The organism is Patulibacter minatonensis DSM 18081 (genome assembly GCF_000519325.1).
Taxonomy (GTDB): domain Bacteria; phylum Actinomycetota; class Thermoleophilia; order Solirubrobacterales; family Solirubrobacteraceae; genus Patulibacter; species Patulibacter minatonensis.
The window spans coordinates 3393864-3446753 of the sequence record NZ_KI912613.1; the positions used below are offsets into that span (position 1 = coordinate 3393864).

A 52890-nucleotide genomic window follows, 5' to 3' on the forward strand; every position below is an offset into this window, starting at 1 on the left:
TCGACGCCACGGGTCAGCGCTTCGAGGCGGCTCGTTCCCGACTGAGCCTCGGGGAACGGCTGCGCCGCGACCGTCGCCGGCTCGACGCCCGCGAGCCCCTGGAGGCGGCGCTCGACGCCTTCGAGCGGATGGGTGCCGGCCCGTGGGCGGACCGTGCCCGTGAGGAGCTCCGCGCGACCGGCCGGCCGACGGACCGTGCCCGCCGGCCCGAGGACGGCCTCGAGGAGCTCACGCCGCACGAGCTGCGCGTGGCGCTCCTCGTGGCCGACGGCCGGTCCAATCCCGACGTGGCCGCGGAGCTGTACGTCACCCGCAAGACGATCGAGCACCACCTCTCGCGGGTCTTCCGCAAGCTCGGCGTGGCGTCGCGTGCCGAGCTCCAGCGGGTGCTGCGCGCCGGGGGATGACGCGACGGACCGGGCCCGGGTCCGGGCGCGGTTCCCGACCGGGCGCGGTGCCTCGCGCGCCGCGCGGCGGGCTGCGTCCGTGGCCGACGCGCCCCGGGCGGACCTACGCCTTCAGGCGCTTGAACATCAGCTGCTGGATGGTCGTCGTCATGCTCGGGTCGGTGCCGCGGGCGTGGAACGTGAAGCCGACCTGACCCACGGGGTTCCAGCCGTCGGCGCCGAGCTGCGCGATGCGCTCCTCGGCCGCGAGGACGTCCTCGACGGTCCTGTCCTCGCCCAGCCAGAGCTCGACGTAGGTGAACTCCCAGGCGGGCATGCGCCCACCGTACCCGCCCGCCGCGGGGCGGGGCCCCGCTCAGCGCTCGAGGCGCTCGGCGCGCTCGGCCCGCTTGGCGACGATGAAGACCGCCCAGCCGATCGAGACCAGCAGGATCACCGCGACGTTGCCGGACGACACGACGAGCAGGCCGATCGAGACGACCAGCATTGCGAGGACGATGAGCAGGTCTCGCGAGAGCATGGTGGACGCGTACCCGCGGTGTGCGTCGTCCACACCCCGGATCGGTCGGACGGTGCGCGTGCGTCCGGCTCCGGCCCCACGGAGGCCGGCTCAGCGCGCCCGCACCCGGCGGCTCGTCGTCGCCGTCGCGCCGCGGTCGTCGGTCACCGTCAGCCGCACGAGCACCGACCGCCGCGCCGCGATCCGCCGGACGACCCGCGCCTTGCGGCCGATCGTCCGGCCGGCGGCGGTCCAGCGCCAGCGGACGATCCGGCCGTCGGCGTCCTTCGACCGCCGGCCGTCGAGCACGTAGCGGGCGGTGCCGCTCGCCCGCCGGATCCGGGCCGTCGCCCGGGGGCGCCGGTTCGCGGCGGCCGCCTGCGGGACCGGGCAGTCGGCGAACGCGGAGCAGGGGAGGGCGGGCTCGCTGCGCAGCGACGGGCTGCTCAGCGCGACGCCCGAGACGATGTCGCGGAGCAGGGGGAGGGACTTGCCGAGCGCGTCGACGGGGTCGAGGCCGGGGATCGTCAGCTGCGAGCAGACGTCGCGGTCGATCCGGGCGGGATCGGCGGGGCCGGGGTGCTCGATCGCGTCGAGCGTCAGGGCGAACGCCACCGGGTCGACGGTCCCGTCGAGCAGGTGGTCCGACAGGCGGTTCGGGCAGATGTCCTGGATCGCCACGCGCCGGTAGCCGCCGGTCCCTGCAGGGCCGCGGAGGTTCGTCGCGCTGGGCGCCACGACCTCGTCGCCGGTGCTGTAGATCGACGTGTAGCTCGTCGGGGAGAACATCTCGCGGCCCGAGTTCATCGCCTGCAGGAACCGGGAGTTCGGCGCGAGCTGCCAGACCGCCGGCGGGCAGCCCTTCAGGCCGCAGCTCGCGAAGACGGCGAACGGGAACAGCGTCGCGAGGTCCTCGGGCGGGGCGCCCTGGTGCGCGGCGGCGACCCCGACCTGGTCGGCGACCATCGCCCGCGTGTCGGGCCAGAACCGCAGCGCCCAGCGGGGCTGCATGCCGCCCTGGCTGTGCCCGACGACCGCGATCGGCCGCTTCGCCAGGCCGAACGTCTTGCGGATCGCGTAGGTGTCGTACTGCCCGGCGACCGAGATGTCGCCCAGGTTGTGGTTCGGGCCCGAGACCGCGCACCACGGGATCCCGCGCGCCGTCAGGGCCGGCATCAGGTTCCACGAGTAGAAGTCGTCGGCGTCGACGAAGGTGCCGGGCACGAGCAGCACGGCGGGCTTCGAGGCGTCCGAGAAGTCGCCGCGGCAGGAGATCGCCTTCTCGAGCTCCGCCCGCGGGACGCTCAGCGGCGGTCCGGTGCGGTCGATCGGGGCGAACGCGCGGTCGGCGGCGCCGGCCGGGGCCGCGAGGGCGAGCACCGCGAGGACGGCGGTCGGGAGCAGGCGACGCACGGGAGACCCTCAGACGTAGGTGGCGAAGAAGAAGAACCAGATCGCGGCGGCGACGAGGGCGATGCCCACGGCGAGGACCATCACGACGTCGAGGGCCGACGTCGTGCGGCCGGTCGTCCGTCCGTCCCGCATCGACTGGTTCCACGGCATGCGGACCGTGACCTCGTCGGAGCCGCCCATGACCTTCGCGTACAGGCCGTTCAGGAGCGACAGGACCTTCGCCATCACGAAGCCGGTGACGACGATCGCCACCAGGACGAAGACGGCCTGGCCCATCGACAGGTTCTGGGAGTCGGCCCGCGACGCCGTGACCCGGATCCACAGGTACGGGTTGCCGGCCCACATGAACAGGCCGCCGACCAGCATCAGCAGCAGGATGGCGGCGCCGGCGAGCTTCCTCGGGGGGGACATGTGGCGCGATCGTACTCCCGGTCCGCTCCGGCGCGCCACGGCCCGTGGTCGCCCCGGGGGTGGGTGGGGCGGTTTCGCGCGCAACCTGGCCATACTGCATTGAATGACGCGGACGTTGCGCCTCACCTTCGCGATCGTCGCTGCGGTGACGCTCGCGGGAGCACTGCTGTACACGAGCTTCGCGGGATCCGCCGAGGCCCGGCAGCCAAGCCAGATGGCCAGCGCCGAGGCGGGGCGCGACTACCGGCTGACCGGCATCGTCGTGCCGAAGACGCTACGGCGCACCGAGGGCACGATCACCTTCCGGGTCAAGGACCGCAAGGGCGGCGCCTCGGTCCCGGTCGTGTACTCCGGCCAGGTGCCCGACGCCTTCCGCGAGGGCCGCGAGGTCATCGTGACGGTGCAGAAGCAGGGCGAGACCTTCCAGGGCAAGCCCGACAGCCTGATCACGAAGTGCCCGTCGAAGTTCGACGACGGCAAGCAGAAGACCGACGGATCCATGGAGTGGCGCGACGGGTCCGACAAGGTCGTCGAGGGCAAGTAGCCCGTGGACGTCCTGGGCCGCGGCCTCCTGGTCCTCGCCCTCGCGATCGCCCTCTACGGCGCGGTCGCGAGCCTGGTCGGCGCCCGTCGCCTGCAGGTCGCGGCGGCGGCACCGGACGCCGCACCGACGCCGGAGCAGGCGGCCGGCGGCGTCCTCGCCGCCCACGGCTCCGCGTTCGTCCGCTCGGGCCGCCGGGCGATCTACCTCCTGGCGATCCTCACGACGGCGGTCTTCGTCCTCGTCGAGATCGCGTTCATCTCCACGGACCTGAAGTTCGACGTCGTCGCGAGCCACTCGTCGGCGACCACCCCGCTGGGCTACCGGATCGCCGCGCCGTGGAGCTCCCAGGAGGGTTCGCTGCTGCTCTGGGTCTGGCTGCTCTCGCTCTGGAGCTCGCTCGTCGTGTGGCGCGCCGGCCGGCGGATGGCCGACGTCGTGCCGTGGGCGCAGGCCGTGCTGCTCGGCCTGGCGGCGTTCTTCCTCTTCCTGCTCGTCTTCTACAGCTCGCCGTTCCGGCTGAGCTCGCCGGTGCCGTTCGAGGGCGAGGGCCTGAACCCGCTCCTGCAGTACCCGAGCATGATGATCCACCCGCCGATGCTCTACAGCGGCTACACGCTGTTCGCGATCCCGTTCGCGTTCGGCGTCGGCGCGCTCGCGGCGGGGCACGTCGGGTCCGACTGGATCCGCCACACGCGGCGGTACGCGCTGGGCGCCTGGCTGCTCCTGGGCATCGGCATCGTCCTCGGCTCCCGCTGGTCCTACGCCGAGCTGGGCTGGGGCGGCTACTGGGGGTGGGACGCCGTCGAGAACGCGTCCCTGATGCCGTGGATCATCGGCACCGCGTTCATCCACTCCGTGATGATCCAGGAGAAGCGGGGGATGCTCCGCACCTGGAACGTCTCCCTGATCCTCCTGACCGGGATCCTCTGCATCCTCGGCACGTTCATCGTGCGCTCGGGGATCATCTCGTCGATCCACGCGTTCGGCAGCTCGACCGTGGGCTGGCAGTTCCTGACGCTCCTGGCGATCATGACCTTCGGCTCGATCGCGCTGGTCACCTGGCGCCGGCCGCTCCTGCGCTCCGAGCACCGGATCGACTCGCTGCTCTCGCGCGAGGCGATCTTCCTCGCCGGCAACGTCGTGCTCGTCCTCCTGGTCCTCGTGATCCTCTGGGGCACGTTCTTCCCGCTCCTGACCGACGTCCTGACCGGCGAGCAGCGTCCGTGGGCCTCGTCGACGTGGGGCTGGTGGGTCGGGCCGCTCGCGCTCACCCTCGTCGGCCTGATGGGGCTCGGGCCGCTCGCCGCCTGGCGGAAGACGACCGCGAAGCACGCGTGGCGCCAGGTGCGGGCGCCGCTGGCGGTCGGCCTCGTCGTGCTCGCCGCCGGCGCGGTGATCGGCGGGAGCGTCCGCATCGACGTGTGGCTCGCGCTGCTCTTCGGCGGCTTCGTCCTCGGCGCGGTCGGGCAGGAGCTCCTCCGCGGCACGCGGGCCCGGCGGATCTCGACCGGCGAGGCCCTCCCGATCGCCCTGCCGCGGCTCGTCGGCCGCAACCGCCGGCGCTACGGCGGCTACCTCGTGCACGCGGGCTTCGCGGTCCTCGTCCTCGCCGTCGCGGCGTCGTCCGCGTTCAAGGAGACCCACCGGGTCCACGGCAACGTCGGCACGCAGATGCAGGTCGGCGGCTACACGCTGAAGTACGAGGCGGCGATCGGGAACTACGAGCTGCAGGACAACCGGATCAAGAAGCTGATCATCGGGGCGAAGGTCGGCGTCTTCCGGGACGGGAAGCGGATCGAGACGATCCGCCCGACGCGCGAGTTCTTCCCCTCGCTGAACCCGGCGGACGGTCCCGTCGGCCGGTACTTCAACGGTGAGGCCGCGACCGAGGTCGCCCTCGACGCCGGGCTGACCCGCGACCTCTGGGTCGCGATGCAGCCCGACGGCGACGCCCTCGTCGACATCTACTCCGCGCTCGACAAGAAGCTCGCGGGCACCGAGGCCCCGTTCCAGCGCGGCGCGGTCGCCGCCGTCCGCCTCGCGCAGGTCTACGCGCTCCGCCCGGCGCCCGTGACGTTCCAGGTGATCGTCTCGCCGCTGGTGACCTGGATCTGGATCGCCGCCGGGATCATGGGCCTCGGCGCGCTCCTGGCGATGTGGCCCGCACCCGACCTGCAGGCCCGGCGGGTCCGCGCGAGGCAGAAGGCGCGGGTCGCCCGCGACCTCGGGCCCCGGCCCGGCACCGCCGTCGTCAGCGAGGCCCGGTCCGCCGGTCCGCGGGGTCCGTCGTGACGGTCGCCGGGCCCCTGATCGTCCTCGTGGCGTTCGCGTTCGCGCTGTTCCTGCTGTCGCAGCCGTTCTGGCCGGGGCAGCTCGAGCGCGCCGACGAGGCCGACGCCCTGCGCCGCGCGGACCTCGAGGCCGCGAAGATCGCGAAGTACCGCGAGATCCGGGACGCCGCGCTGGACCACTCGACCGGCAAGCTCTCCGACGCGGACTGGAAGCCGATCGACGCCCGCCTGCGGACCGAGGCCGTCCAGATCCTCGACGAGCTCGACGGCCTCGCCCACATCCACGGGACGGCGGCGGAGGACCACGAGGACCTGCCGGCGGCACCGGCGGCCACGGCGGAGGACGAGGAGCCCCCGCCGGCGACCGACGACGGCGCCTCGACCGCGGGCGCGGCGGATCCGCCGTCGGCCCGGTAGGCTCCCTGCGCGATGGAGGCCGTACTTTCGATCCTGCAGATCTTCGTGTCCGTGATCACGATCGTGTTGATCCTGATGCACTCGGGCAAGGACGCAGGACTCTCCGGCGCGTTCGGCGTCGGCTCGGGCACCGGCCCTCTGGGCGGCGGCTCGAACACCGAGCGCAACCTGAACCGCTGGACGATCTTCTTCGGGATCGTCTTCATCGTGAACACGATCGTCCTCGTCCGCATCGCCTGACCGGCGCCCCGCGCCCGCAGGTCCGACGCCGCCCCACCGGGCGGCGTTCGTCGTTCCGGGGCGAGGTCCGGGCCCGGTCGGCGGGGGCCCCGGCGGCCGGGACGGGCGGTCGGAGCGCGCGTGGCACGTGCGGGTCGCCGGGCGACGAGGCCGTGCCACGCGGCGCGGGCCCGCCCCGCCTGTGCACCGCGGCGTCCGGCGTCGCAGCACGGCCGCTGTGCCGCCCGACCGCGGCCGTCAGTCCGTGACGACGATGCCGCCCGAGGTCCGGAGCGCGGGGGCGAGGACCGCGTGGCCGAGGCGGGCGCCGTCGAGCGTCGGGCCGCCGACCAGGGTCCGGGCGCGGCTCAGCGCCTCGACGCCCGCCAGGACGTCCAGTGGCGAGACGAGCAGCGGGATCGAGCCCGCCGCGCCGGTGACCCGTCCGTCCTGGATCCGCGAGGCGCCCTCGGGCGCGACGCCGTAGGCCAGGCCCAGCTCCGCGTTGATCGGACGCAGGTCCGCGAGCGACGTCACGAGCAGCCCGACCTCGACGCCCGCGACGAGCGCGTCGAGGTCGTCGGCGTCGCCGCCGGCCAGCACGAGGTTCGTGGCCCGCGGTCCGCGGTGCCCGCCGCCCGGCTCGGTCGCGTGGCCGGTCGACCGCTGCGAGCGCCCGTCGTGGACGAGCGACGACAGCGTCCCGTCCGTGATCAGCGCGAGCGGGTGCTTGGGCGTGCCCGAGGCGTCGAAGGCGCGGCGAAGGGTGCCGGCGGCCGCCGGGTCGTCGGAGAGCACGACCCGGGAGGGTGCCACGGCCGTCCCCAGGCGGCCGTCGCAGCGGGTCCTGCCGTCCGCGGCGGCCAGACCGTCGAACACGAGCGGCCCCGCGACGTCCAGGATCGCGGCGACGGCCTCCGGTGCGAGCACGATCGTCTGCTCGCCCGGGGTCGGGTCGTGCCACTCGCCGGTGGGGACGCGGGACAGCGCGATCCGCACGAGCTCGCGGGGGTCGATGCCGGACGCGGTGGCGGCGCTCACGGCCGCCGCCGCCGCCCGGACGCCGCCGGCCCCGAGCCGGACGCGCAGGTGCGCGTCGGTGGTGCGCTCGGTCGCCACGAGGCCCGTCGACGCCGCGACGGCACGCGTGACGCCGCCGTGCGACCAGGACGCGGCCACGGGCGTCGTCCCGGCGGCTCCCTGGGCGTCGAGGACGGCGCGCAGCCCGACCTCGGGGTCGCCGGCGGCGGTCGCCTCGTCGCCGCCGTCGGAGCGGGGCAGGTCGGCGGGCTCGGGCGGCGGGGTCGCGTCGCCGGGACCGTCGGCGGCGGTGGCGACGGCCTCGGCGAGCAGCACGGCCCGCCGGGCGGCCCGGGCGAGCTCGTGGCCCTCGAGGACCGACGTCGTCGCGGACCCGAGGTGCCCGTCGCGCCACGCGGTGAAAGTGATCTCCGTCCGGTCCCGGGTGGCGGTCCGCAGCTGCCCGCCACGGGGGAGGGCGACGGTGGCCGAGCGGTCGTGGACGACGGTCGCCCAGCCTGCGCCGTCCAGGGCGTCGAGGGCGCGGGCGGCGAGGTCCTGGGGTGGCGTCGGCGTGCTCATGCGGGTTCCGGGTCGGGGGAGCGGCGGGTCGTCGCCGGCGTCGGGCGCAACGTTAGATGGTCGACCCGGCGGGGCCGCGCGAGGGCGTGGTCGGCGGAGCGGCACGGGGTCCCGGGCGCGGGAGCGTGGAACGCGGCGGACCCGGCGGTCGCGCGGCTGCCGGCCGACCCGGCGCGTACCCTGGGGCGATGCGCCCCGGGCGTGGCCTTCCGACACGCCGCACGCGCGCGGCGCTCGCCGCCTCGCTCCTGGCCGCCGGTGGTGCGGCCGTCCTGTCCGCCACCGCGCCCGATCCCGCGCCGGTGTCGCCGCCGGCCCCGCGGGCGGTCGTCGACCTGCCCGACGCACCGGGGACGATCCGGGCCGCCCGGCCGGGGCCCGCCACCCCCGCCGTCGCCCTGACCCCGACGCCCGACGGCCGGGCGCTGCTGTGGGCGGAGCGCGGGACGGGCGTCGTCCGCCGGGCGGCCCTCGGCGCCGGCGATCCCGGACCGGGCTCCGTGCTGGCACGGCTCGACGTCCGGCCCGGTCGCGAGGGCGGGATCCGGGGGATCGCGGTCGACGCGCGCGGACGGACCTTCGCGTCGTACGTGCGGCGCGCGGACGGGCGGCTCGCGGTCGCCGAGATCGCCGTCGCGACCCCGCGCATCGTGTGGCAGGGCCCGTCCGCGGGCCGCATCCGCGTCGGCGGGGGCCTGGTGGCGCTGCAGGGCGGCCGGCTCGCGCTGGCGATCGGCGACCAGGGCCGCCCGCGGCGCGCGGCGACGCCGGACAGCCTGCTCGGCCGCGTGGTCACCCTGGGTCCCGACGCCCCGCCCGGCCAGGTCCCGACCCGGCGGTCCCGCGGCTGGCACGACCCGATGGCCTTCGCCCGCGGGCGCGGGGGCGTCCTCTGGGTCGCGGACCGCGCGGGCGGCCCCGACGCCGAGCGGATCGGCCATGCCGACCGCCCGCGCACCGGCACGGTCCGCAGCCCGTTCCGCCGGGTGCCCGTGGCCCTGGCATCGGCCGACGACGGCGAGCTCCTCCTCGTGTGCGGGACCCGTTCCGGCCGCATCGACCGCACGGCCGTCCGGGGCGGGGGCCGGGGCAACGCCCGGACGGAGCCCCAGGTGCTGCCCGCCCGGTGCCGCTTCGGTGTCGCGGTGGCGGGCGGCCGCGTCCTCGTCTCCGGGGACGACGGCCTGGTGCACGTCGCGGGCACGGTCGCCGACCTGCGCCGCGCCGAGCCGATCGACGAGCCCTGAGGGCGGCCCCGGCGGGGCGCGCGCGGGACCGGGCTGCGCGAGGTGGGGCCCGGACCGGGGCGCAGTCGCCGGCCGTGCGGCGTCGCGGGCTGAGCGGGGTCCGGTCTCCGCGGGAAGGTCCGCCGCCGGCCCAGAGGTCGCGCGGGCGGCGTTCGTCCCTGCGGCCCTGGCGTTGGGATGCGCGCCGCGGTTCGGCTTGCGCGGTGGTGGCGTTCGTTCCTGCGGTCACGGCGCAGGAATGCGCGCCACGGTTCGGCTCGCCCGGCGGTGGCGTTCGTTCCTGCGCTCACAGCGCAGAAAGGCGCGCCACGCTTCGGCTCGCGCGGAGGTGGCGTTGATTCCTGCGCTCACGGCGCAGGAAAGCGCGCCACGGTTCGGCCATCCCCGCGCTGGCGTTCGTTCCTGCGCTCACAGCGCAGGAATGCGCGCCACGCTCGCGCTCCACCCTGCCGTGGCGTTCGTTCCTGCGGTCGAGCCTCCGTCGACCGCCCCGTAATTCGATCGGGGCGTCGGGCCCGCAGCGATCCGACGGGTGGCCGGCGCGCCCGGCCAGCCTGGATCGGCGAACGCCGCTGGACGACCAACGCCTCGGAACGACGAGCGCCTCCTGGACGACGATGGCGCAGCCCCGCGGAGCGCCCCGGGACCGACGACGCACCCGAAGGACGCCGAGGGCCCCCGGACCGCCGAACGCCCCGGGACGCCGAACGCCCTGGAACGCCGAACGCCCCCGGGACGCCGAACGCCCCCGGAACGACGAAGGCCCCCGGATCACCGGAGGCCTCCTTCCATGCGCCAGAGAGGACTCGAACCTCCACGGGGTTATCCCCCACAAGGCCCTCAACCTTGCGCGTCTACCAATTCCGCCACTGGCGCGCGGGGGGAGAAATGTACAGGAGCGCTCCGCGGGACGACGTGCGGGTCCCTCCGACGGCCGACGCGGGCGGATCGGGCGGCTGCCGGTGGTGCGCCCGCGGGGTCGGTGGCGGTCCGTCCCCGGTGTCGGGGCGGTCGGGCCGGCACGTTCGTCCTGCACAACGCGGCCTTGCCTGCCGCCGCGGCGCGCGCTAGTGTCACGAACAGACGTTCGATGCCCCCGCCGGAGCCCCAGCGCACCATGGACTTGACCAAGCGCCAGCAAGAGATCTTCGACTTCATCGGGGGCTACACCTCGGACAACGGCTACCCACCCACGGTGCGCGACATCGGCAAGGCCGTCGGGCTCGCCAGCTCGTCGACCGTGCACGCCCACCTGGCGAACCTCGAGAAGCTCGGCCTGCTGCGCCGGGACCCCTCGAAGCCCCGGGCGATCGAAGTCATCGGTCGCGGGGTGGAGCAGGCGGTCGAGGGCGTCCGCAACGTGGTGGGCCAGACCCGCCGGCTGCCGCTGCTCGGTCAGGTCGCCGCCGGCCCGCCGATCCTCGCCGACGAGCAGGTCGAGGAGCACATCGGGGTCCCCGAGGCCGCCGGGGGCGAGCAGGGCGAGTACCTGCTGCGGATCCGCGGCGAGTCGATGATCAACGCCGGCATCCTCGCCGGCGACCTCGTCGTCGTGCGCCCGCAGGAGACCGCACGCGACGGCGAGATCGTCGTCGCGCTGGTCGGCGAGGATGCGACGGTCAAGCGCTACTTCCGCGAGAGCGACCACATCCGGCTCCAGCCGGAGAACGACGCCATGGAGCCGATCCGCTCGCGGGAGGCGCGCGTGCTCGGCAAGGTCGTCGGGGTCATGCGGAAGGTCGGCTGACGGTCGCCCGTCCGCCGGTCGTGACCGGCGATCGACGGACGGGCGACACGTCGCCGGTGGGTGCTCGCGGGGCCTCGCCGGTCCCCTGGTCCTTGCGAAGCGGAGGGACCACGAACCTCGCTGGATCCGTGCTCAGGGGACGACGACGAGGAGTCCCCCGAGCGTGAAGAGCGCCGTGCCGGCGAGGGCACCGGCCCACGCGGCCCGCGGGCGACGCCGGACGGCTGCACGGTCGGCCGCGATCACCGCCGCCGCGCACGTCAACGCGACCACCACGCCCACCGCCATGCCCGGGGGCGCGCGGTGGACGACCTGGACCCCGGCCAGCACCACCGTGGGGAGCGCGACGGCGCCCGCACCCGCGGCCCTGGCCGTCCCCGGGTGCGCGGTGCTCCACCGGCGCCAGATCCCCGCCGCGAGCGCGAGCCCCACGGTCACGACGATCCAGGGCGCCGTGTAGCCGAACGACGCGCCCGGATCGAGGAGCGCCTGCGCCCCCTCGTAGGTCAGCATCATCGCGGCGACGCCGGCGCCGACCGTCCCGACGGCCGATGCCGGGCCGTCCGCGGTCCGGGCCAGGACCCACGCTGCGACGATCCAGGGCGCCGCGCTGCTGCCGATCCAGCCGGTCCAGCGCGGGCCGGCGGTCGAGAGCGCGCCGAGCGCCGCCCCCGCCGCGGCGGCGGCGAGGACCAGGAGCCCGGCCATCGCCGCGGCGGCGAGGCCGGGGAGCAGCACGCGTGGCGGGACGATGGCGAGCGACGGTCGGGGCACCGGTCCACCGTCGCAGCGGTCCGGTCCGGCGGTGTGCGGGGCGTGTGCGGGTCCGGTGAGCAGTCGCCCGGACGACCAGCGCGGGTACAGTGCTGCACGCAGGCCACGCAGCCGCGGACGGGCCAGCCCCGTTCGAGGAAAGTCCGGACACCACAGAGCAGGGTGGTCGGGGAGCCGACCCGGGGAAACCCGCGGGAAAGTGCCACAGAAACACACCGCCGATGGCGGGACGGGTCCGCCCGCCCCGCACAGGCAAGGGTGAAAGGGTGCGGTAAGAGCGCACCGGCGTCGCGGCGACGCGGCGGCCAGGTAAACCCCACCCGGTGCAAGACCGAGCAGGACCGCCTGCAGGCTGCTCGCCGAGGTCCAGGTAGGTCGCAGAGATGGATGGCTGCGCAACGACAGAATCCGGCTTACCGGCCTGCTACGGGAGACCTCCGCGAGAGCGGGGGTCTCCTACGTCCGGGCGCGGTGCGAAGCGCTCCGCCGCGCGCCGTCAGCCGAGCCGCGACCCGGGTGCCGGCGGCGCGGCCCCGCTGACCGAGCGCTCCGCGGCCCCGCCCACGACCATCGCGTAGAGGGCCAGGCCCCCGAGGACGAGACCGACGACGCCGACGATCACCGCCGCGAGCGCGTTCGGGTCGCCGGCCGAGCACGCGGCGATCGTCGTCATGGCGATCAGCAGCGCCGCGGCCGCGCCCGCCGAAGAGGAGACCCGCCGTGCCGCCGCCACCGCGAACAGCACACCGGCGACGGCCACCGGGATCAGGAGCACCGTGGTGGTCGATCCGGGGTCGCCGGGGGCTCCCGGCGACCCGAGGACGGTGGGAGCGAACGGCGAGAAGCCCGTCGGGCTCACGACCTGGCCGAGCCCCCGGCCCGATCCGATGCTCGCCGCCGACGCCGCGAAGGCGCCGGCCGCCGCGGCGACGGCCCCGACGGCCTGGGCGCCGGGCACGAGCCGCCGGGACCCGAAGGCGGAGACGGCGGCGGCGCCGATCACGACGAGCCCCACGGGCAGGAACGCCACCACGACGCCGGGTGCCTCGGCGCCGAGGTCGATCGGCCCCGGACCGCCGCGAGCGTCGCCGACCAGCGCGCGGAGCACCGTGGCGAGCACGGCGAGCACGAGGTACGTCGCCGCCGCGAGGACGCCCGGGTGCCGGTGACGGCTGAGCGTCGCGGCGACGGCGGCGGTCGCCAGGACGAGCGCGATCGCCGCGCCGATGCCCGGGTCCCGCAGGGCGTCGCCGAAGATGATCCCGCGCCGGCCGTGGGCGACCGTGTTCCACGGCGCCACGATCGCCAGCACGACCAGCACGGTCCCGCAGACGATCGCCCCGGCGGTCCCCGGCATGCGGACCCCGACGGTGAGCGCCCCGCCGAGCAGGGCGATCGCCAGCAGCTCCAGCACGCGGTGGTCCCACGTCGACATCCGGAGCGGCTGCGCGACCAGGAAGACCACGACGAGTGCGGCGGTCGCGGACCAGACCCCCGGCGGCACGGCCTCGAGGCGTGCTCGCGCGCCCGGAGGGAGCGCCGCGGACGTCGCGCGGCGCGACCCGGGGACCACGAGGATCGCGAGCGCCGCCAGGAGCAGCAGCGGCAGGACGAGGGACACGGTGCGCGTCGGGCCCCCGACACCGATCGGCCCGTACAGGAAGGGCACGGAGAGGACGGTCGGGACGGCGAAGGTGATCGCCGCGACGACCGCCGCCGCGTGCTGCCGGCGGGCGAGTGCGGTGACGAGGATCGCCGCGCTGGCGACCAGGCCGAGGACGACGAGGAGGGCGATCACCCCCTTGGCGGGCAGGCCGGACCCGCCGTAGCGCCCGAACGCCGTCACCTGCAGCGACGCGACGGGGGAGCCGAGCCCGGGGATCGTCGCCGCCGCCCCGACCGCCCCGAAGACCCCGGCGAACATCGCGATCCTCCCGCCGACGGGCGCGAGCAGCAGGACGACGAGGCCGGCCACGCCGCAGGCGAGCCCGACGAGGGCCAGGGGCACGATCCCGAGGCCGGCGATGGACAGGAGGGTGAGGCCCAGCGGGACCGCCACCAGCGCGCTGCCGACGACGGCGGCGGAGCGGCCGAGCAGCGCGGCCCCGGCGAGCGCGACGAGCGGGACGCCCTGGGCGAGGAGCACGAACCCGGTCGCCTGCACCCGCGTGCCGTGCTCGAGCAGCATCGCGAGGATCGTGGTGCCAGCGAGGTAGGCGCCGAGCACGACCAGCGCGACGCCGACCCCGGTGAACGTGTGGCGGCCCGCCGCGCGCTGCTCGGGCGTCCGGGGAACGGCGAACGCGCCGACGAGGAGCCCCAGCCCGAGGAGCAGGAGCGCCCAGACGAGTCCGAGCCCCGGCGACGCGCTGGCTGCCAGCGCCACCACGAGCGCCGCGCCGAGCAGCGCCCCGGTGGCGACGACGAGCGCGGCCGCGGCCGGTGATCGTGGGTCAGACGGCCGATCGTCGAGGGAGCCGAAGGACACGCCGCGCATGGTCCATCGGTACCCAGGGCGGCCGATCGGGACGCTCGGCGCGCAGGACCAGGACGACGGCCACGAGGGTGATCGCCATCCCGATCGCGGTGACCGTGCCGATCGTCTCGTGCAGCACCACGACGCCCAGGACGACCGCCACGACGGGGTTGACGTAGGACTGCGTCGTCACGAGCGAGAGCGACGCGTTGCGCAGCAGCCAGGCGTACGCGGCGTAGACCGCGACCGAGGCGACGGTCAGGCCCGCCAGGGCCACGAGGGAGCGCGTGGAGACCGCCGCGGCGTCGAAGCGCTCGCCGGCGACGACGCCCGCCACCAGCAGGACCGCCCCGCCGGCGAGCATCTGGATCGCGACGTTCGCCAGGAGGTTCGGCGCGGTGTGGATCCGGGCGCCGGCCCACGTCCCCGTCGCCCACGTGATCGAGCCGGCGAGCCCCAGGAGGGCCGCGACGAGCGTCACGCCCGCGGGGCGGCTGCCGGGTGACAGGAGCAGGACGACCCCGACGACCCCGACCCCGACGCCGACCACCGTCGCGGGGGACACCCGCTCCCGCCCGGCCACGATCCGCAACCCGAGGACCATCGCGGCCTCCGACGACGCGATCAGCGCCGCCAGCGACGACGGCAGGCCCCGATGCTCCGCGAGCGCGACCAGCCCGACGCCGCCGGCGACGAGCAGGAGCCCCATCGCGGCGCTGCCGCGCCACTCGTCGGCCCGCAGGCGGAACGCGCCGCGGCCGTGGACCGCGACCACCACGAGCGCGAGCGCCCCACCGCCCAGGACGAAGCGCACGGCCGACCCCAGGAGCGGCGGGATCGTCTCGACCATGACCCGGATCCCGAGGAACGTCGAGCCCCAGACGATCCAGACGGTCGCCACGGCGAGGACCAGGAGCGACGCGGAACGGCCGCGTGGGCGTGCTTGACGGACGGACGGGGAGGCCATCGGGAGATGGTTGCGCGCGCTGCATCAGTAGTACAACGATGATTCAGCATCAAGCGCATAAGATCCACTGATGCTCGACGCCCGCCGGCTCCGGATCCTGCGCGAGGTCGCGCGCCGCGGCTCGTTCTCGGCGGCGGCCGACCACCTCGGCTATACGCAGTCCGCGGTCTCGCAGCAGATCGCGGCGCTCGAGCGCGAGGTCGGGGTGCCCGTCCTCGACCGGCACCGCGGTGTGCGGCCGACGGGCGCGGGGGAGGTCCTCCTGCGCCACGCCGACGGCATCCTGGCGCGGATCGGCGACGCGGAGGCCGAGCTCGGCGCGCTGCGGGGCGGGCAGGCGGGCCCGTTGCGGATGGTCGCGTTCCCGACCGCCGGCGCGACGGTGCTGCCGCCCGCGATCGCCGCGTTCCGGGCGTCGCACCCGGCCGTCGACCTGTCGCTCGTGCCGATGGAGGTGCCCGAGGGTCGCGCCGCGCTCGAGGCGGGGGAGTGCGATCTGGCGGTGCTCGTGGAGGACCCCGACGACGACGGCTGGGAGCCCGGCGCCGCCGGCCGGCGCGCGGAGGACCCGTTCCGGCGCACGCACCTGCTCGACGACCGCATGAACGTCATGCTGCCCGCCGGGCACCCGCTGGCGGACCGGCGCCGCATCCGCCTGGAGGAGCTCCGGGACGACCCGTGGATCCTCGGGCGCCGGGACTACGTGCCGGACGAGGCGATCTTCGTGCGGGCGTGCGGCCGGGCGGGCTTCGAGCCGCAGATGGCGTTCGAGAGCGACGACTACCTGGCGATCCAGGGGTTCGTCGCGGCGGGGGTCGGCATCGCGCTGGCCCCGGACATGTCGCTCGTCAGCCTGCGCGACGACGTCGTCGTCCGCGACCTCGAGCACCCGCCGCACCGCCGGGTCGTGGCGGCCGTCGACGGCCGGGCGTGGCGCTCGCCCGCGGTCGACGCGATGCTCGCCCTCGTGCGGGAGGCGGCCGACGAGTTCGCCGTCCGCGTGGCGCGCCGCCGCGACCCGCGGTCGCCGGAGCACCACGTGCGGGCGCCGCGCACCTGATCGGCGGTCACCGGACGGACACGTCCCGGGGGTGCGGACCTCGTAGCGTCGCACCGGATGCGGTTCGCGCTCCTGCTCGAGGCGCCGCACCCGCGGCCCTGGATCCCCAACGGCGACGGTCGACGCATCCGCGAGCTCGTCGAGACCGCGGTCCGGGCCGAGGCGCAGGGCTTCCACCGCGTGTGGGCCCCGGAGCACCACCTCCAGGAGGAGCGCCACCACGCCGGGCCGCCCGAGGTCGTGCTCGGCGCGATCGCCGCCCGGACCCGGCGGATCGGCCTCGGCGTCGGGCCGCTGCTCGCGCACCCGAACGTCCAGCACCCCGCCCGCGCCGCGTCGGCGGTGGCGGCGCTCGACGCGCTCTCGGGCGGACGGACCGCGGTCGCGTTCGCCGATCCGCGCGCCGCGATCGAGCTGGGCGCCTTCGGGATCGCCCGGGCCCCGAGCCGCGCCGACGCCGACCGGCAGATCGAGCGCGTCGCCCGGCTGCTGGCGGAGCAGCCGTTCCTCGGCGAGGACGAGCCGGACGGCCTGCCCGTCCGCCAGCTCGTCCCGCGTCCGCACCAGCGTCCGCACCCGGCGCTCTGGCGCGCCTGCGACCGCCCGGCCGACGTGCGGGTCGCGGCGGAGGGCGGGCTGGGGGCGTTCGTGCGCACCCTGCTCGAGCCCGACGAGGCCGCGGAGTGGGTCGCCGAGCACCGCGCCGTGCAGCGCGGCGCCGGCTGTCGTCCGCTCGGCGCGGCGATCGAGACCGGCGTTGCGGTCGTGCTCCCCGTCCACGTCGCCGCCGACGCCACGACGGCGCTGGCGGAGGGCCTGGACGCCGTGCACCTGCAGCTGCACCTGCGCGACCACCACGAGCGGTTCGGCGCGCACCGGCCCGGCCGAACCCACGCGGCCGACGAGTTCGCGCGCCTGCGCACCACGACCGGGCACGACCCCGCTCCGGTCCTCGCGAGCCCGGAGGGCGCGCTGTCCGCCCGCGTCGGGGGCAGCGTGCGCGGCGCGATCGGCGACCCCGAGCAGGTGCTCGAGCTCCTCGGGCGCTACCGGGACGCCGGGGTCGACGAGGTCGTGCTCGCGCCGCCGCTCGGGCTGGCCGACGCCGACGCGGTCCTGCGGTCGCTCGCGTTGCTCGGGCGCGAGGTCCTGCCCGAGCTCGCGGACGACGAGGACGACGACGTCGTGGAGGGCGAGGACGCCGCGCTGGAGGCCGCGCTGCGCCGTCGCCGGCCGGCGCCCGCGCCCCGGGACACCGTCGTCCTGCCGCGCGAGGACGGGCCGCTCGACGACGTCCCGGCTCCGGCGATCGGCATGGGCAGCGTGTCCGGCGCGGTCGGCGCCGACGACGCGCCGTCGCAGAACGGCGCGGGATCGGGCCACCGCAACCCCGTCCCGGGGGGCGTCCGGCCCGTCCGGCGCCCGCCGGCGGAGCGCCTGAAGGCCGCGGCGGGCCGACGCGGCTCCGCGGCCCTGACCGCGATCCTCGACAAGGGCTCGCCGACCGTCGTCCGCCGGACGGTCGCCAGCGAGGCCGCGATGCTCGTCGTCTTCCGCGGCATGGCCCGCTCGCTGCGGTCGGCCGCCCGCTCGGGCGACCTGCGCGGCGACCTGCAGTTCGACCTCGTCGGCCCGCGCGGCTCGCGGCGCGCCTGGACGGTCTCCGCCGGCCCGCTGCGCGCCACCGCCCGCCGCGGTCCCGCGCCGGCCCCGACGCTGGTCCTCCGCACGACCCCCGACGACCTGCTGCGCCTCGTCGCCGGACAGCTCGACGCGGGCGACGCGCTCCTCGACGGGCGGCTGGACCTCGAGGGCGACCTGGCCCTCGCGGTGCGGATGGGGGACCTCTTCCGGCGCTGAGGGTCGGCGCCGCGATCAGTCCCAGCGCACGTCCGTGACGCGGCCCGGCATCGCGCTGCGGACGCGGGCGCCGCTGCGCTCGCCGACGTTGACGAGCACCGCGGACCGGGCGCCCCGCAGCATCGGGAGGTCGGCGGACGAGTCGCTGTAGGCGACGTCCCACGGCGGCTCGATGCCGACCGCGGCGAGCTCCCGGACCTTCTGGGGCCCGTAGGCGTGGACCTCGAACGCGAGGCCGAACGGCGTCCGGCCGATCCGGGACGCGACGAGTTCGGCGTCCTGCAGACCGGCGGCGTCGAGCACGGCCCGGGCGAGGGTGGCCTCGCTGCCGGTCACGACCACGACGCGGTCCCCGGCGGTCAGGTGGGCGCGGGCGGCGGCGACCCCGTCGTCCAGCAGGGCGCCGGGCCGGGCGGCGAGCGCCGTCCCGAAGGCGGTGGCCCGCACCCGGTACTGGTCGAGCGACAGGCCGGCGAACCCCGCCCGCAGCAGCAGCTTGAGGCCCCGGGAGCGGGACGCCGGGACCCCGATCATCGGGACGAGCGCCGAGGTGGCGACGAGGAAGCCGGGGACGCGCCACGGCGCGCGCAGCAGGTGGTGGCGGAGGAGCCCGCCCAGCGAGTCCTCCCGCACGATCACGCCGTCGAAGTCCATGAGGATCGTGCGGCGCGACGGGTCGCCGGCCGGCGCCGTGGCGGTCGGCACGCCCGACGGAGCGCCGTCCGACGCGGGGCCGGAGGCCGGTGTCCCGGTCGGGGATCCCGGCGGGACGTGCCCGCTTGCAGGGGGTTCGGGAGCGGCCACCGGAGGAGGGTACCGGGCGGCGTCTCCCGTCCGCCCGTGATGCGAACATGCGTTCGTGTCGTCGGTGATCTGTGTCCACCTGCCGCGGTTCCCGCTCGTGATGGCGGCGGACGGTCGCGGAGAGCTCCTGGCCGAGCCCGTCGCGCTGGCGCCCGAGCCGGGGCGGACGGCCGTGGTCGGCGAGGTCTCGCCCGCAGCGGAGGCCGCGGGGGTGCGCCGGGGCCTGCCGCTGGGCGAGGCGCTAGCCCGCTGCCCGGCGCTCCGGCTGCTGCCGCCGGATCCCGTCGCGGTCCAGGCGCGGTGGGACGAGCTCGTCGGCCGGCTGGAGGGCATCGGGGCGGCGGTCGAGACGGCACAGGACGTCGCGGCGCGCGACGTCTCCTCGCGCGGCGGCGACGCCGTCGCGCTGGACGCCGAGGTCGGGACGGCGTGGTTCCTCGCCTCGTCGGTGCGGCGGCTGCACGGCGGGTCGCTGGACGGCACCGTCGCGGCGGTCCGGGGCGCGCTGCGCATGCCGGTGCGGATCGGCGCGGCGCCCACCCGCTTCCTGTCGCGCGCGGCGGCGGGGCGCGCCCGGGTCCGCCGGCCGGTGGTGCTCGCGTCGCCCGCGGCGGGCGGGGTCGTCGAGCTGGGGGCGCTGGCGGACGAGCCGGTCTCCGCGCTCGCGCAGCGCCCCGGGTTCGAGCGGCTGATCCCGACCCTCGAGCGGCTCGGGATCTCCACGCTCGGCGAGCTGCGGGCGCTCCCCGCGGGCACGGTCGGCGCGCGCTTCGGGCGCCGGGGGCTCGACGCGCACGAGCTCCTGCACGGGCACGAGGCCCCGCTGCGTCCGCGTGATCCGTCGACCCGGATCGAGGCCGACCTGCTGCTGCCGGAGGCCGCGTCGGGCGATCAGCTCGGCCACGCGCTGGGGCTCCTGATCGACCGCGTCCTGGCCGATCCGGGCCGGCGGCACCGGCCGGTGCGGTCGCTGCTGCTGCAGGCGTCGCTCGTCGAGCGCGGCACGTGGCAGGAGCGCGTCGTGCTGCGCGAGGCGATGGCCGACGCCGGGCGGATCCGCCTGGCGCTCGGCCCGCGGCTGGCGCTCCTGCCCTCGCCGGCGGAGCGCCTGGCGCTCCGGGTCGACGGCTTCGGCGTGCCCGTCCCGGCGGACCGCCCGCTGCTGGAGGAGGACGCCGCGATCCGCCTCGCGCGGCTGCGGGAGGCCGTCCGCCAGGTCCGTGAGGTCGCGGGCCCGGAGGGCGCGCTGCGCGTCGTCGCGGTCGACCCGGAGTCCCGGGTGACCGAGCGGCGGATGGCGCTGACGCCCTTCCAGGCGTGAGCCTGCGGATGCCACGCGCCCGGCCGCAGTCCGATGCGCCCCGGACCCGAGACGCACGAGGCGGGGACCGCACCTTCTCCCTAGCCGGTGACCATCTCGTAGACCGCGAAGATCACCGCCGCGAGGCAGACCGCGCCCGAGACCGCCGCGAGGGCCGCGTTGGGCAGCACGGCCCCGGGCCGGCCCTCCCGTCGGGCGGCGCCGACCTGGATCACGCCGCGGACGAGGAACGCGAAGGCGATCGCGACCCCGACGCCCGCGAGCGCCCCGACCCAGAGGACCTCGAGCAGGTCGTCCCAGGCGATCTCCGCGAGGACGGGCACCGGCCTCACGACGCGGCCCCCTCGGCGATCGGCGGCGGGGTGCGCACGCGGCGGGACCGGAGGAGGAACGCCACCAGCAGGGCGATCACGACGCAGACGGCGATCGGCCCGCGGGTGCCGCCGCCCGCCAGGTGCGAGATCCCGTAGGCGACGCCGCCGGTCAGCCCGGCGGCCGGGATCGTCAGGACCCAGGCGACGGCCATGTTGCCCGCGACGCCCCACTTGACGGCCGACAGGCGCTTGGCGGCGCCGGCACCGACGACGCCGCCGGAGATCACGTGCGTCGTCGAGAGCGGGAACCCGACGTGGGTGGCGGCGAGGATCACGGCGGCGCCGGAGCCCTGGGCCGCGAAGCCCTGGGCGGCGTCCATCTTGATGATCTTCGAGCCCATGGTGCGGATGATCCGCCAGCCGCCGGAGTACGTCCCCAGGGCGATCGCGGAGGCGGAGGCGATGACGACCCAGAACGGCACGTCCGGGCTCGCGCCGTTCAGCGAGCCGTGGGCGACGAGGGCGAGCGTGATGATGCCCATCGTCTTCTGGGCGTCGTTCGTGCCGTGGGCGAGCGCGAGCAGCGAGCCGGAGGCGATCTGGCCGAGCCGGAACCCGCGGGTCGTGGGGCCCGGTCGCTGTCGTCCGACGATCCGGTAGATGCAGAGGATCGCGACGCCGGCGACGCCGAAGGCCAGGACGGGGGCGACGAGGCCGGGGATCAGGACCTTGCCGAGCAGGCCCTCGCCGTTGATCGCCCCGGTGCCGTGGGCGACGAGCATCGCGCCGACGACGCCGCCGATCAGGGCGTGCGACGAGCTCGACGGCAGGCCGAGCCACCACGTGAGCATGTTCCAGGAGATCGCGCCGACGAGGCCGGCGAAGACCACCTGGAGGGTGATCGACCCGGAGTCGACGATGCCTCCCGCGATCGTGGCGGCGACCTTCAGGGAGAGGAAGGCGCCGACGAAGTTCAGGACCGCCGCGATCGCGATCGCCAGTCGTGGCGGCAGTGCGCGCGTGGAGATCGAGGTCGCGACGACGTTCGCGGTGTCGTGGAACCCGTTCGTGAAGTCGAACGCCAGGGCGGCGACGACGACGATGACGAGGAGGAGATCGGAGGCCATGAGGAGCCGAGAGCGGGCGGTACGGACCGGCTATCGGTTCTTGATGACGATGCCTTCCAGGATGTTCGCGACCCGCTCGCACGAGTCGATCCCGTCCTCGAGCCGCTCGAAGATGTCCTTCCAGCGGATCACGACCATCGGGTCGATGCCGCCGTCGAAGAGCCCGGCGATCGCGGCGCGCGAGAGGCGGTCGCCGTCGTTCTCCAGCCGGTTGACCTCGACGGTGTAGTGCCGGATGTCGCCGAAGTCGCGCAGGCGGGGCATGCCGGCCTCGAGCGCCTTGGTGGCCTCGAGCAGGATGTCGCAGAGCCCGTGGGCCTGCTCCATCGGGGCCTCGACCTTGTAGAGCAGGATCAGATCGGCGGTCTCGTCGATGAGGTCGACGATGTCGTCCTGCGCCGACGCCAGCTCCAGGATGTCCTCGCGCTCGATCGGCGTGACGAACGTCTGGTTCAGGTGGCTGATGATGTCGTGCGTGATCCGGTCGGTGTCGCTCTCGACCCGGCTGATCTCGCGCGCGACCTCGGGGGCGTCGGGGAGCTCGTGGAGGAAGTGGGCGAGCAGCTCCGCCGCCTTCACCGCGTTGCGCGACGACTCCTCGAACAGCTCGAAGTACCGCGTGTCGCGGCCCGTGAAGACCTTCGTGAGGCGCGCCATGGGGGGCGATGTAATCACGGGGTGAAGGTCACGTGAATCGCGGGTGTCGTCCGCCGCGGGTCGTGCGAACATGTGTTCGTGCCTCCTGATCCCTCCCGACGTGCGTCCGCCGGGACCGTCCGTCGCCTCGGCGAGCCCCGGCCCGCGGTGGTCGACGCGGCCGCGGACGGGCGGCCGCTGACGGTCGACGGCGAGGCCGTGGACGGCGTGGTGGAGACCTGGCTGCTCGAGGACCGCTGGTGGACGGACCGTCCGATGCGCCGGCGGATGTGGGAGGTCGTCACCGCCCGCGGCCGGGCGGTCGTCGTCCACCGCGATCTCGTCGACGGGGGGTGGTGGCGCTCGCGATGACGGATCCGGCGCAGGTCCGGTGCAGCTCCGGCACGGAGCGCCCCTTGGGTCGCCGCAGCGGTCCGCGCGACGCTCCGGCCCATGTCGTCCCGTCCGTCCCCACGTCCCGGCGAGCGCGGGCAGGCGAGCGTCGAGTTCGCGGCGATCGTCGCGCTCGTCCTCGTCGTCCTCACCGGGGCCGCCTGGGCCGCCGCCAGGTTCAGCGGGGCGGGGGTCGTCAACGGCGTCCACTCCGGGATCCGGCGGGCCATCTGTGTCGCGGGCGGGGACGAATGCGCGGACTTCCACGAGCGGCAGCCCTGCACGGTGGCGGTCGACGAGGACCAGAGCTCCAAGGGCGTGAGCATCGCCTTCTGGCGGCTCGGGAAGGACCGCACGGTCACGGTCGAGCGCCGGTCGGACGGGTCGGTCGCGGTCACCGCGTACGACGACGTCGACGGTGGTGCCGGGCTCTCGATCGGCGCCCGCTTCGGCTCGGGGCGGTCGACGAAGGGCGATCGCGGGTCGAGCGGTCGCCCCGGGGTGCGGGTGCAGCGGGACGAGGGCGGGCCGGTCGCGATCGAGGGCCGGCTGCGCGGGGGCTGGGGGCGGACCTGGGAGCTCCCGCCCGGTGCGGACGTCGCGGGCTTCGTCTCGCGGTTGAAGGCGAAGGAGCGCGTCCGGGTCCCGGACGTCGACCGGATCCGCCTCGGCGCGAGCGGGGCGATCTCGGCGTCCGGGGAGGTCGAGCACGTCGGCTCGGCGTCCGCGGGAGGGCGCCTGGCCCTGGCGGGCGAGGGCACCCGCGACCGCCGGACGGGGCGGATCACCGCGAGCCTGGCGATCTCGGCGTCGGCCGCCGCGGACGTCGCGGGGCCGCTCGGGCTGAAGCTCGGCGGGGCGGTGGCGCTCGAGCCGTCGGCCACGCTCGTCCTCGACCGCGACCGGCGGCCGCGGGAGCTCCGGCTGTTCGGCAGCCTCGCCGACCGGAAGGGGTCGCGCCGGCGTGACGTCCAGCTCCGGATCGACCTGACCCGCCCGGCGGTCCGGGACGGCGTGGACTTCGTCCTCGGCGGCCTGCTCACCGGCCGGGTCGGGCAGGTGCGCGAGGTCGCGGGCGTCCTCGCGCGGTGGGCGACGGAGGAGGGCTGGGTCGACCAGCGCGAGTACGGCACCGCGAGCGAGACGGACGGCTTCGACCACGAGATCGCGCTCGGGCTGAAGCTCGGGCTGCGCGACCAGGACACGCACCGCAGCGAGCGGCTCCTGCGGGCCCGGAGCAAGCCCCCGGGAGGGCTCTGGGAGGACCGCGGGGACTGCGTCCCGCGGGGCTGACGGACGCGCTCCGCGCCGGTCGTCCACGGCGTCCTCGGGGCGGGTGCGTGCGAGGGCGGGGGCGCGGTTCTCGGCGGTTTCCAGGGGTTCTCGCGCGGGCACCGCGACGGGCCGGAGACGTCCGGCGGTGATGCGAACATGTGTTCGTGTCCGCCGCCCCCTACGTCGAGCTGCACTGCCACTCGGCCTACTCATTCCTGGACGGGGCGTCGCTGCCCGAGGAGCTCGCGCTGGCGGCCGCGCGGCAGGGGCACGACGCCCTGGCGCTGACGGACCACGACACCGTCTCGGGGTCGATGGAGTTCGCCCACGCCTGTGCGGCGGCCGGGATCCGGGCCATCCACGGGGCCGAGGTCACGGTGCGGATCGACCCGAAGGGCCCGCCGCTGCCGCCGGCGGACATGGAGCCCGACCCGGAGACCCGCCGCCACCTGACGCTGCTGGTCAAGGACGCCCGCGGCTGGGCCAGCCTCTGCCGGCTCCTGACGAAGGCCCATCAGCACACGCGCGACCACCCCCGGCGGGTGCGCACCGCGCCGTGGGTGACCATCGCCGACGTCTGCGACGCCCACGACGGGCTCGTGTGCCTGAGCGGCTGCGCCGACCACGGGGTCGAGGAGGAGTCGACGCTGTGGATGCTGCGCGACGTCTTCGGCGAGGAGGACCTCTACGTCGAGATCGGGCGCCGCTACCTTCGCGGCGACCGCGAGCGCACCCGTCGCCGCGAGTACCTCGCCCGCCGGCTCGGGCTGCGGTGCGTGGCGACGGGCGACGTCCACGCGCACTCGAAGGAGCGCGCGCTGCTGCAGGACGCCTTGGTCGCGATCCGGAGGCACACGACGCTCGACGCGTCCGAGCCCGCCCGGCGCGGCAACCACAGCCACGTGCTCGCCCCGCCGAAGGCGATGGTCGCGCGGCTCGAGGACCACCCCGAGGCCGTGGCGGAGTCCGTCCGCCTGGCCGAGCGCCTGCGCTTCGACCTGACCCAGGACCTCGGCTACCACTACCCCGGTGCGGAGGACGTCCTCGCCGGGAAGGCGCTGGCCGGCGTCTGCGAGGCCGCGTTCGCCGAGCGCTACCCGGTCGGTCACCGGCACCGGGAGGACGCCCGGACGCGGCTGGAGGAGGAGCTCGCGCTCATCGGCCGGCTCGACCTGCCCGGGTTCTTCGTGCTCCACCACGAGATCCTGGAGCTCGCCCGCGGCGTCGCGCTCGAGGTCCGCGGCCCCTCGGCGGCGCGGGCGGTGCTGCCTCCCGGACGCGGCCGGGGGTCCTCGGTCTCGTCGATCGTCTGCTACCTCACGGGCCTCTCGCACGTGGACCCGATCGAGGCCGGGCTGTCGCTCGGGCGCTTCCTCAACGACGACGTCTCGGGCGTCCCGGACATCGACCTCGACTTCCCGCGCGACATCCGGGCCAAGCTCATCCCGCGCGTCCACGAGCGCTTCGGCAACGAGCGCGCGGCCCTCGTCGCGGCGTTCCCGACGTACCGCGCCCGTGGGGCGATCCGCGAGATCGGCGCGGCGCTCGGCCTGCCGGCGGCCGAGCTCGAGCGCGTCGCCCGCGCGTCGGAGGGCTGGTCCGGGCACGGGGTCGCGGGCGACATCGCGATGGCGCTGGGGGAGGACGGCGCCCACGTGGCGGGCGGTGACGGGTTCCCCGGCGGGGACGGCGGACCGGGGGGCGGCGTCTACGGGGTGGACACGCCGTACCCGTCGACGCACCCGGGCGATCCGGGGCACCCGTCCAAGCGCGAGGAGCGCGCGACCGCACGGCACGCCGCGCGGCACGAGGTCGGCGACCGCGGCGTGCCGTTCCCCGTGACCGGCGACTTCCAGGGTGGGATGCCGGGCGGCTGGCACCCGGCCTACGTCGCCGGCGGACCGCTCGGCGGCCGCGGCGCGCCGGGGCATCCCGGCTATCCGGGCGACAGCGAGGGCCGCACGCTGCAGGACCCGTGGGGCGTCCCGGGCGGCGGCGTCCTGGACACCCGCGACATGCCCGCGGGCGTGCCGTTCGATCCCGAGGGCCCGCCCCGCAACCGCTGGGAGTGGCTGGCGAAGCTCTCGAGCCTCGCGCACGGGCTGCCGCGGCACCTCTCGCAGCACTCCGGCGGGATGGTCGTCGCCACCCGGCCCTTGATCGACTGCTGCCCCGTCGTCCCGGCGTCGATGGAGGGCCGGCAGATGGTCATGTGGGACAAGGACTCCTGCTCCGACGCCGGCTTCCTGAAGATCGACCTGCTCGGCCTGGGCATGCTCTCGAGCGTCGAGCGCTGCGTCGAGCTGATCTCCGAGCGCCGGGGCGAGCAGATCGACCTGTCGCGGATCCCGCTCGACGACCGGCAGACCTTCGAGACGATCCGGAAGGCCGAGACCACCGGCGTCTTCCAGATCGAGAGCCGCGCGCAGATGGGGTCGCTGCTCCGGACGCAGCCGCGGAACCTCGAGGATCTGACGATCCAGGTGGCGCTCGTCCGCCCCGGGCCGATCCAGGGCGGCGCGGTCAACCCGTACATCGAGCGGCGGCAGCGGCTCCTGGCCGACCCGTCGTACCGTGTGCCGTACCTGCACCCGTCGCTCCAGGAGCCGCTCGGGCAGACGCTCGGGACGATCATCTTCCAGGACCAGGTGATCGACGTCTCGATGGCGTTCGCGGGCTTCACCGCCGGGCAGGCGGAGGGCCTGCGCCGGGCGATGAGCCGCAAGCGCTCGCAGGAGGCCCTGGACGCCCACTTCGCCGACTTCGTGGCCGGGGCGCAGGACAAGCACGGGGACGTCTCCGAGGAGCTCGCGCGCCAGGTGTGGGACATGGTCCGCGGGTTCTCCGGCTTCGGCTTCCCCAAGGCCCACGGCGCCGCGTTCGGGCTGCTCGCGTACCAATCGACCTGGCTGCGGGTGCACTACGGCGAGGAGTTCCTCTGCTCGCTGCTCGACGAGCAGCCGATGGGGTTCTACCCGCCGGACGCGCTCGTCCACGACGCCCAGCGCCGCGGCATCACGGTGCGGCCGCCGGACGTCCGGATCAGCCGCGACCACTGCACGGTCGAGGACGACGGTGCCGTGCGGATCGGCCTGGGCTACGTCCGCGGGGTGCGGGCGGAGGACGTCGGGCAGCTCGTGGAGGAGCGGGACGCGAACGGTCCGTGGGCGTCCCTGACCGACATGGTCGGCCGGCTCGGCGGCGGGTTGCCGTCGCTGGAGACCCTCGCGTGGTCGGGGGCCTGCGACGGGCTCGCGATCGACGACGGCGTGGGGGAGTCCCGAGCGCGGCGCGCGGCGCTCTGGCGGGTCGGCGCGGTCGCGCCCGGTCGTCGGGTGGCGGCCGGCACGCAGCTGGCGCTCGGGCTCGAGGCCCCCGAGCAGCCCGACCTCGCGGCCATGACGGACTGGGACCGCCTGATCGCGGACTACGAGACGACGGCCCTGACCACCGGGATCCACCCCCTGGGCCTGCTGCGCCCCCGGTTGGCGGATCGCCGGATGGCCACGAGCGCCGACCTCCGGAGGCTGCGCCACGGCAGCGCGGTGCAGGTCGGCGGCCTGGTCCTCGCCCGGCAGCGGCCGGGCAGCGCCAAGGGCGTGGTCTTCCTGTTGCTCGAGGACGAGCAGGGCACCGTCAACCTCGTGATCCCGCCGGCGGTCTACGCCCGCGAGCGTCTGGCCGTCCGGACCGAGCCCCTGGTCGTCGCCGAGGGGCGCCTCGAGCGCCATCCGGCCGCGGGTGGGCAGATCAACGTGCTGGTCCGGCGTCTCCGGGCGCTCGACGACGTGGTCCCCGAGGCCCGGCGGCAGGCGGCGACCGAGGTCGCCCGCCTGCACCGGCTCACGCCCGAGGAGCTCGAGCGGTGGCGGCAGGAGCAGGCGCGCACCGGACTGGTGGCCGTCGGCGGGGGCGTCGCGCCCGCGGGCGGCGGATCCGGGGGCACGGGCGTGCGGGGCGACCTGCCCGGTCCGCGGCCGGTCGGGGACGCCCCGTCGTCCCGTCCGTCCCGGGGCTTCCGCGAGGTCGCCCCGTCGGCGATGAACTTCGGCCAGGGGCGCCGGCGATGAGCACGGACGCCGGTCGTCCCCACCGGTCCGTCAGCGGCCGTCGGACGACCGCCGTGGGGTCCTCCAGGGGACCACCGCTCGGGACGCCGTCGCGCGCGCGAACCTGCCACGATCCACCCCCTCGCACAAGAACTTCCCGCATCTGGAAGGAATCTTGCAGCGGTCTGTGCGGCCCAGCACCCTTGCGGGTGCCGTCAGCGCTGCTATCCTGCGGCCACGCCGACTCCCGGTGGTACGCCATGCCGCCGGCGACCGGGAGCGCGGGAACCTCATCGAGGACGCACACGGGCCTTTCCGCCGGTGGATCTTCGGAGGGGCTCGCCGCAAGGCGCCCCAGCACCATGTCGACCGAACGCGACCAGCCCTGGTGGGCCGACGCACAGGAGTACCGCCACCGCGATACGCGTCGGCGCACGGTCGACGACGCTCCGTCGCGGTCGCGCGACGAGTACTCCGCCGGTGCTGCCCGTCGTCGCCGTGCCGCCGCGGCCCGCGCATCAGCGCAGGAGCGCCGCGCCCGGCAGCGCCGTGCCGAGCCGGAGGAGTTCGGCTGGGTCGACGAGTCGCCGTTCGCACCGTCCGAGCGCGAGCTCGACCGCGAGCGCGACACGCATCGCCGCGCCCGCGAGCGCTCGCGCGAGGTCGGCGCTCCGCGTCAGGCGCCCGGGCGGTCCGTCGCCCGCCGCCCCGGTGCGCGTCCCGCGCGCCGGCGCAAGAACCACCTGCTCGCCCGCCCCGAGAAGCTCCTGCTCTACGCGGCGCTGCTCGGTCTGTTCCTGGTGCTCGCCGCGGTGAGCAACTCCGACGCCGCCGTGGTCGCCGACCACGTGGCGTCGCACCGGTAGTCGCGCACCGCGCGCACCGGCTCCGTCGCAGGGTCTCCCGCGCACGACCGGCCCGCCGGCGACCACGGACGTCCCGCGACGCGACCGGCCCCGAGCGGCACGGCATCCTCCGACCCGGCCGCCGGGCCCGCGACCTAGGTCGCCGGCTCGTGCTGCTCGGCCTCCGGGCGGGCGAGCCGGCTGTGCTTCCGGGCGTAGAGGAAGTACACGACGAAGCCGATCGCCATCCACACGACGAGCCGGATCCACGTGCCGACCGGCAGGTTCAGCATCAGCCAGAGGCAGGCGATGACCGCCGCGATCGGGACGAGCGGCACCCACGGCGTCCGGAAGGGGCGTTTCAGGTCCGGTTGCGCCTTGCGCAGGATCGGCACGGCGACCGCCACGAGGATGAACGCGAAGAGCGTGCCGATGTTCGTCGCCTCGCCCAGGACCTTGAGGGGGAGGAACGCGGCGAGCAGCGCCACGGCGATCGCCGTGATGACCGTGATCCGGTACGGGGTCTTGTAGGTGGGGTGGACCTTCGACAGCCACGGCGGCAGCAGCCCGTCGCGGCCCATCGAGAAGAACACGCGCGACTGGCCGTACATGAGGATCAGCACGGTCGAGGTCAATCCGGCGAGTGCCCCGATCGAGATCACGGTCGACGCCCAGTCGACGCCGTTGACCTTGAAGGCGTACGCCAGCGGCGCACCGACGGCGTCCGGGCTGCCGAGGTCCTTGTACGGCACCATCCCGGTGACCACGAGACTGACCAGCACGTAGAGGATCGTGCAGATGAACAACGATGCGAAGATGCCGATCGGCAGATCGCGCTGCGGGTTCTTCGTCTCCTCCGCGGCCGTGGCGACGATGTCGAAGCCGATGAAGGCGAAGAACACGAGCGACGCCCCGAAGAAGATCCCGGGCACGCCGAACGCGCTGGTCGGTTGTCCGAGGATCTCCTGGATCAGGGGCTTCTCGTCGAGCGCGGACTTGGCGGCGCCGGCCGTCTGGTCCGGGATGAACGGCGACCAGTTGCCGGTCTTCACGTAGAAGAACCCGAGGACGATCACGAGGAGGACGACGGAGAGCTTGACCGCCACCACCACGATGTTCATCCGGGAGCTCTCGCGGATGCCGACGATCAGAATCGACGCGACGATCGCGACGATCACGACCGCGGGGATGTTGAAGCCCGCCTCCTGCCCGGCGATCGAGGACGGGAGGTGGATGCCGATGTCGTCCATCAATCGCTCGAAGTAGCCCGACCACCCCTTCGCCACGGTCGCGGCACCGAACGCGAACTCGAGGATCAGGTCCCAGCCGATGATCCAGGCGAAGATCTCGCCCAGCGACGTGTAGGAGAACGTGTAGGCGGACCCGGCGACCGGGACCGACGACGCGAACTCGGCGTAGCAGAGCGCCGCCAGGCCGCACGCGATCGCTGCGACCACGAACGAGAGCGGGGCGGCGGGGCCGGCCTTCTCCGCGGCTGCCACGCCCGTCAGCACGAAGATCCCGGTGCCGACGATGACGCCGATGCCGAAGATGGTGAGCTGGCCTGCCCCCATCTCCTTCTTCAGGCCGTGCTCTGGGTCCTCGGTGTCCGCGATCGACGCCGCGACCGATTTCTTCCGCAACAGCGTCGAGCTCATCGCGCACCCGTTCCCTCGTTCACGAGACCGAAACGCGGCAGGCGACGTCGCGAGCGCCGACGCGCCAAGGTGGCGGCCACCGCCCGAACCTCGTGGCCGGCGGTCGGAGGGTCCGACGGACCCGACCCCTCTCGGCGGGGTGGACGGATCGCGAGTGGTCGTGCGCCAACTGCGGAGCCCGCGTTCCGGCGCGCGTCCGGGCGGGTACGGACCGCTCACCCGGCGGTCCGGATCGGGCTTCGCGGGGCCGACGGGCCGACGACGGACGCGGTCCTCGTGACCCTCCGGAGAAGTCGTTTGCGATCCGCCGACGGACGAGTACACTTACATCTTGTTCGTCGCTTCACTTTGTGAAGCACCGGTAAATCCCTTCGGAAGGTTCGTCATGCCGACTGCCATGAGCCGCTTCACCATCCACGACGACCTCTCCGCCCCCGAGGGCTCGCTCCCCGTCATCAAGGGCGCGCTCGCGTCCGCGGGACAGCTGCCGAACCTCGTCGGTGTGCTGGCCGGGTCGCCCGCCGCGCTCCGCGGCTACGCCCGGTTCGCCGGCGAGCTGCGGCACGGCATCCTCGACGTGCCGACGAAGGAGCGCCTGTCGCTCGCCGTCGCCGAGCACTTCCGCTCCACCCCCGGCGTGAAGATGCACCAGCGCTTGGCGCGGCAGAACGGCATCGGGATCGACGAGGTCAAGCTCGCCCGGAACTTCGCGTCGGCGGACGAGAAGCAGGACGTCATGCTCCGGTACGTCGGGCACCTGCTCCGCAAGCGCAGCCAGCCGCCGGCGGCCCTCCAGGAGGAGGCGCTCGAGATCGGCTGGACCGAGGAGGAGCTCCTCGAGGCCATCGCCTTCGCATCCGTGGAGGTGTTCTCCGCGCTCGTGAACATCGCGGGCGACGTCCCCGTGGACGGCTCGACCGAGGAATCGCGCCAGCTCCGAGCGGCGTGATCCCGGGGGAGGGCACCGGGGGCTGCTGCCCGCAGTACCACCGCGCGGTCGAGCTGATCGGCCGCCGGTGGACGGGAGCGATCGTCGCGGTCCTCCTGGCGGAGGACGCCCCGCGCCGCTTCAGCGAGCTGCGGGCGGCCGTCCCGGGACTCTCCGACCGCGTCCTCTCCCAGCGCCTGCGCGAGCTCGAGGTCGAGCAGCTCCTGGGGCGTGAGGTGCACGCCGGGCCGCCCGTCCGCGTGGAGTACGCGCTGACGCCGAAGGGCCGCGACCTGGCGCCCGTCGTGCGCGCGCTCGAGCACTGGGGCCAGCGCTGGATGGACTGCGGGGGCAGCGGGTCGCTGGCCGTCGCCGCCGGTCCGTCGGCCGACGACCACCGGCTCGGCTAGCCTTTCCGGTCGGCGAGCGCGCGGTGGACGCGCTCCGGTCCGTCCGGACCCCCGAACCACAGGAGCGATCGACACCGTGCCCGAGACCCCGCGCACCCCAGAGGACATCAAGGCCCTGGTGGCGGAGCAGGACATCCGCTTCGTCCGGATGTGGTTCACCGACATCCTCGGCCGCCTGAAGTCGTTCTCGGTCAACGCGTCGGACCTCGACGACGCGTTCGAGGGCGGGATGGGCTTCGACGGCTCGTCGATCACCGGCTTCAACGCCGTCGAGGAGTCCGACATGATCGCCATGCCGGACCCGGAGACCTTCGCCGTCCTGCCGTGGGCCCCGAAGAACGAGGGCGTCGCCCGCATCTTCTGCGACGTCCTGACCCCCGAGCGCACCCCGTACGAGGGGGATCCGCGGTACATCCTCAAGCGCGCGATCAAGCGCGCGGAGAAGATGGGCTTCGACGTCTTCAACGTCGGTCCCGAGCTCGAGTACTACCTCTTCAAGGACAGCAAGGACACCGAGGTCCTCGACGAGGGCGGCTACTTCGACCTCACCGCGCTGGACGCCGGGTCCGACGTCCGCCGCGACACGTCGCTGGCGCTCGAGGCGCTGGGGATGAAGGTCGAGTACAGCCACCACGAGGGCGGCCCCTCGCAGCACGAGATCGACATCCGGTACGCGGACGCCCTGAAGATGGCGGACGACTGCATGACCTACCGGCTGACGGTCAAGGAGATCGCGATGCAGCACGGCTGGCACGCGACCTTCATGCCCAAGCCGCTGACGGGCGAGAACGGCTCCGGGATGCACACGCACCTGTCGCTGTTCCAGGGCGGCCGCAACGCGTTCTACGACGCGAACGACCGCTACTACCTGTCCGACATCGGCAAGGCGTTCATCGCCGGGCAGCTCCGCCACGCGCGCGAGATGTCGGCCGTCTACGCGCAGTGGGTCAACAGCTACAAGCGCCTCGCGCCCGGCTACGAGGCCCCGGTCTACGTCGCCTGGTCGCGCCGCAACCGCTCCGCGCTCGTCCGCGTGCCGATGTACCACCCGGGCAAGGAGCAGGCGACGCGGATGGAGCTGCGCTGCCCGGACCCCGGCTGCAACCCGTACCTGACGTTCGCGCTGCTCCTGCACGCGGGCCTCGACGGCATCGAGAAGGGCTACGAGCTGCCCGAGCCGATGGAGCGCAACCTCTACCACCTGTCGCCCGACGACCGCCGTCGCCTGGGCATCGAGCAGCTGCCCGAGACCCTCGGCGAGGCCGTCGAGCTGGCGGCCGAGTCCGAGCTCGTGCTCAAGGCGCTCGGCGAGCACACCCTCGACCGCTTCGTGGAGATCAAGCGCGAGGAGTGGGAGGACTACCGCGTGCAGGTCACGCAGTGGGAGCTCGACCGGTACCTCCCCGTCCTCTAGCGGGCGGCGCCAGGCGTCCGTGGACGCTTCGGATCTCGGCACGGGCGACGCTCGGCAGTGCGGGTGCACAGCTCTCGGGGCGGGCGGGCACGGAATCACGACCTCCTCGGTCCACGAACACCTGGCATCCACCCGCACCGCGTCGGTGGGCGAGAACGACGAAGGGCCGGCGGATCGCCGGCCCCTCGTCGTTCGCTGGCGCCGCCCGTCAGAAGGCGGAGCGGCGGATGCGGAAGCCGTTGCCGATCGCCTTGTCCTTGTTCAGCTTGGAGCCGGCGTTGATGTAGAGGTAGTAGTTGCCGGTCGCGTAGTTCCGCGGGGCGACGACGGCGCGGGTGCGCGCGTAGCCGCAGGTGTTGCCCGTGCCGAGCGAGAACTTGCGGAGCACCTTCTTGCCGCTCTTGCCGCGGACGATGAAGCCGTAGAGCTTCTGGCCGGCGAAGGCGGGGGCGGAGACGCGGACGACGCGCTTGCTCCGGGGGCTGCGCGGGCGCAGCGCGACGTCGATCGCGATCGTCGAGGTCTTGATCGACGTCGTCCCGGTGGTCAGCGTGCCGCTCGCGCCGAACTCCTTGACCTCGAGCTTGACCGTCCGTCCGGCGCTCGGGTAGATCCCGGCGGTGCTGAAGCCCTCGCTGAGGGTGTAGGTCGCGTTGCCGGCGGCGTCGAAGTTGCCGGACTGGAAGCCGGCCTTGCCGCCGACGCCCGAGATCTGGAATCGGCCGCCGGGCGTGCCGCCGGTGATGGTGCCGGTGATCGGCTGGTACTGGGTGCCCCCTGCGCTGGTGGGGCGGTACTGGGAGGCGTAGCACGGAGCGCTCGGGGCGATCGTCGCGGCGGACGCGACGGTCGGGACGGCGGCGATGCCGAGCATCGCGAGTGCGGGCGCGGCGGCGAGGGCGAGAGGGCGGGACATGGTGCTCCTGACGAGGGGATTCGACGACGCGGGGTGTGGCGTCGTCCGTGGGCGAAACTCTATGTCCACGCAGGCGTTTCCGACGTGAGAGCTTCGTGAGGGTGGCGCTCCGGCGGCGCGGGACCCCGGCGGGAGGGGCGGTGGACGGTGTCCCGCCGGGTCAGCGGCCGGTGATCGTGAAGCCTTGGACCAGCGTCGTCGCGGCCGTCCGGCGCAGGGTCTTCCCCGGACCGACGTACAGCCGGTACGTGCCGCGCGCGGAGCGCGACGGGGCGAGCGCGACGCGGGCGCGGGCGTGGCCGCACGCGTCGGCGACGCCGAGCGAGACGCGCCGCAGCGACCTGCTCCCGCCCTTCCGGACGACGAACCCGTACAGCCGCTGCCCCGCCAGCGGCGTCCCGGACACGGTGACGAGGCGCTTCTCCGTCGGGCTCGTCGGTCGGCCGGCGACGGCGATCGTGTAGTTCGTGACCAGCGTCTCGGCGATCGGGGTCACGACGCCCGAGGCCTCGCGGACCGCCAGCTCCAGGGTCCGACCGGCCGAGGGCCTCGATCCGAGGCCGAAGAGGCTCGTGATGGAGGCGGTCGCACCGCCGGCGGCGTCGAACACGCCCGCGACGGACCCGGCCGAGCCCGCCTTCTTCCCGGGGAGCGCCGCCAGCACCGTGTACGACGACCCCGGTGCCCCGCCGGCGAGCGTCGTGACGATCGGCTCGTCGCGCGTGCTGCTCGGCAGGTTCGAGGCGCACTCGCCGTCGACCGTCCCCGTGACCGCGCCGGCGCCGGCCGGGAGCACGAGGAGGACGGCGACGCCGAGGGCTGGACCGATGGCGAGGGGACGACGGATCATGCTGCTCCAGGGGGACTGCGGGCGGGATGCCGGGACCGGACCATAGCCCGTGGCCGTGACCCTCTGCGGCGGTGGGCGACGCTCCGCCGTCCGTGCCCGGGGCGCGGCCGTCAGCGCTCCGCGATCCGGCGGACGGCGCGGGAGACCGAGAGGCCCAGGTCGTCCACGGAGTCCGGGTCGACCCCCAGCGCCTCGTAGATCGCGGCGGCGTCGACCAGCGGGTTGGGGATCGAGTAGGTGCCCGGCCGGAGGCCCGTGCCGCGCACCTGCACGCGGATCCGTCGCTGCTCGGCGGCGACCGTGGTGACGGACGTGCCGGGCACGAAGCCCATCCGCCGCAGGCGGAGGGTGCCGCTCGCCGACAGCGTCGCCGAGCCGCTGCGCAGGCCCGCGACCTTGGTCGGCTGCTCGTCGGCGTCGAGCACCAGCGTGTCCCCGAGGTTGCCGATCGACGCCAGGAGCGCGGAGCGGATCGCGTCGAGCACCGTCGCCCGCGCGACCGCCCTGGCGCGGGCCGCGGGGGTGGACCCCAGGCCCGCGGGCGACGACGGGGCCAGCGGCGTCGCCTTCACGAGCGCGTTCGGGTGGTGGCAGCGGCCGAGCGGCCGGCCGGCCGCGAACGCCTTCAGCGCGGTCGTGACGCATCCGCGCCCGGACCCGAGGACCGAGTGGCCCTGGTCCGGGACCGACAGGAGCTGCGTCCCGGGGTGCCGGGCGGCCACGCGGCGGGCCTCCTCGGGCGACGTCCGGGTGTCGTCCTCGCCGCTCAGCACGAGGGTCGGGACGTCGGGGGCGGGACCGACGGACAGGTCGTCGGGGGTGCCCGGCCACTCGGCGCAGATGCCCGACGGCGTCAGGTCGACGAGGTCGCCCGCCACCCAGCCGCCGCGCGCCGCGGACGGCACGGCGTCCAGCGCGGCGATCGCGGCGTTCCGGCGGGGCGCCCCGATCGGCGTCCCGGCGGCCCACGGCTGGTGCGTGTCGCGACAGACGGTGGCCACGTAGCTGCCGGTGCTGATGCTCGTGGCGGACGCGGCGCCGGCCGCGGGGTCCTCGTCATCCTCCGGGAGGACGAGCAGCCCGGCCTCGCGGGCCAGCCGCCCGAGCGGTGCGGGGTCGCCCTCGCCGGCGCGCCGCAGTGCCGCGGGGAGCGCCGCGCGGAGCATCGGGTCGAGGTCCCCGGCCTGGACCAGCGAGATCACCGTGGGGGCGTCGAGCCGGGCGGCGCGACGCCGGCCCTTCCCGTCGTCGACCTTCGTGACCAGCGGCAGCGCGCGCTGGACGCGTGCGAGGTCGCCCGCGACGTCGGTCGTCACGCCGCGGCAGGCCCTGCGGTCGCAGGCGTGGTCCAGCGCCCTCGGGAGGGCCCGGAACGTGGCCAGGGAGAACGGGTCGTCGCCGGTCGGGTCGACCGAGGAGTCCAGGATCAGGCCCGACACGCGGTCGGGGTGCGCGGCGGCGTAGCGCTGCGCGGTGTAGGTGCCGTACGAGACCCCGACGACGAGCAGCTTGTCGTAGCCGCCGGCGCGCCGGACGGCCTCGAGGTCCTCCACGACGTCGGCGGTGCCGTACCGGTCGACCGCCGGGCCGAGCCGCCGCGCGCACGACCGGAAGCTCTCGGGCTCGGACAGCCCGGTGACCGCGGACGTCTCGAGCTCGGGGCAGACGATCAGGTCGGTCGAGCGACCGGTGCCGCGGGTGTCGACGGTGACGAGGTCCCGCCTGCGCAGCAGCGGCTTCAGGATCGGTGCGACGTCCGCGGCGAGGGAGGTCGCCGCCTGACCCGGGCCGCCCGCGAGGAAGAGGACGCCCTCGCGGCGGACCTTCTTCCGCCGCTCCCCGAGCTGGATCGTGCGGACCGACAGCCCGACGCGGCCCTCGACGGCGCCGGTCCGGTCGAGGGGGACCAGGACGCGGCTGCACCGGGTGCGCCCCAGGTCCTGGTCGCCGCAGGGCAGCGCGGCGGACGCCGACGGCGCGAGGACGGTGAGCGCGACGAGCGCCGGGACGAGCGCGATCGTGCGGGGGAGGAAGCGGGACACGCGACGGAACCTACCGGGGTGCGGGGGTAACGTTCCGCGCGTTCCCACCCCCCTCCGCCGGAGCTCCACCGCGATGCCCATCGACCGCCACCCCTTCGTCGTCCCGGGCGCCCCGCCCGCGATCGGCCCGTACGTCCACGCCGTCGCCTCCGGGGGGCTGCTGTTCTGCTCCGGCCAGATCCCGCTGGATCCGGAGTCCGGCGAGCTCGTGGGCGAGACGCCGGCGGATCAGGCGCGGCAGTGCCTCGAGAACCTCGCCGTCGTCGCCGAGGGCGCCGGGGGTCGGCTCGCCGACGCGGTCCGGTGCACGGTCTACCTGACCGACATCGGCGCGTTCGCCGAGGTCGGGGAGGTCTACGCCTCGTTCTTCGCGGACGACCCGCCGGCCCGTCTGGCGCTGGGCGTGGCGGCGCTGCCGAAGGGCGCGCAGGTGGAGATCGAGGCGATCGTGGCGCTGCCGCGTTGAGCTCGCCGTCGAGCGGACGTGCCGACTCCGGGCCTCGCAGCTAGATCGGCGTGACGTAGGCGGCCGTCAGCCCGCCGTCGACCATGAACGTCGACGCGGTGATGAAGCTCGACTCGTCCGACGCCAGGAACAGCACGGCGTTGGCGAGCTCCCGGGCCTGGGCGAAGCGGCCCATCGGCACGTGGACGAGGCGGCGGTTCGCGGCCTCGGCGTCGTTGGCGTAGAGCTCGCGCAGCAGCGGCGTGTCGACCGGGCCGGGGCAGAGCGCGTTGACCCGGACGCCCTGGCGGGCGAACTGCACGCCGAGCTCGCGGCTCATCGACAGCACGCCGCCCTTCGACGCGGTGTAGGCGATCTGCGACGTCGCGGCCCCCATCAGGGCGACGAACGACGCGGTGTTGATGATCGACCCGCCGCCGGTCTCCAGCAGGTGCGGGATCCCGTGCTTGCAGCAGAGGTAGACGGACTTCAGGTTGACGTCCTGGACGCGCTGCCAGGCGTCCTCCTCCGTCTCGAGGATCGAGTCGTCGTCGGGCGGCGAGATGCCGGCGTTGTTGAAGAGGACGTCGATCGTGCCGTACGTCTCGCGCACCTGCGCGTAGGCGGCGGCGACGTCCGCGCCCGACGTGACGTCGCCCTGGATCGCGAGGTCGACCTGGGGCTGGTCGGCGGTCAGGTCGAAGCCGACGACGGTGGCGCCCTGCTCGCGGAAGACCTTCGCGGTCTCCGCCCCGATGCCGGACGCCGAGCCGGTGATGACGGCGACCTTGCGCTCGAGCCGGCCGTGGTGGGAGCCGGCGGTCTCGGGGGTGCTCTGGGTGGTGCTCATGCGACTCCTCGGGTGCTCGTGGTGATGGTGCTCGGGCTCACGCGCCGGTGGCCCAGTAGACGGTCTTCAGCTCGGAGTAGGCCTCCATCGCGTGGGGGCCGAGCTCGCGGCCGACGCCGGAGCGCTTGAAGCCCCCGAACGGCGTCGAGACGCGGACCGAGCTGTTCGAGTTGATCGACAGCACGCCGGACTCGATCCCCCGGGCGACACGCAGGGCGCGGCCGCCGTCGCGCGTCCAGATCGACCCGGAGAGCCCGTAGATCGAGTCGTTCGCGAGGCGGACCGCGTCGGCCTCGTCGTCGAACGGCAGGACGGCGACGACCGGGCCGAAGATCTCCTCGCGCGCGGCGGGGGAGGACGGGTCGACCGGGCACAGCACCGTCGGCGGGAACCAGAAGCCGTCGCCCTCCGGTGCCGCGCCGCGGAACGCGACGGCGGCGTCGTCGGGGACGAACGACGCGACCTTCTCGCGGTGCGCGGCCGAGATCAGCGGGCCCATGTGGGCGTCGCCGTCGAGCGGGTCGCCGACCGTGAACGCGGCGACCGCCGGCTCCAGCAGGTCGAGGAAGCGGTCGATCGCGGAGCGCTCCACGAGGATCCGCGAGCGCGCGCAGCAGTCCTGGCCGGCGTTGTCGAAGACGGCTCCCGGCGCAGCGGCCGCGGCGGCCTCGAGGTCGGCGTCGGCGAAGACGACGTTGGCGGACTTCCCGCCGAGCTCGAGCGTGACGCGCTTGGTCGTCGCGGCGGTGTCGCGCTGGATCCCGGCGCCGACCCGGGTGGAGCCCGTGAAGGCGATCTTCGCGACGCCGGGGTGCTCGACGAGCCGAGCGCCGACGGTCGGCCCGGGGCCGGCCACGACCTGGAACACGCCCTCGGGGATCCCGGCCTCCAGGGCGATCCGCTCGAGCTCGATCGCCGTCAGCGGGGTCAGCTCGGCGGGCTTCAGGATCGCGCAGTTCCCGGCCGCGAGCGCGGGGGCGAGCTTCCACGACGCGATCGGCAGCGGGAAGTTCCACGGCGTGATCAGCCCGACGACGCCGAGCGGCTCGCGGAACGTCATCGCGACGCCCCCGGCGACCGGGATGGTGTCGCCGAGGTGCCGCTCGACGCCGCCGGCGAAGTACCGGAAGGTCGCGGCGACCATGCCGATCTCGCCGCGCGCGGACGCGATCGCGTGCCCGGCGTTGCGCGCCTCGAGGACCGCGAGCGGCTCGAGCTCGGCCTCGACCGCGTCCGCCAGCCGCAGCAGCAGCCGAGCGCGGTCGGCCGGGGCGACGTCGCGCCACGCAGGGAACGCCGCGCGGGCGCGCGCGACGGCGCGGTCGACGTCCTCGGGCCCGGCGTCCGGGACCTCGGCCATCGCCCGCCCGGTGGCGGGTTCGACGACGGTGGTGCTCATCGGGTCTCCTCGGTGCTGTCTGGTGCGGCCGACCGGTGGTCGTTCGCGGGGACGTCGGTGGTCTCGGCGTCTTCGGCGGTCGGCGTGGAACCGCGGGAGACCGCGTGCTCGTGCGCCGCCTGCACCAGCGCCGCGATCACCGCGCTCCTCGGATCGCCCTCCGGGTGCCATTGGACGGCCAGGCAGAACGTGCGGTCGGTCCGCTCGATCGCCTCGGTCAGCCCGTCGCCCGCGGCGCTCCCGGTGATCTGCCAGTGCTCGGGCAGCCGGTCGACGGCCTGGTGGTGGTGCGAGCGGACGGTCGCGACGTCGGCGCCGACCGCGCGGGCGGCGAGCGATCCGGGGAGCAGCTCGACGTCGTGCGCGTTGCGCTCGTCGAGCGTGCCGGGGACGCGGCGGTGCTCGACCGTGCCGAGCGTCTCGGGCAGGTGCTGGTCCAGCGTGCCGCCGCCGGCCGCGGCGACGATCTGCATGCCGCGGCAGATCGCCAGCAGGGGCAGGTCGTCGGCCTGCGCCGCGAGTGCGAGCGCGGCCTCGAAGGCGTCGCGGTCGGGGGTGTCGCCCGTGGTCTCCGGGTGCCGCTGGGCGCCGTAGCTCTCGGGTGCGAGGTCGACGCCGCCGGTGAGGATCAGGCCGTCGAGGCCACGCAGCGCGTCGCGGGGTCGCTCGGTGTCGACCGGGTCGACGGGCAGCAGGACGGCGCGGCCGCCGGCGCGCTGGATCGCGGCGACGTAGCTCGCCGGCACGAAGTCGGCGGTCTGGTGCCACGACGCGCCGTGGTGGATCGGCTCGCGCGCGCAGGTGACGCCGACGACGGGCCGGGGCGTGGTGATGACGACGCCGGCGGCGTCGCGGTGCTCGGTGGGGTGCATCGCGGGGTCCCGGGTGGTGGGCGTCCGGCTACAGCCGCTCGAACCCGCGGAAGCGCTCCCAGTCCGTCACGGCCGCGCCGAACGCGTCGAGCTCGACCTGGGCCATGTTGGCGTAGTGCGCGACGACCTCGGGCCCGAGGGCGTCGGTGGCCAGGGCGTTCGACAGGAACAGCTCGCGGGCGCGGTGCAGCGACGTCGGGACCTTCGGGACGTCGGCCTCGTAGGCGTTGCCCGTGCAGGGCGGCCCGAGCTCGAGCTTCCGGTCGATCCCGTCGAGCCCCGCCGCGATCGTCGCGGCGAGCGCCAGGTACGGGTTGACGTCCGCACCGGGCACGCGGTTCTCGACCCGGAGGCCCTCGCCGTGCCCGACGACGCGCAGCGCGCAGGTGCGGTTGTCCTCGCCCCAGGCGATGGCGGTCGGCGCGAACGAGGCCGACGCGTAGCGCTTGTACGAGTTGATGTTCGGCGCGAAGAGCAGCGTCAGCGCCTCGACGTGCTCGAGCTGCCCGGCGACGAACGACTCGAAGAGCCCGCGGTCCTGCGCGAAGACGTTCTTCCCCGTCGTGGCGTCGGCGATCGAGCAGTGGATGTGGCACGAGTTGCCCTCGCGCTCGTCGTACTTCGCCATGAAGCTGATCGACATGTCCTCCAAGGACGCGATCTCCTTCGCGCCGTTCTTGTAGATCACGTGCTGGTCCGCGGCGGTCAGGGCGTCGCCGTAGCGGATGTTGACCTCGTGCTGGCCGAGGTTGCACTCGCCCTTGGAGTCCTCGACCCGCATGCCGGCGGCGGTCATGTCGTTGCGGATCCGGCGGATCAGCGGCTCGACGCGGGAGGTCCCGAGAAGCGAGTAGTCGACGTTGTAGAGGTTCGCGGGCTCGAGGTCGCGGTACCCGGCGTGCCAGGCCTCCTCGTAGCCGGTGCGGAAGACGAGGAACTCGAGCTCCGTCGCCGCGTTGCAGACCCAGCCGCGCTCCTCGAGCCGGCGCAGCTGCTTGCGCAGGACCTGGCGCGGCGACGCGACGACGTCGGACCCGTCGGACCACACGACGTCGGCCAGGCAGATCACGGTGCCCGGCTGCCACGGGACCGGCCGCAGCGTCGAGAGGTCCGGCCGCATGACGAAGTCGCCGTAGCCGCCCTCCCAGGAGGCCATCGCGTAGCCGCCGACGGTGTTCATCTCGACGTCCACGGCGAGCAGGTAGTTGCAGCCCTCCGCGCCCTGCTCGACGATGTCCTCGACGAAGTGGCGCGCCGTCAGGCGCTTGCCCTGGAGCCGGCCCTGCATGTCGGTCATCCCGAGGACGACGGTGTCGACCTCGCCGGCGTCGACCTGCGCCTGCAGGTCCTCCAGGGTCAGCGGCATCAGGCGTCGAGCTCCTCTTCGATCTCGGAGACGGTGTGCAACGGTCCGGTGAACCACTTCCGGGCCGACAGCATCCACCAGATCCCGACGGCGCCGAGGACGACCACGACGGTGACGGGGGCGTAGTTCACGCTGCTCCACGTGAAGTCGTCCTGCCACGGCAGCCCGGCGTCGGACGTCGGGATGACGAAGAGCACGCAGATCAGCACGATCCAGGCGATCGCGATCCCGCCGATCACGCGGTAGCGGCTCCCGAGGCTCCAGTCGCCCGTCTCGAAGTCCTTGCCGTGCTTCAGGCGCAGCCAGATCGGGATCGCGTACGAGATGTAGAGCCCGATGACCGCGATCGACGTGGCTGCCGCGTAGGCCACCGACGACTTGTCGGCGGCGACCAGGAGCGACGGGATCAGGAGAATCCAGGCGAATACGACGACGAGGCCGACCGCCGCCGCGGGAACCCGCCGCGCGGTGAGCGTCGACCAGAAGCGCGAGCCGGGCACCGCCTTGTCGCGGGAGAACGCGTAGGCCATCCGCGACGCGGCCGTGATGGACGCGTAGCCGCAGAAGAGCTGGGCGACCGCCGCGATGATGAGCAGCAGGTCCGAGAGCCCTTTGTCCAGGGAGTTCTGCAGGATGTAGATGACGGGATACCCGCCGTCCCCGGACACCTTGAGCGCCTCGTCGAGGCTCGGGATCGCGAAGGTCACCGCGAGGATCAGCACGTAGCCGAAGACCGCGGAGACGAGGATCGTGTTGATGATCCCCTTCGCCACCGCGGTCGAGGCGTTCTTCGTCTCCTCGGACATGTGTGCGGACGCGTCGTACCCGGTGAACGTGTACTGCGCGTGGAGCAGGCCGAGCAGGAAGCTGAACCCGACGCCGCCGAAGCCCACGCCCGACTGGTCGACCGTCTTCGTGAAGACGAACTTGAACGACTGATGGTCGTGCGCGAAGAACGCGAGCACGAGGACGAAGATCGCGACGCCGGCGACGTGCCACCAGGCGCTGACCATGTTCACGCGCGCCGAGATCTGCGGCCCGATGATGTTGAGCCCCGCATGGAGCAGGAGGAGGACGGTGAAGACGACGAAGATCGCCGTGCGGTCGGTCCCGACGCCGAGACCGAGGACATCGAGCACGGCCGTCACGAAGATCGCCGAGCCGTAGACGATGGCCGCGGTGACGGCCACCTGCCCGACGAGGTTGAACCACCCGGTGAACCAGCCGTGCGCGGGCTTCCCGAGCTTGGACGCCCACCAGTAGAGGCCGCCGGCGGTGGGGTAGGCCGACGCGAGCTCGGCCATCGCGAGACCGACGAAGAGGACCATGACCGACACGAGTGGCCAGCCCCAGGCCATCGTGATCGGCCCGCCGTTGAGCAGGCCGATCTGGTAGCTCGCGAGACCTCCGGTGAGGATCGAGACGATCGAGAAGCTGATCGCGAAGTTCGAGAACCCGCTGAGGCTCCGCTCGAGCGTGGGCTCGTAGCCCATCGCGCGGAGCCGCTGCTCGTCGGCGTCGCCCTGGGGTGTCGTTGGTTCCTCGACCGTGCTCATGCCGTCGCTCCGCCTTAAAGGTTTGCTCGCCGTGCCTTCTGGGCGAACCTACCCGCGGTCCGGGAGCCCGGTCAATCGCCGTTCGTCCAAACCCGCGTGCTCGTGGTCACGGACGCAGACCGCGCCGGGACCGTCCGGCCGCGCCGAGGAGTCCGGGCCCCGCAGGCGGCTCAGGCCGGCGCGAGGCCGGCGATGACCTGCTCGGTGCCGGCGAGGTGGCGACGGATGGTCCGCACGGCCGTGGCCACGTCGCCGCGCTCGACCGCCGCCACGAGTCGGCGGTGCTCCACGTTCGAGTGCTCGAGCACGGCGCGGGGGTGGGCGATGTGGCCGATCAGGTCCGCGGCGTCCGCCTGGAGCTCGGCGGCCTGGAGCACGAGGCGCCGGACGCCGGTCACCTCGGCCAGGCCGACGTGGAGGGCGGCGTCGGCACGCCGGTAGTCAGGGAACCCGTCGGCGCCGGCCATGAGGTCGATCTGCCCGCGCAGCGCAGCGAGGCCGTCGGCCACCGCGGAGGGTTCCGCGGCCGACCGCTCCGCGGCCAGGCACGCCACGCCCACCTCGAACGCGCGCCGGGCGGCGACCCGGTCCCGCCAGTCGGCCGGCAGGGCGCCCACCGCCCCGTGTGCGGCCAGCGGCGGCCGGTCGACGACGAACGTCCCGCCGCCCCGCCCGCGGGTCGCGACGAGGTGTCCGGACTCCGAGAGCGCCCCGAGGGCCTGGCGCAGCGTCGACCTCGAGATTCGCAGCTGCTCGGCGAGGTCGCGCTCGGGCGGGAGCCGGTGGCCGGCGGGGAGGAGGCCGGCGCGGATCGCGCTCCCCAGGCGCTCGACGGTCTCCTCGAGCGTCGTGGGCGTGACGACGGGCGAGAAGACCGCGTCGGTGGCGTCGGTGGCCATCGACGGACGGTAGCGCCGCCGCTCGACGGCCATCGCGGAGGAACCGGGACATCGGACGTACGGTGCGCCCGGCGTCGTCGCCGTACGCTGCGACCCCGTCGCAACCGGGGACGAGTGGTGGTCCGTAGAGCAGGTGACCGCGAGCCACCCCGATCGGGGGGTACTCTGGGCGGTCTGTCACCCGTGCGTCTGACGGATCTCCTCCGTCCGGGGCACGACACCCAGCCGTCGTCATCGGAGCACCCATGGCCACCACCGCCGCGTTCAACACCGAGCCCACCGATCCCGAGACGCGGGACGAGATCGTCGCGCTGGTCCGCCAGTTCACGGACGAGCAGATCATCCCGCAGGCCGAGCACTTCGACTCGACGGACACCTGGCCCGAGCCGATCGTCGACGGCCTGAAGGAGCTCGGCCTGTTCGGCGTCACGCTGCCGGAGGAGTACGGCGGCCTCGGCCTCGATCTCCAGACCTACGCGCGGATCGCCGAAGAGCTCGCGCGCGGCTGGATCTCGGTCCCGGGCATCGTCAACACGCACTTCATCGGCGCGTACCTGCTGATGAAGTTCGGCACCGAGGAGCAGAAGCAGAAGTACCTGCCGTCGATGGCCACCGGCGAGCTGCGCGCTGCGTTCTCGCTGTCGGAGCCGCACGCCGGCTCCGACGTGCAGGCGATCAAGACGGCCGCGAAGAAGCTCGACGACGGCCGCTACGAGATCAATGGCCAGAAGCTGTGGGTCACCAACGGCCTCATGAGCGGCCTGGTCTTCGTCCTCGTCGTGACGGACCCGACCGCGAAGCCCGCCTACAAGGGCATGACGTGCTTCATCTGCGAGAAGGAGCCCGGCGTCGGCGTCAACACCGGCGAGTACGAGGGCTTCGAGGTGCCGCCGAAGATCAAGAAGATGGGCTACAAGGGCGTCGAGTCCACCGAGCTCGTCTTCAACGGCTACAAGCTCGGTGCCGACCAGATCCTGGGCGGCGAGGAGGCCGGACTGAACAACGGCTTCAAGCAGATGATGGACTCGCTGGAGGTCGGTCGCGTGAACGTCGCCGCCCGCGGCGTCGGGGTCGCGCAGCGCGCCTTCGAGCTGGCGATCCGGTACGCGCAGGAGCGCGAGACGTTCGGCAAGCCGATCGCCCAGCACCAGCTCGTGCAGGAGAAGCTCGCCGACATGTACACGCGCCTCGAGGGCGCGCGGCTCCTGACCTACCGCGCGGCGGAGCTCAAGGACAAGGGCGAGCGGTCCGACACCGAGGCCGCGATGGCGAAGCTCGCCGCGTCCGAGGCCGGCCACAAGAACGCCGAGGACGCCCTCAGGATCCACGGCGGGTTCGGCTTCTCGAAGGAGTACGAGATCGAGCGCATCTACCGCGACGCGCCGCTGCTGTTGATCGGCGAGGGCACCTCCGACATCCAGCGCATGGGCATCGCCAAGGGCCTGCTCAAGCGCTTCGCGATCTAGGACCGCACGGGCGGCGCCTGCCGCCCGGTGGACCGACCCGCGGCCGGCCGACGGTCGGGGTCACGAGGGCGTCCCGCGGGGCGCCCTCGGTCGTTCGGAGGGCGGGGCGGGGCGGATCGTCGACGTCGGCAGGGAGCGGACCTGGTCATGGTCGTCGACGTCGACGTCCGGGACCGGCCCGCCGAGGTCAGAGGGACGGCAGGCGCTCGTCGAAGCGCGGGAGGCCGTCGTCGGGGATCGGCTCCCACGGCGCGGCGTAGGCGACGAACTGCCGTGCCTGCGGGCGGACGCCCGGATCGCCGTCGATCGCGGCCATCCGCACCATCACGCGGTCGTGGTCGTCGGGGTCCTGGGCGAAGACCGCCGAGCCGCAGGCCGTGCAGAAGACCTTGTCGAAGCCGCTGCCCGGCGCCCAGCGCCCGAGCGCGGCCTCGCCGCTGACGAGCCGGAACGACCCGTCGACCGTCTTGGCCGACGCCTGGGCCGCGGTCCCCGTGCGGTGCTGGCACCGGGTGCAATGGCAGTAGGCCGCGGCGACGAGCGGTTCGGAGATCTCGAAGCGGACGGCGCCGCAGCCGCAGCCGCCGGAGAGGGAGATCGTCATGAGGCGACGCTACCCGCCGCGGCGGAGTCCCATCGACCCGGCCGTCGCCGTGCCGGGGCCGCGGCCGGGGCGTCGGGGCGTGATCCGGGGGCCGGCCGCGCCGCAGGCGGCGCGGCCGGGGACGGACGACCGGGCCGCTACCGTCGAAGGCGATGCCCGCGCCGTTGCCCGATACCGCCCCCGACGCCGCGCGCCGCGCACGCGCCCGGGCCGCCGTCGACGGCATCGTGCGGGTCACGCCGGTCGTGCGGTCGGCCGGGCTCAGCGAGCGGTTCGGCGCGCCCGTCGACCTGAAGGCCGAGTCGCTGCAGCGGACCGGTGCGTTCAAGCTGCGCGGCGCGCTGGCGAAGCTCGCGGCGCTCGGCGACGAGGCCGCGCCCGGCGTCGTCGCGGGCAGCGCCGGCAACCACGCCCGCGGGGTCGCGCAGGCGGCGCTCGAGCGGGGGCTGCCGGCGGTCGTGTTCATGCCGGTCGGCGCGCCGATCGCGAAGATCGAGGCGTGCCGGGCCCTCGGCGCCGACGTGCGGCTCGTCGAAGGGCAGGTCGAGGCGTCGCTGGCCGCCGCGAAGGAGCATGCCCGCGAGTCGGGCAAGGTCTTCCTGCACCCGTTCGACGACCCGGACGTCGTCGCCGGGCAGGCGACGATCGGCAGCGAGCTCCTGGAGCAGATCCCCGACCTGGCCCAGGTGGTCGTGCCCGTCGGCGGGGGCGGGCTGGTCTCGGGCATCGCCACGGCGATCAAGGCCGAGCGGCCCGACGTGCGCATCGTCGGGGTGCGGGCGGCGGCGCGCGGGGCGCAGCGGGCGTCACGGGAGAGCAGCTCGCCGGTGCTGCGGACCGGGGGCTTCGCGCGCCGCGAGTCGCCCGTGACGACGATCGCCGACGGCATCGCGGTGAAGGAGCCCGGCGCGTACACGGGGCCGCTCGTCGAGGCGCTCGTCGACGAGCTCGTGGCCGTCGACGAGGACTCGATCGCCGAGGCGATGGTCCTGCTGCTCGACCGCGTGAACCTCGTCGTCGAGGGGGCCGGGGCCGTCGGTCTGGCCGCCCTCCTGCGGGATCTCGTCCCGCGGCCGGACCGCGGCAGCACCGCGCTGGTCCTCTCCGGCGGCAACGTGGACACCGGTCTGCTCGCCGAGATCGCCCGGCGGCACGAGTCGCTCGTCGGTCGCCGTCTCGGCGTCGTCGCGCTCCTGCCCGACCGCCCCGGCGCCCTGGTCCGCCTGGCCACGGCGATCGCGAGCGTCGGCGCCAACGTCGTCGAGGTCCAGCACGTGCGCGAGGGCATCGACCTCCACGTCGGCGACACGACCGTCCGCCTGATGCTCGAGACCCGAGGCCCCGAGCACGCCCACGAGGTCCTCGCCGCGATCGAGGCCGAGGGCTTCCCGGTCCGGCGGGCCGACGAGGCGGGGTGACGCTTCGGCGGGGTTCGCGTCGCCTGCGACCATGACCCGCGTGCCGGACCTCCGCGTCATCGATCACCCCCTGCTGGCCGACCGCGTGGCGGTGCTGCGCGATGAGGCGACCGACCGGGCGACCTTCCGCCGCGCGCTGCGGGCCGCCGCCGTGCTCCTGGCCGTCGAGGCGACCCGTGACCTGGCGACCGAGGTCGGCACGGTGACCACGCCGCTCGAGGAGACCGCGGCGACCAGGATCGCCGGCGACGTCGTCCTCGTGCCCGTCCTGCGCGCCGGGCTCGGGATGCTCGACGCCTTCCTCGACGTCGTCCCCGAGGCCCGCGTCGGGCACATCGGCCTGGAGCGCGACGAGGTCTCGCTGCAGCCGCGTCGCTACTTCGAGCGCCTGCCCGAGCAGGTCCCGGCCGCCCGGACGCTCGTGCTGGACCCGATGCTGGCCACGGGCGGCAGCGCGGTCCACGCCCTCGACGCGCTCCGCGAGGCCGGCGCGCGGGAGCTGGCCCTCGTCGTGCTCGTCGCCGCGCCCGAGGGCGTCGCCGCCGTCCAGGCCGCGCATCCGGACGTGCCCATCATCGCCGCCGTGCTCGACCGCGAGCTCGACGACGACGGGTTCATCCGCCCGGGCCTCGGCGACGCGGGGGACCGGGTCTTCGGGACCTGAGGCGGACCGCCCGCGGCCGACGGAGTCGGTGGTCGAGGGGACGTGGTCGTCGTTCGGTCGCTGGGGGCGTTCGAATCGCGACCACGTCGGCGGGCCGGGGGACGTGGTCGTCCTTCGGCCTCTGTGGGCGGCCGAATCGCGACCACGTCGGCGGCGTCCGGGCCACCCTGCCGTCCCGGCTGCCCGACCGGCGACGCTCGCGTCGTCGATCGGCGACCGTCCTACCGCAGGCGCACCGCGGTGCCGTAGGCGCAGATCTCCGTGCCGGTCTGCGCGTACTCCGTGGTCTCGAAGCGGAAGGCCACGACGGCGTCGGCGCCCTTGGAGGCGGCCTCGTCGCGGAGACGCTGGAGGGCCTCCTCGCGGCTGTCGTGGAGCATCTTCGTGATGCCCTTCAGCTCGCCGCCGACGAGGGACTTGAAGCCCGCGCCGATGTTCGAGCCGATGTTGCGGGAGCGAACGGTGAGGCCGAAGACCTCGCCGAGGGGCTCCGCGATCTCGCGGCCGGGGACGTCGTTCGTGGTGACGATGAGCATGGTTCGACCCTAGTCCGCACACCGGGGATCGGGTGACGGTTCCGCCATCGCGCGGAACCTTCCCCGCAGATCACAGACATCTGATGACTTGGTAGGCTGCGCGTCCGATGGCCATGACGCCCATAGGGCGCGGCTCGCTGGGCGAGCTCGCGGCCGACCAGCTGCGCGAGCAGCTCGCCGCAGGCGCGTGGCCCGTGGGAACCAAGCTGCCCGCGGAGAACGTGCTCGCCACCCAGCTGGGTGTCGGGCGTTCGACGGTGCGCGAGGCCGTGCGGGTGCTCGTCGCCGCGGGGCAGCTCGAGACGCGGCAGGGCTCGGGCACGTACGTGCTGGCCCTCGAGCCGCCGCCCGAGTGGGAGCCCCGCGTCCGGCGCGCCGACGTCCTGGACGTCTACGAGGTCCGCGAGGCGCTGGAGTCGCAGGCCGCCCGACTGGCCGCGCAGCGCCGCACGGACGACGACCTCGTCGCGATCGACGCGGCGCTCGTCGCCCGCGAGGTCGCGCGCGGGGGAGGCGTGGTCGAGCCGTTCGTCGACGCCGACCTGGCGTTCCACCACGCGATCGTGGCCGCGGCGCACAACGCGCTGCTCGAGGAGATGTTCCGGTCGTTCCTCGGCGTGCTGCGGGCGGCACTGGTCCACGTCGTCGAGGAGACCGTGCTGGACGTCGTCGACGACGCTCGCGCGCACGCCGACCTCGCCGCCGCGATCCGAGCCGGCGACCCCGACGCCGCGATCGCCGCGACGCACGCGAACGTCACGGTCACCGGCGGTCAGCTGCGCGCGGCCGCCGACGCCGAGGCCGGGTCCGACGCCCCCACCGCCCCCCTTCCCTCCGGCACCGCCCCGCGCGACGCCGGCGATCCGTCCGAAACCACCTCCGATGGGAGCGCCCCCGCATGAGCACCGAGACGAATCCCACCTGGAGCCTCCAGCGGCCGAGCGGCATGCCGTCGCACCGCTACCGGCCGTTCCACCAGCGGGTCGCGTTCGACCTGCCCGACCGCGAGTGGCCGACGCGCCGCATCGAGAAGGCGCCGATCTGGGCCGCGGTCGACCTCCGCGACGGCAACCAGTCGCTGATCGACCCGATGGACACGGACCGCAAGCGCCGGATGTTCGAGCTGCTCGTGAAGATCGGCGTCAAGGAGATCGAGGTCGGCTACCCGGCGTCCGGTGCGACGGACTTCGACTTCGTCCGCTCGCTGATCGAGGACGACGCGATCCCCGACGACGTGCGGATCATGGTCCTGACGCCCGCCCGCAAGGAGCTCATCGAGCGGACCTTCGAGGCGCTGCAGGGCATCGACCGCGCGCTCGTCCACCTCTACACCGCGACGTCGCGGCTGTGGCGCGAGGACGTCCTCGGGCAGACCACCGACGGGCTGATCTCGCTCGTCCGTGCCGGCGCGGAGGACGTGCTGCGCGGCGTCGAATCGCTGCCGGACACCGACGTCCGGCTGCAGTTCTCGCCGGAGACGTTCTCGCTGACCGAGCCCGAGGTCGCCCTCGCCGCGTCGGACGCCGTGTCGGCGCTGTGGCAGCCGACGCCGGAGCAGCCGATGGTGCTGAACCTGCCGTCGACGGTCGAGGTCTCGACCCCGAACGTGTTCGCCGACCAGATCGAGTGGATGGACCGCGGGATCGCCAAGCGCGACGCCGTGATCATCTCCGTCCACCCGCACAACGACCGTGGGACCGGTGTCGCCGCGACCGAGCTGGCGCTGATGGCGGGCGCCGACCGCGTCGAGGGCTGCCTGTTCGGCAACGGCGAGCGCACCGGCAACGTCGACCTCGTCACGCTGGCGTTGAACCTGCACACGCAGGGCGTCGACCCCGAGCTCGACCTCAGCGACATCGACGCCGTCCGGTCGACGGTCGAGTACTGCAACCAGCTGCCGGTCCACGAGCGCCACCCGTACGGCGGCGACCTCGTCTACACCTCGTTCTCCGGAACGCACCAGGACGCGATCAACAAGGTCTTCCGCAAGCGCGAGGCCGAGGCGAAGGCCCAGGGCATCGAGCCCGGCGAGGTGATGTGGGAGGTCCCGTACCTGCCGATCGACCCGCACGACGTCGGCCGCAGCTACGAGGCGGTCATCCGCGTCAACAGCCAGTCCGGCAAGGGCGGCATGGCGTACCTGATGAAGACCGAGCACGGCCTCGACCTGCCGCGCCTGCTGCAGGTCGAGTTCTCGCAGGTCGTCCAGGCGCGGACGGACGCCGAGGGCGGCGAGGTCACGCCGAAGCGGCTGTGGGAGATCTTCTCCGACGCCTACCTGCCCGGCTCGACGCCGCCGTGGGGGCGCTTCCGCGTCTGGGAGCACCGCACCGCGTCGCGCCCGGACGGCACCGACGAGCTCGGGATCCAGCTCGACGTCGACGGCCAGCCGCAGAGCCTCACCGGGGTCGGCAACGGTCCGATCGACGCGTTCGTGCACGCGCTCGCCGACCTCGGCGTGACGGTGCGCGTCGACGACTACGTCGAGCACGCGATCGCCGCGGGGGAGGACGCCCGCGCGGCGTCCTACGTCCGGTGCTCGATCGACGGCCGCTCGGTCTGGGGCGTCGGCATCCACGAGAACATCGTGCGTGCGTCGCTGGACGCGATCATCAGTGCCGTGAACCGCGCGTCGCGTGGGTGAGGACGGCGCGGCGCCAGGCCCGGCGACCACGGGCCGGGCGGAGGCGGCCGGTCCGGTGGGGTCCGAGGCGGATCCGGCGACGGGACCCGCCACGGGGGACACCCCGCCCGCCGTCCGCCTGACCGACGTGAGCGTCCGGCGGCACGGCCGCGACGACCGGCCGCTGATGCTGCTGCAGGACGTCACGTGGACGGTGCTCTCGGGCGAGCACTGGGTCGTCCTCGGGCCCAACGGCGCGGGCAAGAGCACCATGCTGCAGCTCGCCGGCGGGGTGAGCCACCCGACGACGGGCACGGTCGACGTCCTCGGGCATCGCAGCGGCCGGACCGACCTGCGCGCGCTTCGCGAGCGGATCGGCCACGTCGACGCGGCCACTGCCCGGGACCTCAAGCGCGGTCTCGACGGCCGGGGCGTCGTCCTCTCCGGCGCGTTCGGCAGCCTGGCGCCGCAGTGGCGCAGGCTCGGTCCCGAGCACGACGAACGCGCGGCGGGCCTCCTCGAGCTCACGGGCTCGACGGCGCTCGGGTCGCGACGGTTCGACGACTGCTCGCAGGGCGAGCGTCAGCGGCTGCTCCTCGCCCGCGCGCTGATGGCCCACGGCGTCTCCCGCGAGGCCGGGTCGGCGTCCGGCGCCGACCCCGAGGACGCCTGGGCGGTCGCGGCGGCCGAGGACGCCGGCCCGGACCTGCTGCTGCTCGACGAGCCGACGAGCGGCCTCGACCTCCCGTCCCGCGAGCGGCTGGTGGCGGCGCTGGCCGCGACCGCCCGCCGCTGGACGTCGCTGCCGACGATCACGGTCACGCACCACCTCGAGGAGATCCCGCCGACGACCACGCACGCGATGCTCCTGCGGGACGGGCGGGCGATGGAGCAGGGCCCGGCGGACGACGTGCTGCGCTCCGGGCCGGTGTCGGCCTGCTTCGGGATCGACGTCGTCGTCGAACGGCGCGGCGGGCGATGGAGTGCCCGCGTCGGGGACGCCTGACCGGACGCCCGGGACCCGCCGGGTTCGTTGCCCGGCCGGGCGGCCTCCCGCCGGGCGGCCGTGTCGACGGGAGCGACACCCGGACCCGCGGCCGACAGGGCCGGGTCAGTCGTCCGGCAGCTCGACGATCCCGGCCCGCCCGGGACCCGGCAGGACCGCGTCCCCGTCGGCGGTCCGTCCGACGATGAGCGTGTCGCGCGCGCCGGTCGACGCCGCGTCCGGGCGCGGCGCGGGGAACACGGCCACCGGTCCCGGCCGCGTCGTGCGCCG

The 52890-nt window shown here is 74.6% G+C and carries 48 protein-coding genes, 1 tRNA gene and 1 other RNA gene (1 of these 50 cut by a window edge); 25 read left to right on the forward strand and 25 right to left on the reverse strand.

Annotated features, from left to right (window positions below; all coding sequences use genetic code 11):
* A protein-coding gene (locus PATMI_RS30650) for an AAA family ATPase (protein WP_036725978.1) crosses the window boundary here: on the forward strand, positions 1-407 show its 3' end. It extends 2368 nt beyond the left edge of the window; the window shows 407 of its 2775 coding nt (coding positions 2369-2775); its start codon lies beyond the left edge, outside the window; the stop codon is at positions 405-407.
* A gap of 103 nt (positions 408-510) precedes the next feature.
* Here PATMI_RS30650 and PATMI_RS0115670 read toward each other — a convergent pair whose 3' ends face one another.
* From PATMI_RS0115670 to PATMI_RS0115685, 4 genes are all read right to left on the reverse strand, one after another.
* Positions 511-723 (reverse strand): hypothetical protein, encoded by a 213-nt coding sequence (locus tag PATMI_RS0115670; protein ID WP_026911564.1) that lies wholly within the window; start codon positions 721-723, stop codon positions 511-513.
* 39 nt (positions 724-762) lie between these two features.
* Positions 763-927 (reverse strand): hypothetical protein, encoded by a 165-nt coding sequence (locus PATMI_RS0115675; protein WP_157260796.1) that lies wholly within the window; start codon positions 925-927, stop codon positions 763-765.
* 90 nt (positions 928-1017) lie between these two features.
* Positions 1018-2319, reverse strand: coding sequence for an alpha/beta hydrolase (locus tag PATMI_RS38545; RefSeq protein ID WP_051471770.1), 1302 nt, complete (start codon positions 2317-2319; stop codon positions 1018-1020).
* Between the two features lie 9 nt (positions 2320-2328).
* The gene (locus tag PATMI_RS0115685; RefSeq protein WP_026911566.1) at positions 2329-2730 is read right to left on the reverse strand and encodes a hypothetical protein; all 402 of its coding nucleotides are present in this window, start codon (positions 2728-2730) and stop codon (positions 2329-2331) included.
* Between the two features lie 103 nt (positions 2731-2833).
* Here PATMI_RS0115685 and PATMI_RS34775 point away from each other — a divergent pair, with 103 nt between their 5' ends.
* Genes PATMI_RS34775 through secG form a run of 4 tightly spaced genes read left to right on the forward strand, consistent with a single transcriptional unit; the run spans position 2834 to position 6222 of the window.
* Positions 2834-3274, forward strand: a complete 441-nt coding sequence (locus tag PATMI_RS34775) for a cytochrome c maturation protein CcmE domain-containing protein (RefSeq protein ID WP_051471772.1) — start codon at positions 2834-2836, stop codon at positions 3272-3274.
* Between the two features lie 3 nt (positions 3275-3277).
* The gene (locus tag PATMI_RS30665; protein WP_084269996.1) at positions 3278-5566 is read left to right on the forward strand and encodes a heme lyase CcmF/NrfE family subunit; all 2289 of its coding nucleotides are present in this window, start codon (positions 3278-3280) and stop codon (positions 5564-5566) included.
* Positions 5563-5982, forward strand: coding sequence for a hypothetical protein (locus tag PATMI_RS0115700; protein ID WP_026911567.1), 420 nt, complete (start codon positions 5563-5565; stop codon positions 5980-5982). The genes PATMI_RS30665 and PATMI_RS0115700 overlap by 4 nt, the downstream gene beginning before the upstream one ends.
* Before the next feature lie 12 nt (positions 5983-5994).
* Positions 5995-6222 (forward strand): preprotein translocase subunit SecG, encoded by a 228-nt coding sequence (gene secG / locus PATMI_RS0115705; protein ID WP_026911568.1) that lies wholly within the window; start codon positions 5995-5997, stop codon positions 6220-6222.
* Between the two features lie 237 nt (positions 6223-6459).
* On the opposite strand, the gene PATMI_RS0115710 is transcribed toward secG, so the two are convergent.
* Positions 6460-7803, reverse strand: coding sequence for a metallopeptidase TldD-related protein (locus PATMI_RS0115710; RefSeq protein ID WP_026911569.1), 1344 nt, complete (start codon positions 7801-7803; stop codon positions 6460-6462).
* Positions 7804-7991: 188 nt separating this feature from the next.
* Between PATMI_RS0115710 and PATMI_RS0115715 the strand changes: the two genes are divergently transcribed.
* A complete protein-coding gene (locus PATMI_RS0115715; RefSeq protein WP_026911570.1) occupies positions 7992-9050 on the forward strand; it encodes a PQQ-dependent sugar dehydrogenase family protein in 1059 nt (352 codons plus the stop codon).
* Positions 9051-9841: 791 nt separating this feature from the next.
* Here the strand turns inward: PATMI_RS0115715 and PATMI_RS0115720 are convergent.
* Positions 9842-9926 (reverse strand) — tRNA-Leu (locus PATMI_RS0115720).
* A gap of 241 nt (positions 9927-10167) precedes the next feature.
* Between PATMI_RS0115720 and lexA the strand changes: the two genes are divergently transcribed.
* Positions 10168-10797, forward strand: a complete 630-nt coding sequence (gene lexA / locus PATMI_RS0115725; RefSeq protein ID WP_026911571.1) for a transcriptional repressor LexA — start codon at positions 10168-10170, stop codon at positions 10795-10797.
* Between the two features lie 132 nt (positions 10798-10929).
* Here lexA and PATMI_RS0115730 read toward each other — a convergent pair whose 3' ends face one another.
* Entirely contained in the window at positions 10930-11571 is a 642-nt protein-coding gene (locus tag PATMI_RS0115730; RefSeq protein WP_026911572.1) for a hypothetical protein, read from the reverse strand.
* A gap of 98 nt (positions 11572-11669) precedes the next feature.
* On the opposite strand from PATMI_RS0115730, the gene rnpB reads away from it, so the two are divergent.
* Positions 11670-12000: RNase P RNA component class A (gene rnpB / locus PATMI_RS35555), an RNA gene on the forward strand.
* A 67-nt stretch (positions 12001-12067) separates the two neighbouring features.
* On the opposite strand, the gene PATMI_RS0115735 is transcribed toward rnpB, so the two are convergent.
* Together PATMI_RS0115735 and PATMI_RS30670 are read right to left on the reverse strand one after the other, a co-directional pair.
* Positions 12068-14059 carry a hypothetical protein gene (locus tag PATMI_RS0115735; RefSeq protein ID WP_157260798.1) on the reverse strand — a complete coding sequence of 664 codons (1992 nt, stop codon included), beginning with the start codon at positions 14057-14059 and terminating at the stop codon, positions 12068-12070.
* The gene (locus PATMI_RS30670) at positions 14025-15014 is read right to left on the reverse strand and encodes an EamA family transporter (RefSeq protein WP_051471774.1); all 990 of its coding nucleotides are present in this window, start codon (positions 15012-15014) and stop codon (positions 14025-14027) included. The genes PATMI_RS0115735 and PATMI_RS30670 overlap by 35 nt, the downstream gene beginning before the upstream one ends.
* Positions 15015-15084: 70 nt before the next feature.
* Between PATMI_RS30670 and PATMI_RS30675 the strand changes: the two genes are divergently transcribed.
* Both PATMI_RS30675 and PATMI_RS0115750 read left to right on the forward strand, forming a co-directional pair.
* Complete coding sequence (locus PATMI_RS30675; protein WP_051471776.1) at positions 15085-16074, forward strand: LysR family transcriptional regulator; 990 nt, start codon at positions 15085-15087, stop codon at positions 16072-16074.
* Positions 16075-16131: 57 nt separating this feature from the next.
* Positions 16132-17934, forward strand: coding sequence for an LLM class flavin-dependent oxidoreductase (locus tag PATMI_RS0115750; RefSeq protein WP_026911574.1), 1803 nt, complete (start codon positions 16132-16134; stop codon positions 17932-17934).
* Between the two features lie 15 nt (positions 17935-17949).
* On the opposite strand, the gene PATMI_RS30680 is transcribed toward PATMI_RS0115750, so the two are convergent.
* The gene (locus PATMI_RS30680; RefSeq protein ID WP_051471779.1) at positions 17950-18639 is read right to left on the reverse strand and encodes an HAD family hydrolase; all 690 of its coding nucleotides are present in this window, start codon (positions 18637-18639) and stop codon (positions 17950-17952) included.
* Between the two features lie 154 nt (positions 18640-18793).
* On the opposite strand from PATMI_RS30680, the gene PATMI_RS0115760 reads away from it, so the two are divergent.
* Positions 18794-20059, forward strand: coding sequence for a Y-family DNA polymerase (locus PATMI_RS0115760; protein WP_026911575.1), 1266 nt, complete (start codon positions 18794-18796; stop codon positions 20057-20059).
* 80 nt (positions 20060-20139) lie between these two features.
* Here the strand turns inward: PATMI_RS0115760 and PATMI_RS0115765 are convergent, their stop codons facing one another.
* From PATMI_RS0115765 to PATMI_RS0115775, 3 genes are read right to left on the reverse strand one after another with little or no spacing between them, the layout of a single operon-like run.
* Positions 20140-20391 carry a hypothetical protein gene (locus PATMI_RS0115765; RefSeq protein WP_157260799.1) on the reverse strand — a complete coding sequence of 84 codons (252 nt, stop codon included), beginning with the start codon at positions 20389-20391 and terminating at the stop codon, positions 20140-20142.
* Positions 20388-21500 (reverse strand): inorganic phosphate transporter, encoded by a 1113-nt coding sequence (locus PATMI_RS0115770; protein ID WP_026911577.1) that lies wholly within the window; start codon positions 21498-21500, stop codon positions 20388-20390. Before PATMI_RS0115770 ends, PATMI_RS0115765 begins: the two co-directional genes overlap by 4 nt.
* A 30-nt stretch (positions 21501-21530) precedes the next feature.
* On the reverse strand, positions 21531-22157 hold the full coding sequence (locus PATMI_RS0115775; protein ID WP_026911578.1) for a DUF47 domain-containing protein: 627 nt from the start codon (positions 22155-22157) through the stop codon (positions 21531-21533).
* A gap of 78 nt (positions 22158-22235) precedes the next feature.
* Between PATMI_RS0115775 and PATMI_RS0115780 the strand changes: the two genes are divergently transcribed.
* From PATMI_RS0115780 to PATMI_RS0115795, 4 genes are all read left to right on the forward strand, one after another.
* A complete protein-coding gene (locus tag PATMI_RS0115780; RefSeq protein WP_157260800.1) occupies positions 22236-22508 on the forward strand; it encodes a hypothetical protein in 273 nt (90 codons plus the stop codon).
* An 81-nt stretch (positions 22509-22589) separates the two neighbouring features.
* Entirely contained in the window at positions 22590-23822 is a 1233-nt protein-coding gene (locus PATMI_RS0115785) for a hypothetical protein (RefSeq protein WP_026911580.1), read from the forward strand.
* A gap of 146 nt (positions 23823-23968) precedes the next feature.
* Positions 23969-27874 carry a DNA polymerase III subunit alpha gene (locus PATMI_RS38285; RefSeq protein ID WP_051471781.1) on the forward strand — a complete coding sequence of 1302 codons (3906 nt, stop codon included), beginning with the start codon at positions 23969-23971 and terminating at the stop codon, positions 27872-27874.
* A gap of 341 nt (positions 27875-28215) precedes the next feature.
* A complete protein-coding gene (locus PATMI_RS0115795; RefSeq protein ID WP_026911581.1) occupies positions 28216-28719 on the forward strand; it encodes a hypothetical protein in 504 nt (167 codons plus the stop codon).
* A 134-nt stretch (positions 28720-28853) separates the two neighbouring features.
* On the opposite strand, the gene PATMI_RS0115800 is transcribed toward PATMI_RS0115795, so the two are convergent.
* Entirely contained in the window at positions 28854-30356 is a 1503-nt protein-coding gene (locus tag PATMI_RS0115800) for an amino acid permease (protein WP_026911582.1), read from the reverse strand.
* 397 nt (positions 30357-30753) lie between these two features.
* On the opposite strand from PATMI_RS0115800, the gene PATMI_RS0115805 reads away from it, so the two are divergent.
* The 3 genes from PATMI_RS0115805 to PATMI_RS0115815 all read left to right on the forward strand — a co-directional run bounded on the left by PATMI_RS0115805 (position 30754) and on the right by PATMI_RS0115815 (position 33108).
* A complete protein-coding gene (locus tag PATMI_RS0115805) occupies positions 30754-31305 on the forward strand; it encodes a carboxymuconolactone decarboxylase family protein (protein WP_245604181.1) in 552 nt (183 codons plus the stop codon).
* The gene (locus tag PATMI_RS0115810; RefSeq protein WP_026911584.1) at positions 31302-31694 is read left to right on the forward strand and encodes a winged helix-turn-helix transcriptional regulator; all 393 of its coding nucleotides are present in this window, start codon (positions 31302-31304) and stop codon (positions 31692-31694) included. The genes PATMI_RS0115805 and PATMI_RS0115810 overlap by 4 nt, the downstream gene beginning before the upstream one ends.
* Positions 31695-31770: 76 nt before the next feature.
* Positions 31771-33108: a glutamine synthetase family protein gene (locus PATMI_RS0115815; protein WP_026911585.1), complete on the forward strand. Its 1338-nt coding sequence runs from the start codon at positions 31771-31773 to the stop codon at positions 33106-33108.
* A 208-nt stretch (positions 33109-33316) separates the two neighbouring features.
* Here the strand turns inward: PATMI_RS0115815 and PATMI_RS0115820 are convergent, their stop codons facing one another.
* The 3 genes from PATMI_RS0115820 to PATMI_RS0115830 all read right to left on the reverse strand — a co-directional run bounded on the left by PATMI_RS0115820 (position 33317) and on the right by PATMI_RS0115830 (position 36916).
* A complete protein-coding gene (locus tag PATMI_RS0115820) occupies positions 33317-34024 on the reverse strand; it encodes a hypothetical protein (RefSeq protein WP_026911586.1) in 708 nt (235 codons plus the stop codon).
* Positions 34025-34184: 160 nt separating this feature from the next.
* Positions 34185-34874 (reverse strand): hypothetical protein, encoded by a 690-nt coding sequence (locus PATMI_RS0115825; protein ID WP_026911587.1) that lies wholly within the window; start codon positions 34872-34874, stop codon positions 34185-34187.
* 110 nt (positions 34875-34984) lie between these two features.
* Positions 34985-36916 (reverse strand): alpha/beta fold hydrolase, encoded by a 1932-nt coding sequence (locus PATMI_RS0115830; protein ID WP_026911588.1) that lies wholly within the window; start codon positions 36914-36916, stop codon positions 34985-34987.
* A gap of 73 nt (positions 36917-36989) precedes the next feature.
* Between PATMI_RS0115830 and PATMI_RS0115835 the strand changes: the two genes are divergently transcribed.
* A complete protein-coding gene (locus tag PATMI_RS0115835) occupies positions 36990-37382 on the forward strand; it encodes a Rid family detoxifying hydrolase (RefSeq protein ID WP_051471783.1) in 393 nt (130 codons plus the stop codon).
* Between the two features lie 40 nt (positions 37383-37422).
* On the opposite strand, the gene PATMI_RS0115840 is transcribed toward PATMI_RS0115835, so the two are convergent.
* The 6 genes from PATMI_RS0115840 to PATMI_RS0115865 form a co-directional block, all read right to left on the reverse strand.
* A complete protein-coding gene (locus tag PATMI_RS0115840; RefSeq protein ID WP_051471784.1) occupies positions 37423-38211 on the reverse strand; it encodes a 3-oxoacyl-ACP reductase in 789 nt (262 codons plus the stop codon).
* Between the two features lie 37 nt (positions 38212-38248).
* Entirely contained in the window at positions 38249-39610 is a 1362-nt protein-coding gene (locus PATMI_RS0115845; protein WP_026911591.1) for an aldehyde dehydrogenase family protein, read from the reverse strand.
* A complete protein-coding gene (locus PATMI_RS30690; protein WP_084269998.1) occupies positions 39607-40482 on the reverse strand; it encodes a gamma-glutamyl-gamma-aminobutyrate hydrolase family protein in 876 nt (291 codons plus the stop codon). Before PATMI_RS30690 ends, PATMI_RS0115845 begins: the two co-directional genes overlap by 4 nt.
* A gap of 28 nt (positions 40483-40510) precedes the next feature.
* Positions 40511-41848, reverse strand: a complete 1338-nt coding sequence (locus tag PATMI_RS0115855) for a glutamine synthetase family protein (protein WP_026911592.1) — start codon at positions 41846-41848, stop codon at positions 40511-40513.
* Entirely contained in the window at positions 41848-43404 is a 1557-nt protein-coding gene (locus tag PATMI_RS0115860; RefSeq protein ID WP_026911593.1) for an amino acid permease, read from the reverse strand. The genes PATMI_RS0115855 and PATMI_RS0115860 overlap by 1 nt, the downstream gene beginning before the upstream one ends.
* Positions 43405-43574: 170 nt before the next feature.
* Positions 43575-44303, reverse strand: a complete 729-nt coding sequence (locus tag PATMI_RS0115865; RefSeq protein ID WP_026911594.1) for a FadR/GntR family transcriptional regulator — start codon at positions 44301-44303, stop codon at positions 43575-43577.
* Positions 44304-44548: 245 nt separating this feature from the next.
* Between PATMI_RS0115865 and PATMI_RS0115870 the strand changes: the two genes are divergently transcribed.
* Positions 44549-45769: an acyl-CoA dehydrogenase family protein gene (locus tag PATMI_RS0115870; protein ID WP_026911595.1), complete on the forward strand. Its 1221-nt coding sequence runs from the start codon at positions 44549-44551 to the stop codon at positions 45767-45769.
* A 187-nt stretch (positions 45770-45956) separates the two neighbouring features.
* On the opposite strand, the gene PATMI_RS0115875 is transcribed toward PATMI_RS0115870, so the two are convergent.
* Positions 45957-46373, reverse strand: a complete 417-nt coding sequence (locus PATMI_RS0115875) for a GFA family protein (protein ID WP_026911596.1) — start codon at positions 46371-46373, stop codon at positions 45957-45959.
* Positions 46374-46525: 152 nt separating this feature from the next.
* Here PATMI_RS0115875 and ilvA point away from each other — a divergent pair, with 152 nt between their 5' ends.
* Positions 46526-47791, forward strand: coding sequence for a threonine ammonia-lyase (ilvA, locus tag PATMI_RS0115880; RefSeq protein WP_051471788.1), 1266 nt, complete (start codon positions 46526-46528; stop codon positions 47789-47791).
* Between the two features lie 40 nt (positions 47792-47831).
* Complete coding sequence (upp, locus tag PATMI_RS0115885; protein ID WP_026911598.1) at positions 47832-48455, forward strand: uracil phosphoribosyltransferase; 624 nt, start codon at positions 47832-47834, stop codon at positions 48453-48455.
* A 221-nt stretch (positions 48456-48676) separates the two neighbouring features.
* On the opposite strand, the gene PATMI_RS0115890 is transcribed toward upp, so the two are convergent.
* Entirely contained in the window at positions 48677-48991 is a 315-nt protein-coding gene (locus tag PATMI_RS0115890) for a YbjQ family protein (protein WP_026911599.1), read from the reverse strand.
* 107 nt (positions 48992-49098) lie between these two features.
* Here PATMI_RS0115890 and PATMI_RS30695 point away from each other — a divergent pair, with 107 nt between their 5' ends.
* The 3 genes from PATMI_RS30695 (at position 49099) to PATMI_RS0115905 (ending at position 52620) form a co-directional block, all read left to right on the forward strand.
* Positions 49099-49893: a FadR/GntR family transcriptional regulator gene (locus tag PATMI_RS30695; protein WP_084269999.1), complete on the forward strand. Its 795-nt coding sequence runs from the start codon at positions 49099-49101 to the stop codon at positions 49891-49893.
* Positions 49890-51635, forward strand: a complete 1746-nt coding sequence (gene leuA, locus PATMI_RS0115900) for a 2-isopropylmalate synthase (RefSeq protein WP_051471790.1) — start codon at positions 49890-49892, stop codon at positions 51633-51635. Before PATMI_RS30695 ends, leuA begins: the two co-directional genes overlap by 4 nt.
* Before the next feature lie 166 nt (positions 51636-51801).
* Positions 51802-52620, forward strand: a complete 819-nt coding sequence (locus PATMI_RS0115905; protein ID WP_084270360.1) for an ABC transporter ATP-binding protein — start codon at positions 51802-51804, stop codon at positions 52618-52620.
* Positions 52621-52890 lie beyond the last annotated feature (270 nt).

Excerpts from the sequence above, each read along its gene's own strand:
- PATMI_RS0115670 (WP_026911564.1), bottom strand. The coding sequence starts at position 723 with ATGCCCGCCTGGGAGTTCACCTACGTCGAGCTCTGGCTGGGCGAGGAC.
- PATMI_RS0115675 (WP_157260796.1), bottom strand. The coding sequence starts at position 927 with ATGCTCTCGCGAGACCTGCTCATCGTCCTCGCAATGCTGGTCGTCTCG.
- PATMI_RS0115685 (WP_026911566.1), bottom strand. The coding sequence starts at position 2,730 with ATGTCCCCCCCGAGGAAGCTCGCCGGCGCCGCCATCCTGCTGCTGATG.
- PATMI_RS34775 (WP_051471772.1), top strand. The coding sequence starts at position 2,834 with ATGACGCGGACGTTGCGCCTCACCTTCGCGATCGTCGCTGCGGTGACG.
- secG (WP_026911568.1), top strand. The coding sequence starts at position 5,995 with ATGGAGGCCGTACTTTCGATCCTGCAGATCTTCGTGTCCGTGATCACG.
- PATMI_RS0115710 (WP_026911569.1), bottom strand. The coding sequence starts at position 7,803 with ATGAGCACGCCGACGCCACCCCAGGACCTCGCCGCCCGCGCCCTCGAC.
- PATMI_RS0115715 (WP_026911570.1), top strand. The coding sequence starts at position 7,992 with ATGCGCCCCGGGCGTGGCCTTCCGACACGCCGCACGCGCGCGGCGCTC.
- lexA (WP_026911571.1), top strand. The coding sequence starts at position 10,168 with ATGGACTTGACCAAGCGCCAGCAAGAGATCTTCGACTTCATCGGGGGC.
- PATMI_RS30670 (WP_051471774.1), bottom strand. The coding sequence starts at position 15,014 with ATGGCCTCCCCGTCCGTCCGTCAAGCACGCCCACGCGGCCGTTCCGCG.
- PATMI_RS30675 (WP_051471776.1), top strand. The coding sequence starts at position 15,085 with ATGCTCGACGCCCGCCGGCTCCGGATCCTGCGCGAGGTCGCGCGCCGC.
- PATMI_RS0115750 (WP_026911574.1), top strand. The coding sequence starts at position 16,132 with ATGCGGTTCGCGCTCCTGCTCGAGGCGCCGCACCCGCGGCCCTGGATC.
- PATMI_RS0115770 (WP_026911577.1), bottom strand. The coding sequence starts at position 21,500 with ATGGCCTCCGATCTCCTCCTCGTCATCGTCGTCGTCGCCGCCCTGGCG.
- PATMI_RS0115775 (WP_026911578.1), bottom strand. The coding sequence starts at position 22,157 with ATGGCGCGCCTCACGAAGGTCTTCACGGGCCGCGACACGCGGTACTTC.
- PATMI_RS0115785 (WP_026911580.1), top strand. The coding sequence starts at position 22,590 with ATGTCGTCCCGTCCGTCCCCACGTCCCGGCGAGCGCGGGCAGGCGAGC.
- PATMI_RS0115795 (WP_026911581.1), top strand. The coding sequence starts at position 28,216 with ATGTCGACCGAACGCGACCAGCCCTGGTGGGCCGACGCACAGGAGTAC.
- PATMI_RS0115800 (WP_026911582.1), bottom strand. The coding sequence starts at position 30,356 with ATGAGCTCGACGCTGTTGCGGAAGAAATCGGTCGCGGCGTCGATCGCG.
- PATMI_RS0115805 (WP_245604181.1), top strand. The coding sequence starts at position 30,754 with ATGAGCCGCTTCACCATCCACGACGACCTCTCCGCCCCCGAGGGCTCG.
- PATMI_RS0115820 (WP_026911586.1), bottom strand. The coding sequence starts at position 34,024 with ATGTCCCGCCCTCTCGCCCTCGCCGCCGCGCCCGCACTCGCGATGCTC.
- PATMI_RS0115825 (WP_026911587.1), bottom strand. The coding sequence starts at position 34,874 with ATGATCCGTCGTCCCCTCGCCATCGGTCCAGCCCTCGGCGTCGCCGTC.
- PATMI_RS0115835 (WP_051471783.1), top strand. The coding sequence starts at position 36,990 with ATGCCCATCGACCGCCACCCCTTCGTCGTCCCGGGCGCCCCGCCCGCG.
- PATMI_RS0115840 (WP_051471784.1), bottom strand. The coding sequence starts at position 38,211 with ATGAGCACCACCCAGAGCACCCCCGAGACCGCCGGCTCCCACCACGGC.
- PATMI_RS0115845 (WP_026911591.1), bottom strand. The coding sequence starts at position 39,610 with ATGAGCACCACCGTCGTCGAACCCGCCACCGGGCGGGCGATGGCCGAG.
- PATMI_RS30690 (WP_084269998.1), bottom strand. The coding sequence starts at position 40,482 with ATGCACCCCACCGAGCACCGCGACGCCGCCGGCGTCGTCATCACCACG.
- PATMI_RS0115855 (WP_026911592.1), bottom strand. The coding sequence starts at position 41,848 with ATGCCGCTGACCCTGGAGGACCTGCAGGCGCAGGTCGACGCCGGCGAG.
- PATMI_RS0115860 (WP_026911593.1), bottom strand. The coding sequence starts at position 43,404 with ATGAGCACGGTCGAGGAACCAACGACACCCCAGGGCGACGCCGACGAG.
- PATMI_RS0115865 (WP_026911594.1), bottom strand. The coding sequence starts at position 44,303 with ATGGCCACCGACGCCACCGACGCGGTCTTCTCGCCCGTCGTCACGCCC.
- PATMI_RS0115870 (WP_026911595.1), top strand. The coding sequence starts at position 44,549 with ATGGCCACCACCGCCGCGTTCAACACCGAGCCCACCGATCCCGAGACG.
- PATMI_RS0115875 (WP_026911596.1), bottom strand. The coding sequence starts at position 46,373 with ATGACGATCTCCCTCTCCGGCGGCTGCGGCTGCGGCGCCGTCCGCTTC.
- ilvA (WP_051471788.1), top strand. The coding sequence starts at position 46,526 with ATGCCCGCGCCGTTGCCCGATACCGCCCCCGACGCCGCGCGCCGCGCA.
- PATMI_RS0115890 (WP_026911599.1), bottom strand. The coding sequence starts at position 48,991 with ATGCTCATCGTCACCACGAACGACGTCCCCGGCCGCGAGATCGCGGAG.
- PATMI_RS30695 (WP_084269999.1), top strand. The coding sequence starts at position 49,099 with ATGGCCATGACGCCCATAGGGCGCGGCTCGCTGGGCGAGCTCGCGGCC.
- leuA (WP_051471790.1), top strand. The coding sequence starts at position 49,890 with ATGAGCACCGAGACGAATCCCACCTGGAGCCTCCAGCGGCCGAGCGGC.
- PATMI_RS0115905 (WP_084270360.1), top strand. The coding sequence starts at position 51,802 with ATGCTGCTGCAGGACGTCACGTGGACGGTGCTCTCGGGCGAGCACTGG.